Genomic DNA, 44552 nt, shown 5'->3' with positions numbered 1-44552 from the left:
GGTGTGTGTCAAGGGTCGAAGATCCGCGCAGCGGACGCCGAAGGCGCCCTTGACGCACACCACCACGACTAGCACCATCAAGCAGCCCGGAGCCGCGCCCCACAGTCCGCCTCGCGCCATCCACAGCACCCGTGAGACCGCTAAGCGGCCGCGCCGGAGGCGCCAGAAGGACTGTCGCCGCGCAGCGGTGTCCGATTGGCAGCTCTCGCAGTTGTTCCGCGCGATCACAGCACGCGTGGCACCGATGGACGGCCGCGCCGAAGGCGCCAGAGGAACAGCCGCCGCGAAGCGGTGTCCTATCCGCCAGGACTTCATCTCCATCGCGCTCCGCAGGACGCGTGACACCGGTTGGCGCCCGCGCCGAAGCCGCCCACAAGACAGCCGCCGTCGAAGGCGCGTCCTTCCTACCTACCCACCCCATCTCCATCGCGCCGTCCACAGCACGCGGGACGCCGGTCCGCGCCGCGCCGGAGGCGCCAGAAGACTGCCGCCGCGGAGCGGCGTCCTTGGGCGGTGTTAGGCGGGGGCACCCAAGGTGGTTAGGGCGGTGGCCACTCGGCCGTGGGCGGCTTCCAGGGCGGCTCTCGCGGCGGGGATGGGGGTGCCGGTGAGGAGGTGTACGAGGGCGGGTTTGAGTTCGCCGTCGGCTTCGGCGAGGGCGGACTCGCAGGCTTCGGGGTCGGCGCCGGTGGCTTCGGCGAGGATGCGGAGCATGCGGCCGCGGAGTTTCTGGTTGGTGGCGACGAGGTCGACCATCAGGTTGGACCAGGTGCGGCCGAGTTTGATCATGAGCGTGGTGGAGAAGGCGTTCAGGATCATTTTCTGGGCGGTGCCGGCCTTGAGCCGGGTGGAGCCGGCGATCACCTCGGGGCCGGTGTCGGCGGCGATCACGATGTCGGCCAGCGGCGCCAGTGGTGCGGTGGGGTTGGAGGTGACCAGGACGGTGGTCGCCCCGACCGCTCGCGCGGCCTTCAGCGCTCCGGCGACGTACGGCGTGCTCCCGGAAGCTGCGAGGCCGATGACGAGGTCCGCGGCGGTGACGGTGCTCGCGTCGAGCGCGCCGCCTTCCTCGGAGTCCTCGACGTTCTCGACCGCGCGGAGCAGCGCGTCCATGCCGCCGGCGTGGTGGGCGACCACCAGGCCCTCGGGCGCGTGGAACGTCGGGAGCAGCTCTGCCGCGTCCAGGACGGCCAGACGGCCCGAGGTGCCGGCGCCGAAGTAGTGGACCCGGCCGCCGCTGCGGACCGCCTCGACTCCGGCGTCCACTGCACGGGCCAGTTCCGGGATGACGACACCGACGGCGCCGGCCACCCGGGCGTCCTCGGAGTTCACCATCCGGAGGATCTCGGTCGTGCCCACCGCATCGATGGCGAGCGTCCTGGGGTTGCGCTGCTCCGTCGGCGTGGTCACAGCTCCGATGTTAGTTTCCTACTGAAGGATTTTCAATTCTGTTGATCGTTGACGGAAATGATTGACGTGCTCACTCCGAGCCCTTGAGCCGGTGGCCGCGCACCGAGCTCGCGGTCTCCTCGAGCGCCTTCCGGGCGTCCGGCAGCACCTGCTGGGCGACCCCGATGAACAGGCAGTCGATCACCGTCAGCTGCGCGATCCGGCTCGACATGGCTCCGGAGCGGTACGTCGTCTCACGGGCGGCCGTGGTCAGCACCAGGTCCGCCGTCCGGGCCAGCGGGGAGCGGGGGAAGTTGGTCACCGCGACCGTGGTGGCGCCGTGCTTGGCCGCCTCCTCGAGCGCCTCGACGACCTCGACCGTCGTACCGGTGTGCGAGATGCCGATCGCCACGTCGCCGTCGCCGAGCAGCGCCGCGCTGGGCAGCGCCACGTGGACGTCGGACCAGGCGAACGCGACCCGGCGGATCCGGTGCAGCTTCTGCTGCAGGTCGAGCGCCACGAAGGCGCTCGCCCCGAAGCCGTACAGGTCCACCCGTGGCGCGTTGACGACGGCCTCGACGACCTTGGCCAGGGCGTCGACGTCGACCTGCTGCGCGGTCTCGCGGACCGCCCGCTCGTCGGCGAACGCGACCTTGTTGATCACGTCCGCCAGCGAGTCACCGGGCTCGATGTCGCCGCCGACCTCGGGCCGGACGCTCTCCTGCGCCGACTGGGCCGCCAGCTGCAGGCGGAGCTGCGGGTAGCCGGGGACGCCGATCTGCTTGCAGAACCGGATGACCGTGGTCTCCGAGGTGGACGCCACCTCGGCCAGTTCGGAGATCGTCATCGCCGCCACTCCGCCCGGGTCCGCGAGGACCGCGTTCGCCACCCGCTGCTCGGCCGGCGCCAGCGCGGGCATCACCGCGCGGACCCGGACCAGCAGCGGCCCCGTGGGTTCTGGAGAGGAAACTGAGTTCATGACAGCACGGTACGGCGACTTACCACCCAGTGGTGTCACCGACGCGAAAGTCTCCAACCGTTGGCGGTAAATGACTCAGGCGTTCGCTCTCCGTCGAGAAGAACACCACTCTGGCTCGTGATCTTCACACCGTCGACGTACACGCCCCGGCCCTGGTACAACGCGTCGGAGGTGTAACGCCACCGGACCGTCTGCTCACCGGCCGCAAGCTCGGCGAACACCTGGTGCCAGTGCCGGTCGCCGGAGCCGCTGATCGCGCCGTCGTGGTCGATCACCGATCCCCGGTCCAGCACGGTGAACGGCACCTTCGTCCAGGTGGTCCCGTCCGCCGAGGTCTCCAGGTACAGCAGGTCGGTCTCCTCGGTGTCCACGAACATGTCGAACGCCAGCTTCGCCCCACCCTCCGGTACGGCGACCTGCGCAGAAAGGGTCGTGGTCGCGCCGTCCGTCGTACCCGAGAACCAGGCGTCCTTGCCGTGCCGCGGCCCGACGCCGAGCGCGAGCGCCAGCCCCTGCGCGACGGCCCGCCGGGCCGGGTTGTTGCTGCCCCAGCTGCGGCTCGGGTGCACCCGGTTGGTCAGCAGGATCGCGAACGAGCGCGAGTCGAAGTCGATCACCAGCGAGGTCCCGGTGTACCCGGTGTGGCCGGCCGTGCGCGGGCCGGACAGGCCGTTCATGTACCAGCGCTGGTTGAGCTCGAACCCGAGTCCGTGGTCGTTGCCCGGGAAGGCGCCGTTGAAGTTGGTGATCATCGCGGTCACCGAGGACTCCTTGAGGATCCGGGCGCCGCGGTAGCTCCCGCCGTTCAAGAAGGTCTGGGCCAGAATCGCCAGGTCGTCCGCGGTGCTGAACACCCCGGCGTGACCGGCGACGCCGTCCAGCGACCAGGCGTTCTCGTCGTGCACCGAACCCCAGACCATCCCGCGCGGCGGCGCGGACTGGAACTCGGTGGCCGCGATCCGCGGCTTCTTCTTGGCGTCCGGGTTGTAGCCGGTGTCGCGCATCTGCAGCGGCTTGGTGATGCCGTCGGCAACGAGCTTGTCCAGCGTCTTGCCGGTCACCCGGTGCGCCAGCTCGCCCAGCGCAATCAGGTTGAGGTCGCTGTAGAGGTACTTCGTCCCCGCCGGGCTGGTCGGGGTCGCGGTCAGCGCCATGTGCATCCGCGAGGCCGGGTCCGGCTGGGCGCTCCACAACGGCAGCCATGCCGGCAGCCCGGTGGTGTGGGTCAGCGCCTGCCGGACCGTGATCGCCTGCTTCCCGTTCTCCGCGAACTCCGGGACGTACGACGCGATCGGCGTGTCCAGCCCGACCTTGCCCTTCTCCACCTGCTGCATCACCACGATCGAGGTGAACAGCTTGGAGACCGACGCCATGTCGAAGATCGTGTCGGTGCGCATCGGGATCTGCTGGTCCGCGGGCAGCTCGGTTCCGGCGCCGTCGGCGTACTTGAGCGCCATCCCGGTGGCCGTCTTGGTGACGATCCTGCCGTCGTGGCCGAGCAGCGTGACCGCGCCGGCGTACAGGGGTTTGACCGTGCCGTTCGGCCTGGTCCAGGCGTCCACCTGGGCCAGCGCCGCGTCGATCGGCGCGGGGTCGAGACCGGCCTTCGCCGGGGTGGTTTCGCGCAAGAGAGTCGTCTTCGGTGCGTAGCCGTCATACGGCCGGTCGAACCGGCCAGATCTGTTGCCGTTGGCAACCGCCGGGGTGGTCAGGGCGAGCATCACGGTGGAGACTACCGCGATTCCGAGGACACGTCTCACCGGTGTGCTCCCTTGTAGAGCAGGTACTGCTCCCGCCGCGCGGTCCACGCATCGGTCTCGGGCTGCCAGGCCGCCACGATCTCCTCGGCCGAGGCGCCCGCGGTCAGCATGGTCCGGAACCGGTCCGACCCGGTCAGCAGGTCGATCCAGCGGCCGGGCGGGTTCTCGGTCCGCCAGGCGAAGCCGGGGTAGAGCTTGCGCGCCTCCACGATCATGTGGGTCGCGGCGGTGATCGCCTCCACCTTGTGCGGGTCGGTGATCAGCACCTGGACGCCGCCGCACAGCACGTTGGCGTTCTTCGAGATGAACGGCGTGAAATACGCCTCCCGGAAGGCGACCCCGGGGATGTCCTTCTTCTGCAGCTCCTGGGCCCACTTGTAGTCGATGTACGGCGCCCCGATCAGCTCGAACGGCCGCGTCGTACCGCGCCCCTCGGACATGTTGGTCGCCTCGAACAGGCACATGCCCGGGTAGAGCAGCGCGGTGTCCGGGGTCGGCATGTTCGGGCTCGGCATCACCCAGGTCAGACCGGTGTCGTCGTACAGCTGGTCCCGCTTCCAGTTCTTCACCTGGATGACCTGGAGCTCCGTCAGCCGCTTGCCGTCGGCGTCCAGCGGCAGGTACTCGGCGTTGAACAGCTGGGCCAGCTCGCCCACGGTCATCCCGTGCTGCTGGATGATCTCCTCCTTGCCCACGCCGGAGGTGAACCCGGGCTTGAGCATCGGGCCGCGCGCGTACCCGCCGACCGGGTTCGGCCGGTCCAGCACGACGAACTTCGCGCCGGTCCGGGTGGCCGCGATCATCGCCTCGTACATGGTCCAGATGTAGGTGTAGAACCGGGCGCCGACGTCCTGAATGTCGAAGACGACCGTCTCCACGCCGGACTTGGTGTAGAGGTCGGCGAGCTTGGTCGCGGTCGCGCCGTACGCGTCGTAGACCATGATCCCGGTGCGCGGGTCGACGTGGTCGCCCTCGGACCCGCCGGCCTGCGCGGACCCGCGGAAGCCGTGCTCGGGGCCGAAGACCGCGACCACGTTAACCTGCCCCGAGGCGTGCATCGTGTCGACGATGTGACTGAGGTCGGGCAGGATGCCGGTCGGGTTGCTGATCACGCCGACCTTCTGGCCGGCCAGCGCGCGCCAGCCGTCGGCGGCGAGCACCTCCGCACCCGTCATCGTCTTGCGCCTGGTGGGCGTCGGGCCGGCCTGGGCCGCCGGTACGTCGATCATGGGGGCGGCGGCCAGGGCACCGGCGCCCGCGAGCAAACTGCGGCGCTTCATCGGTCTTCTCCTTCAGGCAAAGGCATTACGGGCGGAACAACAGGTCGGCCACCACGGGGCGGTGGTCACTGGCCGCTTGTTCGGGGGGTACGACGGCGTGCCGGACGCGGAGCCCCGCGCCGACGGTGACGAAGTCGATCCGCTTCACCGGATCGACCGCCGGGTAGGTGCTGGGGCCGCCGGCCGTCGAGGCGGCCGCCGTCCAGCAGTCGGTCAGGCGTGTCCACAGCCCGGCGAGCTCGGGAGCGTCTGCCTCGGCGTTGAGGTCACCGGTCAGGATCTGCAGGTCCTTCCGCCGGTCGCGCGCCAGGATCTTCATCGTGTCGGCGACCTGGGCCTGCCGGACCGACGGGTCGGCGCGGTAGTCCAGGTGCGTGGAGTACACGTGCACCCGGCGGCCGCGGACGTCGAGCTCGGCCTCCAGGAAGCCGGGCGCCAGGGCCGGCACCGGGTTCGGGTCCTGCGTCGAGAGCCGGGTGATCGGGTGGTTCTCGATCCGGACCAGCGGGAAGCGGGACAGGACGCCGACGCCGTACTGCCGGCGTGGCTGGCCGGCCGCGGGCGGGTCGAGGTCGTAGATCGGCGCGAATCCGGAGAACATCCCGAGCTTGGTCGCGAGCTCGGCCAGGGTGTCCAGCCACTCGCTGCGCGCACCCCAGTGCACGTCGACCTCCTGCAGGCCGATCACGTCGGCGTCGAGCGCCTTCAGCGCCTGCGCGGTCCGGTCCAGGTCGAACACGTTGTCCGACCCGGCGCCGGCATGAATGTTGTACGAGGCAACGGTCAGCCGGGTGTCGCGCGGGTCGAAGGTGAGCCCGTGCCCGAACGGGTGCAGGGTCTGCTCCGGGTCAGGCTGCGCCGGGATCGCGACCGGAAGCTTCCCGGTCGGCGCGAGCTCGCCGTACAGGACCTTGGCCAGCGCCTCCATCGACGCCGCCGCGTACCCGTAGGTGGCCAGCGTGGTTTTGGCCGTGGGGAAGTACGCGACGTCGTACGGATCCCGTACGGCGACCACGATCACCGGCCGCCCGGTCGCGAGCAGCGTGTTGACGAGCTTCTGCTGCTTGGCCTGCTTGTCGGTGACGGTGGTGTCCCAGGCCTTCATCGTCAGTACGACGGTGAGGTCGGCAGCCGCGGACGCCGCCACCGCCTCGTCGATCCGGGCATCGGTCGGCGTCGAGCCGGTGTCCTTGACGGTCACCGTCGCGCCGCGGCCCTGGAGCGCAGTCCCGAGGGCCGTCGGGCTGTATCCGGCGACCAGGATCTTCCGCGGCGCCGGTGACAGCGGCACCATGCCCGCGTCGTTCTTCAGCAGCGTCGTGCTGCGGTCGGCGATCCGCTGCGCGGCGGCGTAGTTCGACGGCGTGCCGACCACCTTCGCGACCTGCGCCAGATCGACATACGGGCGATCCACGACTCCGGTCTTCAGCTTGAGCTTCAGGATTCGCTCGACACTCTGGTCGATCCGCTCCTCGCTGATCCGGCCGGCGTGGACGGCGCCGATCACCGAGTTGAACGCCAGCTCGGGGTTGACCGGCATCAGCAGCTGGTCGACACCGGCCTCGAGCGCCCGCAGTGGAATCTCCGCGTCGCCGTACTTGTCCCGGACGCCCTTCATGCCGAGCGAGTCGGTGATCACGACGCCGTCGAAGCGCAGTTGCTCGCGCAGGATCCCGGTCAGGATCGGCCGGCTCAGCGTGGCCGGGTCGCCGGACGCGTCCAGCGACGGAACCACGATGTGCGCGGTCATGATCGAGTCGATCCCGGCCCGGATCGCGGCCCGGAACGGCGGCGCGTCGATCGTGTTCCACTCCTCGACGGTGTGGTTGATCGTCGGCAGCGAGGTGTGGCTGTCGTCCCGGGTGTCACCGTGACCGGGGAAGTGCTTCGCGGTCGACACGATCCGGCCGTCGCGCTGGTAGCCCTTCACCTGTTCGGCGGTGAGCTCGGCGACCAGCCCGGGGTCGGACGAGAACGAGCGGACCCCGATCACCGGGTTCAGCGGGTTCACGTTGACGTCGGCGACCGGCGCGAAGTCGGTGGTGACACCGACCGCACGCAACTCCCGGCCGCCGATCCCGGCCGCCAGCCGGGCGAACTGCCCGGACCGCGTCGCGCCCAGCGCCATCGCGCCCGGGAACTGTGTCGCGGGCGGTCCGACGCGGAACACCACACCGTACTCCTGGTCGGTGCTGATCTGCAGCGGGATCCCGGTGCTGCCGATCGACGCGCTCTGCAGGCCGTTGGAGAGCCGGGCGATCTGCTGCGGGTCCTTGGTCGAGTCCGTCCAGGCGAAGTAGATCACCCCGCCGAGGTGGTACTTGCGGACCACCTCGGCCGGCGTGGCGACGCCGTACAGGCTGGTGTTGCGCGGGTCGACCGTGTCCGCTGTCGGCCCGTAGGCGTAGCAGACGAACAGCTGGCCGACCTTCTGCTCCAGTGTCATCCGGCGCAACGTCTCGCGGACCCAGCGGTCGCTGCCCGCGTGCGCGGTCGCGGTGCCGGCAACAGTCGTGCCGGCGACCGCGGCTGCGGCGAGGCCGAGGGTTTGGCGGCGGGTGAACTCCATCGTCACCAGGTCAGTCCGTGGCCGAAGGGGTAGAGCGGCGTCGCCGGGTCACCGGCGACCGGGATGTCGACGGGCAGCTTGCCGGTCGGCTTGATCTCGCCGTACAGCGCCTTGGCGAGCGACTCCATCGACACCGCTGCGTACCCGTAGGTGGCCAGGTACGTCGGCGCCGCGTCGAAGTACGCGATGTCGTAGGGATCGCGTACGGCGACCACGATCACCGTCTTGCCAGTGGCGAGCAGGTCCTTCACCAGCTTCTGCTGCTTGGCCAGCTTGTCCGTGACCGTGGTGTCCCAGGCCTTCATCGTCAGTACGACGGTGACGTCGTTCTGCTGAGCCTTGGCCACGGCATCCGCGATCGCCGCGTCCGACGGCGCCGCGCCGGTCTGCGCGACCGTTGTCGTGGCTCCACGTGTGGCAAGGCTGTTGGCCAGCGACTGTGTCGTGCTCACGCCCCACCCGGTGACCAGGATCTTCCGCGGGTCGGAGCTGAGCGGTACGGCGTTCGCGTCGTTCTTGACCAGCGTGACGCTCTTGTCGACGATCGTCTGCGCCGTCGCCAGGCTGGCCGGAGTGCCGACCTTGGCCGGGATCTGGGCTGGGTCGACATACGGGTCGAACAGGACGCCGTTCTTCAGCTTCATCAGCAGGATCCGCAGCATGCTCTCGTCGATCCGCTTCTCGCTGATCCGGCCCGAACGGACCGCGTCGAGGACCGCGTTGAACTGCAGGTCCGGCGCCGGCGGCAGCAGCAGCTGGTCCGCGCCGGCCTCGATCGCGCGGACCGCGACCTCGGCGTCGCCGTACTGCTGGCGGACGGCGGCCATCTCGAGCGCGTCGGTGATGATCAGGCCCTTGAACCCGAGCTGCTCGCGCAGGACGCCGGTCAGGATCGGCTTGCTGAGCGTCGCCGGGTCGCCGGACGGGTCGAGCGCCGGGACCACGATGTGCGCGGTCATGATCGAGTCGATGCCGGCCTTGATCGCGGCCTTGAACGGCGGCGCGTCGATCGTGTTCCATTCCTCCAGGGTGTGGTTGATCGTCGGCAGCGAGTTGTGGCTGTCGTCGCGGGTGTCCCCGTGGCCCGGGAAGTGCTTCGCGGTCGCCATGATGCCGGCGTCGCGCTGATAGCCCTGCACCTGCGCGACGGTCATGTCCGAGACCAGTGTCGGGTCGCTGGAGAACGAGCGGACGCCGATCACCGGGTTGAGCGCGTTCACGTTCACGTCGGCGACCGGGGCGTAGTCCTGCCGGATGCCCATCGCCTTCAGCTCGCGGCCGGTGATGCCGGCGGCGGTCCGCGCGTCGGCGGTGTTCCGGGTCGCGCCGTGCGCCATGTTGCCGCCGAACTGGGTGGCCGGCGGGCCGATCCGGACCACGACGCCCTGCTCCTGGTCGGTCGCGATCGTCAGCGGGACCCGCAGTCCCACGCTGGTGGCGGTCTGCTGGAGCTGGTTCGAGTAGGTCGCCAGTTGCGTCGGGTTCACCACGTTGCCGCGGGCGTTGAAGTAGATCCAGCCGCCCGGCTTGTACTTGGCGACCACCTCGGCCGGCGTGGCGACGCCGTACAGGCTGGTGTTGCGGGCGTCGGGCTGGTTGGCGTTCGGCCCGTAGGCGAACAGCACGAACATCTGCCCGACCTTCTCCTCCAGCGACATCCGCTGGATGGTGCGGCCGAGCTGGGCGGCCTGGTCGTTCCCGATCGGGTCGGGTGGTGGAGCGCTGGCGGCGGTGGAGACTCCGACCCCGGCCATCGCGGTTGCGAAGGCCAGGCCGGCGAGGCTCGATCGGCGCAAGGCGGACATGACAGACCCCCTACAGGTTATTGAATTACAGGCGCTCCCCCGCGACGCGAAAGTTACCCACACCACCACAGCGGGTCAAGGGCAAACTACTAACTGACGTTACGTAGTCGCCTCGGGCGCGAGGCAGGACCTGAAAAGACATAGGAGGAGAGAGGTGTGGAGACGCTGTGTAGCGAGCGCCGAGCGGCGGCCTAGCTGGGCGGTGGGGCCGTCGTGGCGCCGGGGTGGAGCTTGGCGGGGACCAGCTGAGGCGGCAGGGGGTCGGCGCCTTCCAGCTGGCGGATGAGGGCTTCGGTGCCGAGGTGGCCGAGCTCGGGGCCGGGGGTGCGCATGATGGTGAGCTCGGGGTTGGTGAGGGCAGCCATCTCGGGCGCCATCAGCAACGGCAGCACCGAGATGTCCTCCGGGACCCGGCGCCCGAGGCGGTGCAGGCCGGCGACCGCGCCGAGCGCGGCGAACTCGTTGACGATCAGTACGGCGGTCGTGTCCGGATGGTCGCGCATCAGGCGAGCCATCGCCTCCTGGCCGGCCATCGTGGAACCGGAGCTTTCCAGTACGACGGTCTCCAGGCCGTACTCCGCGGCGACCCGGCGATACGCCGCTTCGGATCGGACGTACGGGCCGTAGGTGCTGAACAGCGGGTCGTTGAGGTTGCCCGAGATCAGCGTCAGCCGCCGGTGCCCGAGGCCGTAGAGGTACTCGACCGCATCCTCGACGGTCCGGTCGAAGTCGATGTCGACGTGGGACAGCCCTTCGAGCGTGCTGGTCCGCCCGATCAGCGCGAACGGCATCCCCGCCTCCTGCAGGACCGTGACGCGGGGATCGTCCAGCTGGACCTCCATCAGCACGACGCCGTCGACCAGGCCCTGGCCGAGCAGCTCGGTCAGCTCGGTGCCGTCGTTGCCGACCGGCCAGAGGACCAGGTGGTAGTCCTGCTCGCGCGCCGCGTCGGCGGCACTGGTGAAGAACTCCGCGGCCGAGAAGCCGAACTTGTGGTCCAGCGCCGGGTACGCCATCGCGATGATGTGCGTCCGCCGGCTGGCCAGCGCCCGGGCGACCACGTTGCGGCGGTAGCCGAGGTCGGCCATCGCCTTCTCGATCCGCTCCCGGGTGGCCGCCGTCACCGGCTTGGTGTCGTTCAGCAGGAAGGACACGGTCGCGATCGACACACCGGCGCGCTGGGCGACGTCCTTCATGGTCACCATTCGACTCGGTCCCCTCTGAGCTATTGACACCGGTGTGACCCAAGGAACATAGTCCTTGGACACCTCAGTTAAGCGGTTTACCGAAAATCCCACAAGTGAACGGCCCACAATCGGCGGCCTGCGGTTAAGCGTTTTGATCAACGCATCCGGAGTGGCCTCCGACCATCCCCTCCGAAGGAGCGCAAGTCATGATCAGTCAGCGGATCACCGCTGCGCTGGCGGGTGCGACGGCCCTGTCGCTCGTGCTGGCCGCCTGTGGTGACAACGGCGGCGACCAGTCCTCGGCCTCGTCCGGCGACACCGTCAAGAGCCTCACGATTCTGGACTACTACAACAACGACCCGGACAAGTCGCTGGTCCAGAAGGGCCTCGATGCGTGCGCGAGCAAGCTCGGCATCACCATTCAGCGGGAGACGGTGCCTGGTGACACCTTGATCCAGAAGGTGCTGCAGCAGGCGTCGTCGAAGACGCTGCCGGACGTCCTGATGCTGGACAACCCGGACGTGCAGCAGATCGCCGCGACCGGTGCACTGGCGCCGCTGAACGACATGGGCCTGACTGGGGACGGAGTCATTCAGGGCATGGTCGACGCGACGTCGTACGACGGCAAGCTCTACGGACTGGCGCCGGTGACGAACACGATCGCGCTGTTCTACAACACGCAGATGCTGCAGGAGGCCGGCGTCCAGCCCCCGAAGACCTGGGACGAGCTGAAGGCCGCGGCCAAGAAGCTGACCAAGCCCGGCCGTTACGGCATGGCCTTCAACGCCAACGCGACGTACGAGGGTTCGTGGCAGTTCCTGCCGGCGATGTGGACCAACGGCGGCGACGAGACCGACCTGACCAGCCCGCAGGTCTCCGAAGCCCTGCAGTTGTGGGTGGATCTCGTCCAGTCGGGGTCGGCGTCGAAGAGCGTGATCAACTGGACCCAGGGCGACGTGAAGGACCAGTTCGTGGCGGGCAAGGCCGCGATGATGGTGAACGGGCCGTGGCAGATCCCGTCGCTGGAGAAGACCCCGAACGTGAAGTGGGAGGTGGTCACGTTCCCGCTGAACAAGCCGGATCAGACCCCGGTCGCCCCGCTCGGTGGCGAGGCCTGGACCGTCCCGCTGAACAAGGACCAGGCCAAGCAGCAGAAGGCCGCCGACTTCGTGAAGTGCCTGAACTCGGACGAGAACGAGCTGGCCTGGGCGAAGGCCCGGTTCACCATCCCGACCAAGACCGCGCTGCTCGACCAGTACGTCAAGGAAGTGCCGTCGATGAAGGCCTTCACCGAGCAGGTCAAGACCGCCCGGTCCCGGACCGGCAAGCTGGGCGACAAGTGGCCGGAGGCCGCCAAGGTGATCTACCAGGCCATCCAGCTGGCGCTGACCGGTAAGGCCTCGGCGCAGGACGCCTTCAAGCAGGCCTCCGGCGGCTGATCGCGATGGCGCACGCGACCTTGACGCGTACGACGCAGACGTCCGGCCCGGAGCCTGTTCGCAGGCTCCGGGGCCGGCGCCACCGGGGTGAGGACCTGACCAAGGTCCTGTTCGTGCTGCCGGCCGCGCTGGCGATGGTGGCGCTGTTCGGCTACCCGGTGGTGAAGAACCTCATGATGAGCCTGCAGGACTACGGCCTGCGGACCTTCTTCACCGGGGACGCGCCGTGGGTGGGGCTGAAGAACTACACCACGGTGGTGACCGACAACCTGTTCTCGCAGGCGATGGTCAACACGGCACTGTTCACCATCGGGTCGATCGCGTTCCAGTTCGTCATCGGGCTCGGGCTGGCGCTGTTCTTCCACCGGCGCTTCCCGCTCAGCGGCGTACTGCGCTCATTGCTCCTGCTGCCGTGGTTGCTGCCGCTGATCGTGTCCAGCGCGACCTGGCGGTCGATCCTCGAGCAGGACAGCGGCATCCTGAACCGCACGCTGACCGGGCTCGGCATCATCGACAGCCCGGTGCCGTGGCTGAACTCGCCGTCGGTCGCGCTGATCGCGGTGATCGGGGTGAACATCTGGATCGGCATCCCGTTCAACGTGACGCTGCTGTACTCCGGCCTGAGCGAGATCCCGGACGAGCTGTACGAGGCGGGACAGCTGGACGGCGCCACCGGCTGGCGGGCGTTCTGGTACATCACCTGGCCGAACCTGCGGGCGGTGGCGAGCGTGCTGCTGATGCTCGGCGTGGTCTACACGATCAAGGTGCTGGACATCATCCTCGGCCTCACCGGCGGCGGTCCGGCCAACGCCACCCAGACGCTGGCGACCCAGTCGTACGAGCGGTCGTTCATCGACTTCAAGTTCGGCGAGGGCGCGGCCCTGAGCAACATCCTGATCGCGATCTCGTTCCTGTTCGCGATCTTCTACCTGCGCAGCACCCGGCGCGCCGTCGACGAGTAGGAAGGGGTACGACGATGACCGACTCGACCGTCCGTCGCGGTGTCCACACCGTGATCGGCGTACTGATCCTGTGCGTCATGCTGTTCCCCGTCTACTGGATGGTGAACGCGTCCCTGCAGCAGTCCGGCAACACCCTGACCGCCGGCTTCCTGCCGCTGGACCCGACGTTCGCCGGCTACCGGCGGGCGCTCAGCGAGCAGGGCGGCAACCTGGTCACCAGCATGATCATCGCGGCCGGCACCGTGGTGCTCAGCCTGGCGATCGCGACCCCGTGCGCGTATGCGCTCTCGCAGTTCCGGTCCCGCTGGGTGTCGGTCGGGCTGCTGGCGATCCTGATCTCGCAGATGATCCCGGGCATCGTGATCGCCAACGCGCTCTACACGGCGTACGAGCGGCTCGGGCTGCTGAACTCGATCCCGGGCCTGATCGTGGCCAACTGCAGCAGCGGGATCCCGTTCGCGATCCTGATCCTGCGCTCGTTCATGCTCTCGCTGCCGCCGTCGCTGGTGGAGGCCGCGCGGGTGGACGGCGCCGGGCTGTTCCGCGCGTTCGTGGCGATCGTGCTGCCGATCAGCAAGAACTCGCTGATCACCGCGGGACTGTTCAGTTTCCTCTTCTCCTGGAGCGACTTCCTGTTCGCGCTGACGCTGACCACCAAGGGCGGCGTGCGGCCGGTGACGCTCGGGATCTACCAGTACCTCGGCACCCAGGTGCAGAACTGGAACGCGGTGATGGCGACCGCGGTGCTCTCGGCGATCCCGGCCATCGTGCTGCTGGTCGCCGCGCAGAAGTACATCGCCGCCGGCGCCATCGGCGGAGCCGTCAAATAACTCTCTAAGGACAGGTAACTATGACGATTCGCGTACTCGTCTGGGGCGAGAACCGGCACGAGCAGGTCGAGCCGCACGTCGCCGAGATCTACCCCGACGGCATGCACTCGACCATCGCCGCCGGGATCAGCGACAACCTCGGCGCCGAGGCGTCGGTCTCCACGACGACCCTCGACGAGCCCGAGCACGGCCTGACCGAGGAGGTGCTGGCGCGGACCGACGTCCTGGTGTGGTGGGGGCACGCGGCCCACGGTGAGGTCGACGACGCGGTGGTCGAGCGGGTCTACCAGCACGTGCTGTCGGGGATGGGCCTCGTCGTACTGCACTCCGGGCACTGGTCGAAGATCTTCGGCAAGCTGATGGGGACGTCGTGCACGCTGCGCTGGCGCAGTGAGCGGGACCGCGAGCTGGTCTGGACGGTGAACCCGACGCACCCGATCGCGCAGGGCGTGCCGCACCCGATCATCATCGAGCAGCAGGAGATGTACGGCGAGTTCTTCGACATCCCGGTGCCGGACGAACTGGTCTTCGTCTCGTCGTTCAGCGGCGGCGAGGTGTTCAGGTCCGGCTGCACGTTCCGCCGCGGCCACGGCAAGATCTTCTACTTCTCGCCGGGCGACCAGGACTACCCGGTCTACCACCACAAGGACGTCCGCAAGGTGATCGCGAACGGCGTCGCCTGGGTGAACACCGACCTGCCGGAGCGGAAGGTGCCGACGCTCCTTCGCTACGAGACCGAGGACTTCTTCAACGGTCACGGCTACACCGGCCCGATCGAGGAACCTGCCGATGCCTGAACCCCTGCGCCTCCTTCAGGTCGGCGCCGGCGGCATGGGCCGGGCCTGGCTCCGGACGATTGCCGACAATCCTGATGTCGACCTCGTCGGTCTGGTCGACCTCGACGTCGACGTGGCCCGGAAGGCGGCCGACGAGCACGGGTACGGCGCCGTACCGGTGGCCGCGTCGCTGGGCGAACTGGCCGACCGGGCGGATGCGGTCATCGACGTCACGGTGCCGGTCGCGCATCCCAAGGTGAGCGTGGAGGCCTTGCTGCGTGGGCTTCCGGTGCTGTGCGAGAAGCCGCTGGCCGAGACCGTCCGCGAGTGCCTGGGGATGGTCGCCGCGTCCGAGGTGAGCGGCAAGCTGTTGATGGTGTCGCAGTCCCGGCGCTACTTCCGGGCCGGCAACGCCTTCGGCCGGCAGATCGCCGAGCTCGGCCGGATCGGGTCGCTGTCGTGCGAGTTCTTCAAGGCCCCGCACTTCAGCGGCTTCCGGGAGCGGATGGCAGAGCCGCTGCTTGTCGACATGGCGATTCACCAGTTCGACCTCTCCCGCAAGCTGATCGGCTCCGAACCGGTCTCGGTGTACTGCGAGTCCTACAACCCGGACTGGAGCTGGTTCGACGGGAGCGCCGCGGCATCGGCGATCTTCAAGTTTGCCGACGGCACCCGTTTCGCCTTCACCGGAAGCTGGTGCGCGCCCGGCCTGGAGACGTCGTGGAACGGCGGCTGGCGAGCCAGCGCAGCCGGCGGTACGGCGACCTGGGACGGCGACAACCCACCGGTCGCCGAACTGGAGTCCGGTGAGGCGTTGCCGGCCGCATTGCTGGACGAACCCGAGCAGATCGCGGGCTCACTGGCCGAGTTCGTCGACGCGGTCCGGGAGTCGACTGTCCCGCAGTCCGAGGTGCACTCGAACGTCGTCAGCGTCGCGATGGTGGAGGCCGCCGTACGGTCTGCGTCTCTTGGGACGCCGGTGCAGATCGCCGACGTCATCACCGACGCGTACGCCGAAGCCCTGGCAACCGTCCAGGACCCGACGTTGCGTGCCGCCCTCCAAGCCTGGCCGAATCCGTTGAAGGCCGTCGGTCTGGAGCCCTGAAGCAGTGCGCGCGGAGGAGATCCGGCTTCTCCGCGCGCACTTCAGGTCAGCCCCCAAAGGGCCGCGATCAGCGGTTTGCGGAGGTCGGCCCGGCGGGCGCAGAGGCCGATCGTGAGCGGCTCGAGGTCGGCGGGGAACTCGATCAGGCGGCCGGCCGAGGGCGAGGACTCGAGGACCAGGCGGGGCACAATGCCGGTGCCACAACCCAGTGCTACCAACGCAAGTAGGGCTTCATGCCCGTCCGGCTCGGCCGCGATCGCCGGCTTGATGCCTCGACGCCGGAACCAGCGGAAGGCGGCCTCGCGCACCAGGCCACGGGCCGGTACGACGAACGGGCCGTCTGCCGTGGGATCCGTGGTGACCAGGACGAGGTCGGTGACCGCGACCGTACGCGTCACCATCGTTTGCGGCAGCCGCTCCGGGATGCCCGCGACCGCCGCGTCCACCTCGCCCTCGTCGAGCCGGGCCAGCGCGGCCGCCGCATCGCCGGTGCGGATGTCGAGCCGGATCTGCGGATGCGCTTCCCGCAAAGGCGCCAGCAGGTCGGGCAGGAGCGCCTGGCAGGCAGTCACGGTCGCAAAGATCCGAAGCTCACCGGCCAGCTCAGCCGCCTCGTCAGCCCCAGTCCTGTAGTCCTCCCAGAGCTCCAAAGCGCGCTCGGCGTACGACGTGAAGCGCTGGCCTTCCCGGGTCAGTACGACGCCGCGGGGCCCGCGGTCGAGCAGTCGCGCACCCGCCCGCGCCTCCAGCCGCTGGATGGTCCGGGTCAGCGTAGCCGCGCTGACGTGACACTCCAGGCTGGTGCGCCCGTAGTTCAGTGTGCGCGCCAGATGCAGGAACAGCTCCAGCTCGCGATGCTCCATATTTCACTCCCTGCAACGACCCGGTGCAGATGTTGCGCTTGCCGCAATGCTCTCAGACCGCCTTGACTGACAGGCATGAGCACCTCCACCTCGTCGGTCTTTCGCACCGAGACCATGACCGTTCCGGGCGGAACGGAGACCATCCTGCGCGGCGGCCGGGACCTGTTCCCGCTGCTGCCCGAGGCACTGCACGGCGTCCGGCGGATCGGCGTCCTCGGCTGGGGTCCGCAGGGCCGCGCGCAGGCGCTCAACCTGCGCGACTCGCTGGCCGGGACCGACGTGACCGTGTCCGTCGGGCTGCGACCGGGCTCGTCGTCGGCCGAGGATGCCCGCAAGCACGGCTTCACCGAGGAGAACGGCACCCTCGGCGACTGGCTGGCCGTTGCCGCCGACTCCGATCTGCTGATCCTGCTGATCGCCGACGCGGCGCTGGCCGCGCACCACGAGCAGATCTTCGCCGTCCTCAAGCCCGGCGCCACGATCGGCCTGTCGCACGGCTTCCTGCTCGGTCACCTGAAGGCGATCGGCGGCGACTTCCCCGCCGGGCACCCGGTGATCGCGGTGTGCCCCAAGGGCATGGGCGACTCGGTACGGCGGCTCTACGAGCAGGGCGCGACCGTCAACGGCGCCGGGATCAACGCGAGCATCGCCGTCCACGCCGACCCGGACGGGCGCGCGACGGACCGTGCGCTCGCGTGGTCGGTCAGCCTCGGTTCGCCGTACACCTTCCTGACCACGCTGGAGAACGAGTACAAGTCCGACATCGTCGGCGAGCGCGCGATCCTGCTGGGCGCCGTGCATGGTCTCGTCGAGGCGCTGTACCGCCACTTCCGGATCGAGGGGGCGGATCCGGTGACGGCGTACGAGCGTTCCACCGAGGCGATCACCGGGCCGATCGCGCGCACGATCTCCGAGGCCGGTCTGCCCGCGGTCCGATCCGCGCTGACCGAGGCGGACCGGGACGTGTTCGACCGGGCCTACACCGCGGCCTACGGACCGGCTCGCGAGCTCGTCGCCGAGATCTACGACGAGGTCGCCGACGGGACCGAGTTGCGCAGCGTCATCCTGGCCGAGGGCCGGCTCGCGACCCGGCCGATGACCCGGATCGGCGGCAGCCCGATGTGGTCCCACGCCGCGGAGGTGCACGCCCGCCGCGGTACGGCGACCGTCGCCATCGACCCGCTGACCGCCGGGCTGTTCGTGGCCACGATGGTCGCCCAGGTCGACGAGTTCGCCGATCGCGGCCACCCGTGGTCGGAGATCGTCAACGAATCGATCATCGAGGCGGTCGACTCACTGCTGCCCTACATGCACGCCCGCGACGTCGCCTACATGGTCGACAACTGCTCCCGCACCGCCCGCCTCGGCACCCGCCGCTGGGGCCCGCGCTTCCAGGCCGCCTACGAGCAGATCGCGCTTCCCGGCCTGAGCGCCCCGGCCGACGCCACCTTGCTCAAAAGCTTCCTCGACAACCCCACCCACGCAGCCCGCGCGGAGGCCGCCAAACTCCGCCCATCCGTGGACATTTCCGTCAGCTGAGTCGTGCACGGGCAGTGCGGCCCGTGGTGTGATCGCCCTTGAACGTGTCGGCCTGCTGGGAGGACGAGGACGTGCTGGGGCTTTCGGAGACGGCAATCGGTTGGCTGGAAGGTAGGCAGTCCGCGGCGGACGTGAGGCTGCCCGATGACGACCGGGCTGTGGAGCTGCTCGAGTTCTGCGGGGTGTGCGAGCAGGACCGCGACGACATGCTCGCAGCCCGGCCGGATCGGTCGCGCGACGCCGGCTGGTGGGCGGTGCTGGGTGCGATGGTGGCCGACCTCGAGCAGCGGACCGACGAGGCGATCCCGGGGAGCGGGTTCCGCGCCTGGCCTGCAATGTCGGAGTCGCCGGTCGGATCGTTCGTGGCCGCCTGGGCGTTGCTGGCCGGGCTGCCACGACTGCTCGAACTCCATGCCCGGCGTGGGGTGCCGGAGTCGATCAGCAGGGCGTCTGCTTCGGCGCTGGGCGGCGTGCTGGGGACCCACCGGGACGTGACCGGTCAGGCCGGCGTCGGGCTGTTCCCGCTGTGGGGACCGCCGCTGCGGTTCACCGGAACCGATGTGCAGATCGGCCGCCACTCGTTCACCCGGGCGCGGCTCGAGCTCGGCGACGGACCGTCCGGGTACGGCCTGATGATCCACGTGCCCCCGATCGGCCCGCTCGACGCCGCCGCGTCGGAGGAGTCGATCACGGCCGCCGAACGGTACTTCGCCGACTGGTATCCCGAAGAGCCCGTCTCGCACTTCTCGTGCACGTCCTGGCTACTCGACCCACAGCTCGGCGAGTACCTCGAACCGGAGTCGAACATCCTGCGGTTCCAGCGCCGGTTCAGGCTGCTCCCCCAACTGCCCGCAGCCGACCCGTTCGAGGACGACCGAGAGATGATGCGGCTGGGCCTGCATGTGCAACCGCCGGAGGGCGCGCTCGGGCCGGAGGATCTCGCCCGGATCCCGCAGCACACCATGTTGCAACGCGCCTTCGTGACCCATCTCCGCTCCGGCCGCCACTGGTCCAAACGAACCGGGCTCAGACTGCCTGCAGCTGCCTGAGCGCTCGACAGCAAACGGGGACCTCGGACATCTGGTCAGATGTCCGAGGTCCCCGGATGGTGTCCCAGGTTCAGAGCTTCAACGACGTCGCCACGACTTCTGCGAGCGAGTGGGCGATCTCGTGGGCGGCGTCGGACGACTCCGCCTCGACCATCACCCGGACCAAGGGCTCCGTGCCCGAGGGACGCAGGAGAACTCGGCCGCTGTCGCCCAGGCGGGTGGTCGCCTCGGCCACCGCGGCCTGGACCGCCGGGTCGCTGCCGGCGCGGGACTTGTCGACGTCCTTGACGTTGACAAGCACCTGCGGGAGCCGCGTCATCACGCCGGCCAGGTCGCTCAGCGTCTTGCCGGTCTGGGCGAGCCGGGCGAGCAGCATGACCGCGGTCAGTGTGCCGTCGCCGGTGGTGGCGTGGTCGGAGAGGATCACGTGCCCGGACTGTTCACCGCCGAGCTTGTGCCCGCCGGCCTTCATTGCCTCCAGCACGTACCGGTCGCCGACCTTGGTCTGCTCGACCGCGATCCGCTCCCGGACCATCGCCTGGACGAAGCCGAGGTTGCTCATCACGGTGGCGACCACGGTGTCGTTGGACAGCCGGCCGCTGTCACGCATCGCCAGCGCCAGAACGGCGAGGATCTGGTCGCCGTCGACCAGTTCGCCGTTCGCGTCGACGGCCAGGCAGCGGTCCGCGTCACCGTCCAGGGCGATGCCGAGGTCGGCGCGGTGGCCGAGCACCTCGCGCTGCAGGCCCTCCAGGTGGGTGGAACCGCAGTCCAGGTTGATGTTCAGTCCGTCGGGGGCGGCGGCGTACGTGATCACCTCGGCGCCGAGCCGGCGTAGGGCCTCCGGCGCGGTCTGCGAGGCGGCGCCGTTGGCGCAGTCGATCACGACCTTGAGACCGTCGAACCGGTTCGGGGCCGAGCGGACCAGGTGCGAGACGTAGGTCTCGAAACCCTGCCCGTCGTCGGAGACGCGGCCGACGTCCGCACCGGTCGGGCGCTGCCACTCCTCGCCCATCCGGGCCTCGATCGCGTCCTCGATCGCGTCGTCCAGCTTGATCCCGCCGCGAGCCAGGAACTTGATGCCGTTGTCCGGCATCGGGTTGTGGCTTGCGGACAGCATCACGCCGAGGTCGGCGCCGGTCGAGCCGGTCAGGTATGCCACGGCCGGGGTCGGCAGTACGCCGAGCCGGACCACGTCGACGCCGGCGCTGGCCAGACCGGCCACCACGGCGGCTTCCAGGAACTCACCACTGGCCCGTGGATCCCGCCCCACAACGGCGCGCGGCCGGTGCCCTTCGAAGGCACCGGCCTCGCCGAGTACGTGAGCTGCCGCGACCGAGAGGTCGAGCGCCAGCTCCGCGGTCAGGTCCACGTTCGCCAGGCCACGGACTCCGTCCGTGCCGAACAAACGACCCATCAGATGATCAGCGCTTGCTGTACTGCGGCGCCTTGCGGGCCTTCTTGAGACCGGCCTTCTTCCGCTCCTTGATCCGCGCGTCGCGGGTGAGCAGACCGGCCTTCTTCAGACCGGGGCGGTTCGCCTCCTGGTCGGCCTCGTTCAGGCACCGGGCCACGCCCAGCTGCAGCGCACCGGCCTGGCCGGTGATGCCGCCGCCGTTGATCCGGGCGATCACGTCGTACGAGCCCTCCAGGCCCGCGACGACGAACGGCTCGTTCACGTGCTGCTGGTGCACCTTGTTCGGGAAGTACACGTCGAGCGGCTTGCCGTTGATCTTCCAGTTGCCGCTGCCCGGCACGATCCGCACGCGGGCGACAGCCTCCTTGCGGCGGCCGGTGGCGCCGGCCGGGTTGATCACCGCGACCCGAGCCGACTCGGCGCGCTGCTCCGGAGTCGGGCTCGTCTCGGAGGTGTAGGCGACCGGGCCCTCGCTGTCGATGGGGACCTCGGGGTCGAACTCTTCGGTCTCGGTGGTGATGTCGCTCACGCTGAAAATCCTCGTTTACCTGGCTCGTCGATCGCTTACTGGGCGATCTGGGTGATCTCGAACGGCTTCGGCTGCTGGGCGGAGTGCGGGTGCTCCGGACCGGCGTACACCTTCAGCTTGGTGAGCAGCTTCCGGCTCAGGCGGTTCTTCGGCAGCATGCCCCAGACAGCCTTCTCGACGGCCTTGCGAGGGTCCTTGTCGAGGATCTCGCCGATCGGCGTGGCCGTCAGACCACCCGGGTGACCCGAGTGGCGGTAGGCCAGCTTGTCCGTCCGCTTGGTGCCGGACAGGGCGACCTTGGAGGCGTTGACGACGACGACGAAGTCGCCACCGTCCACGTGCGGCGCGAACGTCGGCTTGTGCTTGCCGCGCAGCAGGGTGGCGATCTGGACGGCGAGCCGACCGAGCGTGACGTCGGTGGCGTCGATCACGTGCCACTCGCGGGTGACGTCAGCAGGCTTCGGGCTGTACGTGCGCACGGTCGTTGACCTTCGTTTCTCAGAGGTTGACAAAACTGGTACGTCGGCGAGCGGTCCGCCGACGGGCTGGGACCTGGAACGCACAACAGCAGCCCAGAATACCGGCGGTGTCGGCTCCGGGTCAAAGCGAGCGCAAGCCCACCGGGGACCCCGGCTTGGAAGGAATCCCCGACCGCACTAGTTTAGCGGTGAAGATTGCAGTCCGACCCGCGTCCCGCCGGAAGACTTACCCTCATTCATCCAGGCGATGACGCCAGCTTCCGAAGAGGGCATTGTGACCGAACAGTCGCTCACCGTCCGGGACAACCGGACCGGCAAGGACTTCGACCTTGCCATCACCGATGGCACCATCCGTGCCGCGGATCTCAAGCAGATCAGCGCAACCGACGGCGACGGGGGCCTGGCCACCTACGACCCCGGCTTCGTCAACACCGCCTCCTGCCGCTCCTCCGTCACCTTCATCGACGGCGACAAGGGCATCCTGGAGTACCGCGGCTACCCGATCGAGCAGCTCGCCGAGCAGTCGAACTACCTCGAGGTGGCCTATCTCCTGGTGAACGGCAAGCTGCCGAACAAGGCGGAGTACGAGGCCTGGGCGCACGACGTGACGTATCACACGTTCGTGCACGAGAACCTGAAGACCTTCATGCAGGGCTTCCGGTACGACGCCCACCCGATGGGCATGCTGCTGGCCTCGGTCGGCGGGCTGTCCACCTTCTACCCCGAGTCCCGCAACATCTTCGACGAGGAGTCCCGGGCGCTGCAGATCCGGCGGCTGATCGCGAAGATGCCGACGCTGGGCGCGTTTGCCTTCCGGCACGCGCAGGGCAAGCCGTACGTGTACCCGGACAACGAGCTCAGCTACACGGCGAACTTCCTGTCCATGCTGTTCAAGATGAGCGAGCCCAAGTACGCCGCCGACGACCGGCTGGTGCGCGCGCTGGAGATCCTGTTCATCCTGCACGCCGACCACGAGCAGAACGCCTCCACCAACGCGGTCCGGGCGATCGGCTCCACCCAGGTCGACCCGTACACCGCCGTCGCCGGCGGCATCGGCGCGCTCTACGGCCCGCTGCACGGCGGCGCCAACGAGGCGGTGCTGAAGATGCTGCGCCGGATCGGCGGGGTCGAGAACGTCCCGTCGTTCATCGAGGGCGTCAAGAACGGCGAAGAGCGGCTGATGGGCTTCGGCCACCGGGTCTACAAGAACTACGACCCGCGCGCCAAGATCATCAAGAAGGCGGCCGACGACGTCTTCGAGGTCACCGGGATCAACCCGCTGCTGAAGATCGCCGTCGAGCTGGAGAAGATCGCGCTGGAGGACGAGTACTTCGTCTCCCGCAAGCTCTACCCGAACGTCGACTTCTACTCCGGCCTGATCTACGAGGCCCTGCAGTTCCCGCCGGAGATGTTCACCGTCCTGTTCGCCATCCCCCGCACCTCGGGCTGGCTGGCCCAGTGGCTGGAGATGCTGAACGACGGCGACCAGAAGATCGCCCGCCCCAAGCAGATCTACACCGGCGAACGCGGCACCCAGTACGTCCCCATGGGCGACCGCTGACCCAACCCCCAACGGCCCCTCCCTTCCCGGGAGGGCCCGTTCGTGTTCGATGCACCCGCAGGGACGGATATCCCTTCGTGTTGTGCCTTCTCCCCTTTCACACCAACGGAGAAGGCACAACAGCGCCGGATATCCCTTCGGGTGCGTTAACTCTGGCGGCGGGTTAGCTTCGGGGGATGGGGATGCTCGCGGGGAAGGTTGCGCTGGTTACCGGGGCTAGTCGGGGGGTTGGGAAGGGGATCGCGCTCGGGCTCGGGGAGGCGGGGGCGACGGTCTACGTGACTGGGCGGACCGAGGTCGGTCAGGCGGCGGGGACGGGGCTCGACGGGAACCTTCGGGACGCCGCGGACGAAGTGACGGCGCTGGGTGGGCGCGGGGTGGCGATCGTCTGCGATCACCGCGACGACGAGCAGACGCGGCGGGCCGTGGCGCAGGTGGTGGCCGACGCCGGGCGGCTCGACGTACTGGTGAACAACGTGTGGGGCGGCTACGAGTACTTCTGGGACGGCACGGAGTTCTGGCTCGAGGCCGGCTTCTGGACCGCGCCGATCGAACGCTGGGACGCGATGTTCCAGGCCGGCGTACGCGCGCACTACGTCACCACCGTGGCCGCCGTACCGACGATGGTCGCCCAGCACTCGGGCCTGATCCTCAACGTCTCGTCCGACGCCGCCGAGAAGACCGACGGCGGCGTCGCGTACGGCGCTGCGAAGGCTGCAACCGACCACATGGTCGCCTGCATGGCCCACGACCTCCGCGACCACGGCGTGACGGCGGTGTCCCTCCACCCAGGCCTGGTCCGCACCGAGTCGGTCCTCCGAGCCGCCGAACACTTCGACCTCTCCGACTCGGAGTCCCCTCAATTCGTAGGCCGAGGCGTGGCAGCCCTCGCCGCCGACCCCGACGTCAGCCGCCTGACCGGGCAAGCAGTCCGCTCAGCCGAACTCGCCCAGCACTACAACTTCGCCGACACCGACGGCCGCCACCCAGGGCTCCCGCCTACTTCTTGACCTCGTAGCGCAGAAGTGCCACGCCGTTGTCGAACGCGGTGGCCTCGACGACCTTCAGGTCTTGCCGGTCCTCGAAGAGTCGCGTTCCCTTGCCGCGGGACGCCGGGCAGACCAGCATCCGGACCTCGTCGACCAGGCCCGCGGCCAGCAAGGAATGCATCAGCTGCAAGCTGCCCCACAGCCAGATGTCCTTGCCGCTCTGCTCCTTGAGCTCGCGGACGGTCGCAGCGGGGTCTCGCGTCACCGTCGCGGCCGGAAAGTCGCCCCACGGGGCGTCGTCCAGCGTCGACGAGGCGACGACCTTGGCGAGGCTGTTGAGCTTCCGGCCGTACTCGCCTTGGTCGTCGGCGTTCGGCCAGTAGTCCTTGGTCTGGTTGTACGTGTTGGCACCCAGAATCATCGTGTCGACCGAGTCGATGAAGCCCATCAGGTTGTTCTGGAACGGGTCATCGGTCACCGAGTCATCAAACGGCTCCCCCGCCACGAAGCTGAGCCCCCCATCCTCCTCCGCCACAACGTTGTCGACCGTAACCCACTGCTGCACAACGAGCCTTCGCATAACCGTTCCCTTCCGGTACGTCCCTCGGCGCGGCCAACCCGCCGCATTTACCCCAGAGACGAAGCCACCCGACGGTTCTCTACATCCCCTGCAGTGGCGGCGAACGGGAGGGCGTGCATTTCAACAGGTAGTGCCGGGCCGCCGGTAGTGCGGTTGAGCGCGGCCGGGGTCGGTGTGTACGGCGTCTCGCCGGTGCACTACCTGTCCATATGTTCCCGGCGCTCCACGCGACTCTACGACAGCCAGGACGTCCCGCTACCCACAGTTTGGTTAATGTCTATAGAATTAACCAACTTAGGGGTATTGACCCTCTCTCTGGTCAGGTTAATGCTTTCACCATGAGCAGGGAAGGGCGGACGACGCTTCGGGATGTGGCTGAGGCCGCTGGAGTCTCGGTGGCTACCTGCTCGTACGTGTTGAGCGGGCGGGCGGATCGGACCACGCCGTTGCCGGAGGCGACTCGGACGCGGGTCGAGGAGGCGGCTCGGCGGTTGGGTTACAAGGGGAACACCGCGGCCCGGAGCCTTCGGCGGCAGCGGTCGGAGTTGATCGCACTGGTGTACGCGCCGCCGGTCGGGCCCTGGCTGGATCGGTTGACGATGCAGTGTGAGGACATCGCGGCCGGGCGCGGCTACTCCGTCATCGGCGTCCCGGTACGGCGCCTCGACCGCGCTGCCCAGTCGCTCCGAGTCATCACCCGCGGCCACATCGACGGCGCGATCTTCACCCCCGGCCTGAGCGACGACCTGGACCTCACCGCGGCCCGCCGATCGACCCGGGCGTTGATGGCGTTCAGCGACAACCTCCGGATGCCCGGGGTCGATGTCATCCGCAACAACGTCCGCAAGGCGCTGGCCGAGGCGACCACCTACCTCCTCGACGCCGGGCGGGAGCGGATCGCCTTCCTCTCCCACACCGGCGCAGAGGACGACCGCTACCTCGGGTACGTCGACGCCCTGCACGCCCACGGTCTCGAGGTCGACCCGGCCCTGGTCCGGATCGGCGCGGCGTCACGAGAGGACGCGGTCGTCGTCGTACGCGAGTTGCTCGATGCACCGAAGCCACCGGACGCCATCGTCTCCGAGTCCGACCGTGGTGGGTTCGCCGCCTTGCAGGCTGCCGTCGACCGCGGTGTGAAGGTGCCGGACGACCTGGCCGTCATCGGGACCGGCAACACCCGCGAGGCGACGTACTCGCTGCCGCCGCTGACCAGTGTCGGCATGTACCAGCTCGACTTCACCGAGATGGTCGAGGCGCTGTTCGCGCGCATCGACGATCCCACGCTGCCGGCCCGGGAGCTGTCCATGCCCTGGGTCCTGAACCACCGCGAATCCGCGTAGCACCACGCCTTCCACGCACCCGCCGTACCAGCACCTTCGAAAGGTTCGTCATGCCCTCAATCGACCGCCGCTCGTTCCTCCAGCTCGGGCTCGGCGCCACCGTCCTCGGCGCGGTCGGCACGGCCTGCGCCCCGGCCACGCCGGGGGCGAAGACGCAGGACGCCCGGACGTTCACCATCTACTGGAACGCCGGGCACGGCTACCAGGCCTACAAGGAGGTGATCGACCAGTTCGGCAAGGACCACGACCTGCAGATGAACTGGCAGAAGTTCCAATGGCCGGACCTGACCACGAAGCTGACCGCCGACTTCCGGTCCGGGAACGTGCCGGACCTGGTCGAGGAGGTGTCCGCCGGGACCGGGACGCAGTACGGGCTGGCCGGCAACGTGCTGGCGCTGGACGAGTTCGCCAAGGCGGACCAGGCGTTCGGCTTCCCCGGCGACTTCATCGACCAGGCCGTCGTCGCCCGGCAGTACGAGGGCCAGACGTACTCGATCCCGCTGCACCTGACCGCCAACGGCCTGGTCTTCTACAACAAGGCGATGGTCGACAAGGCGCCGACGACGTGGGACGAGTTCCTCGACCTCGCCAAGTCCACCACCAAGGACAAGACCAGCGGTACGGCGCTCAACGCCGACGCCAGCTACGCGGGTCCGTTCTACAGCCAGCAGGAAGTGGACTTCAGCCAGGTCGCCGGCAAGCAGTTCATGATGCCTGCCGACGGCGCCCGGACCGCGATGCAGTTCATGCAGGACCTGATCTACACCCACAACGTCTCCCCAGCGCCGGTGGCGACGACGGACTACTCCGGTCCGCAGAAGCTGTTCTCCGCCAAGCGGGCCGCGATGTTCGTGTCCGGGCCGTGGGACATCGGCCCGATCCGGCAGGGCAGCCCGGACATCGACCTCGGCCTCGCCGTACCGCTGACCGGTGCGGTCCAGGCCTCGTCGATGGCCGGCGCCGGCCTGATGATCCCGACCAAGGCACGGGACCCGAAGCTGTCGTGGGAGTTGCTGACCAAGCTGACCGCGGTGAAGACCGAACTGGCCGCCACCAAGGAGTCCGGGATGTCGATGCCGCGGAAGAGCTGGGCCGCCGACCCGGCCGTCGCCGCGGATCCGAACCTGGCGACGATCGCCAAGGCGCTCGCCGTGGTGGCGAAGCAGGACGTCCAGCTGTCCGCCAGCGGGAAGGCCGCGCAGATCGCCGAGCTGTGGAAGAAGGCCTACCAGCAGATGATCATCCAGCAGGCGCCGGTCGAGCAGACGCTGGCCGAATTCCGCAAGCAGGCCGGGGCCGCCCTGTGACCCGTCGGCGGCAGGCGGCGACCGCGTGGCTGTTCCTGACTCCGGCGGTGCTGTTCTTCACCCTGCTGTTCTTCCTCCCGATCGGCAACCAGCTGCTCACCGGCCTGTCTGTACGACGCCGACGGCGTGACGTTCGTTGGCCTGGGCAACTTCAGCCGAGCGCTGAGCGACCCCGAGGTGGTGCACTCGTTCCTGATCACGTTGCTGTACGCCGCCGGCACCCTGATCGTCGGCACGGCGGTGGGCCTCGGACTGGCCGTGATCCTGAACCAGGCGATGCCCGGCCGCACGCTGTTCCGCTCGGTGATCCTGATCCCCTACCTGACGTCGGTGTCGATCGTCGGCCTGCTGTGGCGCAACGTCCTCGATCCGCAGGTCGGGATCCTCAACCGGGTGCTCGAGTCCGCCGGCCTGCCCGGGCAGACCTGGCTGAGCACCCACCCGCTGGCGACGATCGTCGGCATCACGGTCTGGTCAGGTGCGGGGTACACGATGGTGCTGTTCCTGGCCGGCCTGCAAGGGATCCCGACCTTGTACTACGAGGCCGCGCGGATCGACGGGGCCGGGCCGTGGCGCCGGTTCTTCGCGATCACGCTGCCGCTGCTCGCCCCGACAACGTTATTCGTTTCGATCATCGGATTGATCAGTACATTGCAGCAGTTTGCTCTGCCGTACATAGTCACCGGCGGCGGTCCCGGGAACGCGACCTCGCTCTACGCCCACCGGCTGTTCATCGTCGCGTTCAACGACAACGACTTCGGCTACGCGTCCGCACTGTCCGTCCTGCTGCTGCTCGTCGTCCTGGTGTTGTCGCTGCTGCAGTTGCGGATCGGGGACCGGTCCCATGCGTGAACGACTCTTCCCCGGCGACCGGCTGGCGGCGTACGTCGTACTGGTCGTGCTCGGCCTGGTCACGGTGCTGCCGCTGCTCTACATGATCGTGCTGGCGCTGCAGAGCGACGCCGAGGTGCAGTCCGGGGACCCGGTGCTGTGGCCGGCCGACCTGCAGTGGCAGAACTTCACCCGGTTGTTCGAGGCCGCGCCGTTCGGGCGGTTCTTCGTGAACAGCTTCGTGATGGCCGGGGCGATCACGGTCGCGCACCTGGTCTTCGACCCGCTGGTCGGGTACGTGTTCGCGAAGATGGACTTCCCGGGCAAGCGGATCGCGTTCGTCGCGGTGCTGTCCACGCTGATGGTGCCGTTCTTCGTCCGGATGCTGCCGATCTACGCGATCTTCGCGAACCTCGGCTGGATCGACAGCTACCAGGGCCTGATCGTGCCGTTCCTGATGGATGCCTACGGCATCTTCTTGATGCGGCAGTTCATCCGGCCGCTGCCGGACGAGCTGATCGAGGCGGCCCGGGTGGACGGCGCCGGCGAGTTCCGGATCTACCTGCGGGTGATCCTGCCGCAGTGCAAGCCCGCGCTCGCGGTGCTCGGCCTGTTCACCTTCGTCTTCCAGTGGAACGAGTTCCTCTGGCCGTTGATCGCCACCAGCCGGACCGAGATGCGCACGCTGCCGATCGGGCTGACGCTGTTCAACCAGGAGTACTTCACCCAGTGGAACCTGACCGCGGCCGGCGCGCTGCTGCTGTTCGTCCCGACCGCGATCTTCTTCGTGATCACCCAGAAATTCCTGGTCGAGGGCATCGCGCTCTCCGGCCTCAAGTGAGGACTCTGATGCGCCCTAATGTGATCGTCTACTTCACCGACCAGCAGCGCTGGGACACCGTCGGGAGCCCGCTGGGCATCACCCCGAACCTCGACCTGATGGCCCGGCACGGCACGTCGTTCGACACAGCCTGCACGACCAACCCCGTCTGCGCACCGGCCCGCGCGGCCCTGCAGACGGGCATGTACCCGACCAACGCCGGCGTCTACCGCAACAACGTGCCGCTGCCGACCGACGCACCCACGCTGGGCCGGCTGTTCGGCGCGGCCGGCTACCAAACCGGCTACATCGGCAAGTGGCACCTCGGAACACAGGAGCCCGTGCCGGTCGAGGAGCAGGGCGGCTACGACTTCTGGCTCGCTTCGAATCTGCTCGAGTTCACCTCAGACGCGTACCGGACCGTCGTGTACGACCGGGATGGCGAGCCCGTCCGCCTGCCCGGCTACCGCCCCGACGCCCTCACGGACGCAGCAATCCGGTACGTCACCAGAGCCTCGGCCGACGACCGCCCCTTTATGCTCTTCCTCTCGCTCATCGAGCCGCACCACCAGAACGAGCACGACGACTACCCGGCCCCCGAGGTCTACCGGGACACATACAACGGTGCCTGGCTACCACCGGACCTCGCCTCTCTTCCCGGTACGGCGCACCAGCACGCAGCTGGGTACTACGGCCAGATCAAGCGGGTCGACGAGTGCCTCGGCAGACTCCGCGACGCACTGGTCAGCCTGGACCTGCTGGACGACACCCTGGTGGTCTACACCTCGGACCACGGATCGCATTTCAAGACCCGCAACAGCGAGTACAAGCGGTCGCCGCATGACGGATCGGTCCGGGTCCCGCTGGTCGTCGAGGGTCCCGGCTACCGCGGAGGTACTCGCGTCGGAGTACCCGTCAGCACGGTCGACGTAGTACCGACCGTGCTCGACGCGGCCGGAATCGAGTTGCCCGATCATCTGGACGGCGTTCCCCTGCGGCAGCGGACGGGGAACGAGCCGGTGCTGATCCAGGTGAGCGAGTCCGAGGTCGGCCGCGCCGCACGCACGGATCGGTGGAAGTACTACGTCCACGCGCCGGAGATCGGGGACGAGCCGGCGGCGGATCGCTATGCGGAGAAGGCGTTGTACGACCTGACCGCTGACCCGTACGAGCTCAACAACCTGATCGACAGCGCCGGGCACCAGGAGGTCGCAGCGGAGTTGCGGGAAGTGCTGGTCCGCGAGGTGCTTCGGATCGAGAAGCAGGCGGTGACGGTCACGGCGTACCCGGACGTGCAGGACCGGGGGCGCTTTCCCGAGACGACCGTCCGACGACTCAAACTGGACGGCCGCAGGCTCGAGTGACGTACTCCCGGCGGCCTCAGGGTCTCCCTGAGTCGTACCGCGACTGGCGTACGCGAACTGCCGTCAACTGCCCGACGCGGTAGGCACGCCCCGACGGCGACGCTGTGGTGGACATCGACTGTGACAGGGAGAGACCACCATGAACGCCTTGCTCTACAAGGGAAACAAGATCGCCGACTGGCTCGGGCAGCGCAGCGTCGACATCCTGCGGGTCAGCCTTGGGCTCATCTTCCTCGGGTTCGGGCTGCTGAAGTTCTTCCCGGGCGCCAGCCCTGCGGAGGCATTGGTGATGCGGACCATCGACACGCTGACCCTCGGCATCATCGAGGGACGGAACGCCGTGCTGCTGACTGCGCTGCTGGAGTGCTTCATCGGGCTGACCCTGGTCACCGGGAAGTTCCTGCGCACCGGGCTGCTGGTGCTCGGGTTCTCGCTGGTCGGGATCATGTCGCCGCTGGTGCTGTTCTTCGGCGACCTGTTCCCGGGCACCCCGACACTGGAGGCGCAGTACGTGCTGAAGGACATCGTGCTGGCCGCCGCCGGCCTGGTCGTCGCCGCGAGGGCGCTGACCGCGATGCCGGTCCGGATTGGAGATGGCCCCAGGCGGGCTTGATGCCTCGGTCCGGGGCCACCCGGCGCCTCTGCCGACTACGACGCGGCAGGGGCGCCGGCCGGTTCCTGCAGTTTCGCGACAAGTTGATCGACCTGGCCGCGAGCCCGGGCCATCGCCACGTGGTCGATGTAGTCGCGGGACTCCACGATCAGCCCGTCGCGGACCCGCAGTACGAAGATCGCGGGCGCCCGGAACGGCTCACCGGTCGCCAGCACGGTCCCGGCGTACTCGAACTCGGCGACGATCACCTCCGGGTCGGCGGTCCGGTGCACCCGGATGTTGTCCGGCCGGAACCGGATCGACTCGGCCACCCGCGGCGCGTTCACCCCGAAGTGCTCGCTCAACGCGTCCCGGCTGAGCAGCGGCCGGTCGCCGTACGGGTTCATCGGGTGCCGGACGTCGGTCTGCTCGGCGTACAGCGCCGGGAGGGCGTCGAAGTCGCGGTCGGCGACACCGTGGACGAGTTTCAGGAAGACCTCTTCGGGAGTCATGCGCAGCGTGCCTCTCATCGAGTAAACGGAGTAGCGACTCCGAATATACGGAGTACCAACTTCGGTTACAACCCATCGGCGGGCGGCGGCGTCTCCTAGGCTGAAGGGCGAGAGGGGAGCAGAGTGCGAGCAGACGCGCGAGACAACCGGGCCAGGATCATGACCGCGGCGGACGAGGTGTTCGGCCGGTCGCCGAACGCGTCCACCGACGACGTGGCGAAACTGGCCGGGGTCGGGATCGCGACCGTGTTCCGGCACTTCCCGACCAAGACCGAGCTGCTCGAGGCAGTGCTCACCCTGCGGCTGGCGCGGCTGCGCGACACCGCGCTCGAACTTGCCGCCAGCAACCATCCGGGCGAGGCGTTCTTCGGGTTCTTCACCCAGGTGGTGTCGGAGTCCGCGTCCAAGCTGGCGATCGCCGAGGCACTCACCGCGGCCGGCTCGCTGGGCGGCGCGGATGCCCGGAAGGCGGGCGCGGGGTTGCGCGAGGCCTTCGGCACGCTGCTCACCCGGGCCCAGGAGACCGGCGCCGTGCGGCGTGACGCCGGGCTGGCCGAGGTCTACGCGCTGCTGATCGGCGCATCCCGCGGTGCGACCGCGGTCGGGCTCGAGCCTGAGGTCCGTGACCGGATGCTCGCGCTGGTGTTCGACGGCCTGCGTCCGTGAGGCGGCGCTGGAAGACCTGGTCGCGCCGGCGCCGGGTCGTGCTAGTCGTCGTCCTGATCCTCGTGCTGCTCGTACCGGTGCCGCTCGGCGCGTTCGCGGTGTCACTGCGGATCCAGTACGCCGGCGAGCCGGCAGCCGAGGCCCGGACGCGCAACAACGACGCACTGTGGCTGGGGCACGCCTGGATGGACGGGCGGAAGACCGACGCCGACGTGATCGCTCTGGCCCGTCAGCTCGAGGGCACCGGGATCCGGGACCTGTACGTGCACGCCGGTCCGCTGGAGCATGACGGCACATTGCCGCTGGCCAAGGTGTCGCCGCGGGCGCGGTGGTTCACGACGGCGATGAAGGCCGCGGCTCCCGCCGTACGCGTGCAGGCATGGCTGGGGGACATCGTGCAGCCGGGGAAGAACCCGGGCATGGACCTGGACGACCCGGCGGTGCGGGCGCGCGTGGTGGCGTCGTCGGCCGCCGTACTCGACCAGGGGTTTCAGGGCATCCACTTCGACTTCGAGCCGGTGCACTCCGGGTCGGCCGGCTTCCTCGCCGTACTGGACGAGACGCATGTGCTGACGGCGAAGCGCGGCGTACCGCTGTCCGTCGCTGCTGCTCAGCTGGAGCCGCTGTGGCGCGTCAACGCACTCCCACTGGCGATCACGGGCGAGGGCAAGTGGTGGTCGCAGGACTACTTCGCCGAGGTCGCCCGCCGCGTCGAGCAGATCGCGGTCATGTCCTACGACACCGCGATGCCCTTGGAGTCCTTGTACGGCGGCTATGTCGCCCAGCAGACCAAGCTGGCGCTGGAGGCGACGCCCGCGTCGACGGACCTCCTCATGGGCCTCCCGGCGTACTGGGAGAGCAACCCGTCGCACTGGGGGCACGCGGAGACGGTCGCCGCAGCCGTCCGGGGCGCGCGGCTCGGTCTGGGCACGTCGAACCGCCAGAACTTCGGCCTCGCCATGTACGTCGACTTCACTGCCACTGCAGACAACTGGGCGGCCTACCGCGACGGCTGGTGCGTCAGCCCTTAGAGCGGACCCCACCGGGTAAGCACCACGGCCGCAAGGCATGTGACCGTGTAGAGCGTCTCCACCAGAAACAGAGGCGTCCACCGACGGCCGGCGGAGCGCAGCGGACCGCCCGGCGCGTCCCGCCGCAACGCCTCGAACACGGCCCCGACGTACGGCGCCTGACCGGGCGCGAGACCGTCGACCGCGATCCAGTTGAGTCCCGTCTGCAAACTCACGCGATCCGGCCCCACCTCAACCGCATCGATCGCGCGCCAACTGTGGATCTGCTCGGACGCGCCCGCTCGGACCACCAGCGCCTCTGGGGTGGCGACCACCCGGTAGAAGACCCGCCCGGCCAGGTGACTGACCAGGGACACGCCCGAGCACCCGAGCACGACCGCGAAGGTCCACTCCCCGAACGGCCCCGCCACTAACCACATGACGAAGGGCGCCGCCAGCAGCAGGCCGGCGAGCGCCGGGCGATACCACCTAGGGACCGGCTGGACCGGCGCCGCCCATGGCAACGCCGGAACTTCCCGCGCTGGGAGGGTCCGCAGTGGCAGTTCGATCCGATCACCTGCCTCCAGGTTCAGATACGTCGTGATCGTGTCGACGGATTCGGCGCTCCACGGAGTCCGGCGGGGTGATCGCAGCGGGCTCACTGGGCGGAGCGTGGTGTCGCCCATCACGATCGTCGGCCAACTGCCCTCAGTCAGATCGCCGACCAGCAAGGCCTCACCGTGATAGCGCCGGAGAGTCTTGGCCCACTCGGCTCGTACCGCGGCCGGCGCGTCGGCCCCTTCGTCGTCCACCTGATCGATCGCGGCGATCAGCCGCTCGTCCTCCTTCTCGTCGTCGAGTTCGAGGGAGAGAAAACCGATCAGCACGCCGTCGGCAGAGCGGACCGCGAAGAGTCCGGCGGCGTCGAGATCGATCCTGACCGGCAGGCCAGGCGCCGTCCGGGTCTGGCGTGGACGGGCTCGACGGGTCGCGAGGTCTCGGCGTACGAAGAGGAGGGCGAGCAGCCAAGCGCCGCCTGCCACCACGTACCAGTAGGTGTGGTCGGCAGGCTCCGCCCGCAGCCGGAGCCAGTCGCTGTCGGCCGGATCGACCAGCACCGGAATCGGTGTACCCGGCGCGTAGTCGTCGTACACGCCGGCGGTCCGGACGCTCCCGTCCGGCAGCTTCAGCTCGAGCTCTTCGTCTTCATCCACCTCACCGGCGGTCGCGGTCTGCGCCACGGCACGACGTACGTGAACGTCCTCCTGCTGGTCCTGCCAGCTCATCACCCCCAGGGCCGCCGCGCCGACGATCACCAGCACGGCTGCGGCGATCAGCCGGCCGGAGACACCCAGCGGCTTGGCCGACGGGACCATTACCTGCCGCCTTGGCAGGTGAGCCGTGAGCGCCCGCTGCTGATGGCGAGTGAACGCCATCCCGATCAACAGCAGCGCGCAGGCCGCCGCGTAGATCGCCCACTCGGCGATCACCTCGCCGCCGTCGTACCAGGTCTGAAGGCAGACGAACAGAAGTCCGGCGACCGCTGCCGCGTCGGGCTGCCACCACCACAGGACGAAGGTGGCCAGCAATGGGACGATCGTCAACGCGAACGCCGCGTCCGGACCGCAGATCGTCGGATCGTCCACCGAGCACGGCTCGTCCCCCGCGGTGGCGATCGACACGGCTACCGCGGCCAGCCATCCGACCGGCATGAGCCAGCGGTAGAGCCAGCTGGGGATGACCGTATCCGCCCAGCGGGTGGCCAGGTCTGCTGGCATCACGAGTTCCCCCCTCGTTGGTGTGGGAGAACTGTAAGGGTCAGCGGGCCCTTTCGACGCGGCCTTCGTCCCAGACGGGTTCGTTGGACTCGTAGACCGAGCCGTCGGCGCCGAAGACCAGGTAGCGGTCGAAGCCGCGGGCGAACCAGCGGTCGTGGGTCACTGCGAGGACCGTGCCGTCGAACGAGTCGAGGCCTTCCTCCAGCGCCTCGGCGGACTCGACGTCGAGGTTGTCGGTGGGCTCGTCGAGCAGCAGCAGCGTTGCACCGGACAGCTCGAGCAGGAGGATCTGGAAGCGGGCCTGCTGACCGCCTGAGAGGCTGTCGAAGGTCTGCTCCGCGGCATGCGCCAGCTCGTACCGGTCCAGCTTCCGCGAGGCGAGCTCGCGCCCCATGCCCTCCCGGTGCTCGTCACCCCGGTGCAGAATCTCCAGCAGCGTCCGGCCGACCAGCTCCGGGTGCTCGTGCGTCTGCGCGAACCACCCCGGTCGCACCCGCGCGCCCAGCTTGGCGTTGCCGGTGTGGGTCACTGGCGAGATCTGTACGTCGCCGACCGGCCGGTGCTCCACGTCCGGGTCCGAGCCGCCGTTCGCGAGCAGCCGGAGGAAGTGCGACTTGCCGGACCCGTTCGACCCCAGTACGGCGACGCGTTCGCCGTACCAGACCTCCAGGTCGAAGGGCTTCATCAGACCGGTCAGCTCGACAGCCGTGCACACGACCGCACGCTTGCCGGTGCGGCCGCCGGTGAGGCGCATGCTGACCTTCTGCTCGCGCGGGATCGCCTGCGGCGGCCCGGCCTCCTCGAACTTGCGCAGCCGGGTCTGCGCAGCCCGGTAGCGCGAAGCCATGTCGGAGTTGTACGCCGCCTTCTGCTTGTACATCAGCATCTGGGCGCGCAGCTTCGCGTGCTCCTCATCCCAGCGTTTGCGCAGCTCCTCGAACCGCTCGAACCGGTGCTGTCTGGCCTCGTGGTACGTCTTGAAGCCACCGCCGTGCGTCCACACCGTGTTGCCGGCCGCACCGAGCTCCACGGTGACGATCCGGGTCGCCGTATTCGCCAGCAGCTCGCGGTCGTGGCTGATGTAGAGCACGGTCTTGTCGGTGGCCCGCAACTGCTCCTCCAGCCACCGCTTGCCCGGTACGTCGAGGTAGTTGTCCGGCTCGTCCAGCATCAGGACCTCGTCCGGTCCGCGCAGCAGGGCCTCCAGGACCAGGCGCTTCTGCTCACCGCCGGACAGCGTCTTCACCTCACGCCAGCGGCAGCGGTCGAACGGGATGCCGAGGGCGGCCGTCGTACAGACGTCCCAGAGGACCTCTGCGTCGTACCCGCCGACCTCGCCCCAGTCCGCCACGGCCTGCGCGTACTTGAGCTGGGTCTTCTCGTCGTCGGCCTCCATCATCGCCAGCTCGGCCTTGTCCAGCTTGGCGGCGGCGGTCTGGATCGCCTCCGGGGCGACCGACAGCAGCAGGTCGCGCACGGTCGAGGCGTCCCGCACCGAGCCGACGAACTGCCGCATCACCCCGAGCCCACCGGACCGCGCGATGCTCCCGCTGTGCGGCTTCAGGTCACCCGCGATGATCCGGGTCAGCGTGGTCTTGCCGGACCCGTTCGCCCCGACCAGCGCCACCTTGGCCCCGTCCCCGACCCGGAACGTGATGTCGTCCAGCAACACCCGCCCGTCCGGCAACTCGAAACCGACCCCACCGACATCCACGTGACCCATCCCCCCAGTTTGAGGGCAGAGCCCACGGCAGGCGAACGGATATCGTCAACGACCCTTGTCGCCGGCGCCTTGGTCGTACCGCGTCGTCCGGGCAGCCTGGCCGCGGTGGGAGCGATGCGTGGGCGCGGCTGCATCGCCCGGCGATTGCGACTGCGCAGCGGGGTTGGGCGGCGGGATGGCACTCGCCGGGCTCTGCTCGGCCTGCAACCGAACACCGAACTGCTGCCAGTCATGCCCCTGCCCCCGGCCCGCTGCTGCGGGGCCTGCTGCGGCGCTTGCTGGGGTGCAGGCTGGCTCGTCTGCTGCTGGGGGTGTTGGTTCGCCTGGCGTGCGGCGGCGGAGCGCTGTTCTGCGAGCCGTTGGTGCTCGGCCATCTTCGGCGCGGCCATCTCCTGCAGCCGGCCGAGCAAGCGCCGGCCCTCGCCCGACGCCATCAGCGGCATCGCCTTGAAATGGTCCTTGACCGGCCGCGCCGCCAGCGCTGCGAGCCGGTTCCACCCGCGGACGAAGTGGTTCGCCTCCCGGTCGGTCCAGGGCCGGTTCCGCTCTGTCTCGATCGCCCAGCGGCTCGATCCCAGCTGGTGGCGCCAGACGCCGTTCTGCCGCTCGTTCGTGAAGACCGGCTCGGCCTCACCCCGCCGGTAGACGTGCACGGCATCTGCGAGGCCCTGTGCCTCGATCGCGTCGGCAGTGCCCAGCATGTCCCGGTAGATCTGGTCGTGCTGCTCGGCGCCGATCCACCGGCCGTACCCGGCTTCCTGCCGTCCGTCGGTGAAGCGCTCCATGATCCCGAGCTGGCTCTGCGCCTCGTGGACCGCAGCGAACGCGACCTCGACTCGATACCCCTGCTCCTGGAACTGCCGCATCAGGTCGAGGTCGTACTGGCCCGAGACCGGGTACGGCACAACGACGTCCATCCGCCGTGCCTGGACGTCCTGGAGCGCCCAGCCACGCCAGATCGCAGCGTCCTGGCCGTAGATTCCGGAGGCGGTGTAGTCGTTCTCGAGAGCTCCACTCGCGTAGTTCGGGTGCTTCTCGAGCAACTCGTCATGATCGAGGACGTACGCGTTCTTCATGCCGAGGCGTTCGATCGCCGCCGCCTGCATGGTGGTCTTCCCCGCGCCGGGCTGCCCCGCGATGAACAGCACGGTCGGCTGCCGCCACGGCATCGACCGGCCGTGCTTGAGGATCCCACCCCGGATCCTCCGCAGGTAGAACTCCCCCAGCTTCTCCGGCGAGAGCCGGCTCACAGCAGGCCGGCGCGGACCCGGGCCAGCAGGTCCGGGAACTCTGCGTTGACCTTCGCGATCTCCGCCTTGTCGTCGGGCGACAGCGTGCGCCGGAGCTCCTCGTACGCCTCGGACGCGGTCGCCAGGCGGTCCGCCTCGGCGTCGTCACCGGCATTCTCGGCGGCCCCGATGCGAGCGCTGTACGCCGAGATCACGGCGCCGATCCGATGACGCGCCGACTCGAACGCGCGCTCGTCGTCGAACGACCAGCGCGGGTCCGGCTGCGCGCTCCCGTTCCCCGTTTCCGACATCTCCGGCCCTCACCGCTCACGAGCATCAAGTCCTCCGGATTCTATCGACGGCCAAGACCAGAAGCTCGGCAGGCTCCGTCGAGTGACCTGGTGGGGCGGCAGGATCGGCGGGTGAGCGCCGGGGAACCTTACAGTGGGCGGCTCGGTGCGGTGATTCCGCCGGGGACGCCGGAGTACGCGCTGGTGGCGAGGGTCGTCGAGGCCGTCGCACGCCGTACCGGGATGCCGTCGCAGTGGAATCGCCGGTTGTACGAGCAGGTCGGCGGCGAACACCCGGGCTTCGCGCAGATCGGTGGGCCGATCGCCGTGGATCGGCCGACGGTGCTGGAGCCGCTGGTGCGCGCCGGCGCGGATCCCGTGCTCGCGCGGTACGCGATGATCGTGCTGGTCCACGAGGCGGAGCACCAGACGAGCGTCCTCGGCAACGACAGGTCCCCGGACGCGGTCGAGCTGGCCTCACCCGAGGACACCGCGCTCGAGGAGGCACGCGCGGTGGTCATGTCGGCGCGCCACACCGACGAGATCATCCGGGAGACCGGGCTCGACCGGGAGGTGCCCGGCATCCTCGACGCGCAGGTCGACTGGGGATACCCAGGGGTCAGCCGCTGCCTGTGGGAGAGCGTCGGGGCGCTGTCCGTGCTCACCGACGTTCCGGCCGACGAGTTCTGGACGACGATCGACAAGACGCCGCGACCGCAGCGGTTCAACGCGCTGGCCGACCTGGTGATCGACAAGCGGCTCGGCGTCGTGATGCCGGAGTCTCACCGGGCCCTGATGCGCCACCGGCTCACCCGGTCGCTGCGGTCTGAGCTCGGCGCGCTGCTGCAGTACGAAGGGCCCGAGAGGCCTGGTAGGCCCACCCCCGAAGAGACATCTCGCTTCGGCGCGGAGCACGCGCAACGTGCGATCGCCGACCTGTCCGAGCACCTGGCGGACGCCGAGGCCCACTACGCAGCCCACCCGGGTTCTGAGCCGCCTCTGCCGTCGCTGTCGCCGCATGAGCAGGGGTTTCTCGCGAGCCTCAAGGCCTACCAGGCCATGCAGCAGGTCCAGGCGACGATCGCGGAGTTGAAGCGGTTCCTGGGGTCGGAGACCGGACAGGGGACGACCGGAATGCCGCAAACGCTGCCTGCTGCGACGGTGGAGCCGGCCGGCAAGTCAGCCGAGGCCGGCGCCGGACTAGGACGTGGCGCTGGACCAGCCGGCGGCGCGGGCGCGGGTGCTGGACCGGGCGGGGGTGCGGCAACGGGTGGGGCCGCGGCAACGGGTGCGGCTGCGGCGCCGGGGGCAGCAGCGGCCGGCCGGTTGGTGCAGTTCCGGCCCAGGCAGGAGCGCGGGCCGGCCGTCGACTGACTCACCAGTCCTTAAGTGCCTCCAGATAGGTCCCACTGGTCGGGCGGACCGTGCCCGTCATGAACAGCTTGAGCGGTGCGGAGTAGAGGCCGAACGTGCGGGATCCGGTGAAGAAGCCGGCCGAGTCGCAGCCGTCGTACTGCACCCAGATCTCCCGTACGCCGACGGACGTGTCGAACCGCAGCACGATGGCCTCCGACGGCTGCGCGGCCTGCGGCGTGCACTTGAACACCGGCAGGTCCGGGTTCCGCTCGGGCAGCACCTTGATCGCGTCGACCACCTGCTGCGCGATCGTGGCGTTGAAGGCCCGCTGGCCGAGCAGCATCGTCCCGCCCGGGGTGAGCCGGTAGCGGCACGCCTGCATCCCGTAGACCGGGGTTTCCACGTCGAGACCGGTCCCCCGCGGTACGGCGATGGCGCCGTTCGGCTGCTGGATCGGGTGGTCGGCCGGACAGCCGGCGTCCCCCTGCGGTGGCACGAAATTCGGCGTACCCGACTCGGTGCCGACGGTCCCACGCTCCGCACTGCCACTGCTGTTGCTGTCCTGGGCGCTCGACGCGATCGGCGACGGCTCACCGATGGCGTTCCAGACGCCTCCGATCGACACAGCGACCACGACGGCCGCTGCGGCCATCGCCATCCCCTGCCGCCGCTTGCGGACCCGCCGACGAGCCTCTGCCGCCAGTCCGCTGCCCCGCAGCCCGCCGGCCTGGTCGGCCTGGTGCTGGAACGCGTCGGCGATCTTGGGGCCGAGCTCCTGCTCAGACTCGTGCTCGTGCTCAGGCATCCTCGGCTCCTTCCTTGCTCAGCGTGGTCTTCAGTGCTGCCAGTGCCCGGTGTACGTGTGACCGGGCGGTCGCCTCCGCGCAGTGCAGCAGCGCACCGATCTCGGCGTACGAGAGCTCCTCGTAGAAGCGCAGTACGACGGCTGCCCGCTGCTTGTCCGGCAGCGTCGCGCACAGCGCCCAGACGGCGTCGGACTCCGCTCTGTCCGCGACCCGGTCCGGTGCCGGCGGCCCGGTGCGGACCGGATCGGCGGACGGCGCCTCGCGGCGGCGGAAGCGGCGCCACCAGGAGATGTGCGCGTTGACCACCATCCGCTTGACGTAGGCCTCGGGGTCGTCGGCACGGCTGACCCGGCTCCAGCGGGCACAGGCGGTCGTCAGGGCGTCCTGCACCGCGTCCTCGGCCAGGCTCTTGTCGCCGGTCAGGACGTAGGCGAAGCGCAGCAACGCGTCCGCCTTCTCGGTCACCCAGAGCTCGAAGTCGATCGAGCCCGTCCGTGCCTCTGCTGCCGCCAAGGCTGCCTCCATACCCTCAGGACGGCGATGAACCCGGGTTCGTTGCACGCAGGACGCGGAAGCCTTTCGCGCTGCCGGTTCGCTCGCAGGGGTAGCCCTGGTCGGTCAGCCAGCGCTGGAGGGAGTCACCGCCAAGGTTCTTGCCGACGACGAACCATGCCACGCCGCCGGGGGCAAGGCGGCCCAGCCAGAACAGCAGCATCTTGTGCAGCTCGGGCTTGCCGATGTGGATCGCCGGGTTGGACCAGATCTGGCTGAACCACACCTCCTCAGGTACGGCGTCCGGCAGCACAGCATGCACGCGGTCGCCCACCCCGGCCCGCTGCGCGTTCTCCGCCGTCAGCTCCAGCGCTCGCGTGTTCACGTCGACCGCCCAGACCTCCGCCTTCGGCGCCTCGACGGCCAGCGCACAGGCGATCGGCCCGTAGCCGGTCCCCAGGTCGAGGTATGTGCCCGTGCCGGTCGGCGGGTCCACCTCGCGCAACAGAACCGCCGTACCGATGTCCAAGCGGTCCCGCGAGAACACTCCGGTCGCTGTGGTGAAGGTGTACTCCCGTCCCCAGATCCGTGCTTCGACGGTACGGCGTACGTCCGCCGAGCCCGGCTCTGCCGAGAAGTAGTGGTCAGCCACGCTGGTGCACCTCTCCCCTGACCTGACGGGCTTGCAACGCCCGCGCGGCCAGCTCGTCGTCTGCTGGGTAGCGCACTTCCTCCAGTGTGAGCCCGTGCGCAGGCAGGACGGAGACAGCCGAGTCCCGCACCTTCCCAGCCAGTACGGCGGCCGGCCAGCCGACGTCACGCCGTCCGTCACCTACAGGGATCAGCGCACCGACCAGAGCCCGCACCATGGAGTGGCAGAACGCGTCTGCGATCACAGTGCCCTCCAGTTGGCCGGGAGCTGTCCGCTGCCACGAGTAGTCCAGCAGCGCACGGACTGTGCTCGCGCCCTCCCGCTTCTTGCAGAAGGCTGCGAAGTCGTGCTCCCCCAGCAGTCCGGCGCTCGCGGCGTTCATCCGGTCCACGTCCAGTGGGCGGCCCACTCGCAGTACGTGACCGCGCTGTAGCGGATCCCAGCCTGCGGGGTCGTCACACAGCCGGTACACGTAGCGACGGGCGAGCGCGGAGAATCGGGCGTCAAAGCCCTCTGGAGCCGCTGTCACGGCCGTAACAGCCACATCCTTGGGCAGTACGCCGTTCAGGCTTCTGAGGAGCCTCACGGGCTCTACAGCGCCTTCGACGTCCACATGGGTGACCTGGCCACGAGCGTGTACGCCGGTGTCCGTCCGGCCGGCGCAGGTGACGATCGGCGGCTCGGGCAGCCGCAGGACGATCCGGAGCGTCTCCTCCAGCACGCCCTGCACGGTCCGGAGACCCTCCTGGCGGGCCCAGCCGTGGAAGGCCGTTCCGTCGTACCTCAGGTCTATCCGCCAACGCACACGGCAATCTAACGCAACAGTGCCCCCGCACCGTGAGGTGAGGGGGCACTGTGAGTGGCTAGAGCCGATGACTCACTTGTCGTCGGTCTTCGCGTCCTGCACGTCGGCGGTCTTCACGTCGTCGGCCTGTGCGTCCTCGGCGACGACGTCCTGGACGTCCTCGACCTTGGCCTCGTCCTCGACCTTCTCGTCGGCCTTGTCCTCGACCTTGGCCTCGTCCGCCGCAGCCGCCTTCTTGGCCGGAGCCTTCTTGGCGGTCTTCTTCGCCTTCGGCGAGTCGGCCAGCGCCTCGACCAGCTCGATCTTCACCATCGGCGCGTTGTCACCCTTGCGCGGGCCGAGCTTGGTGATCCGGGTGTAGCCGCCCGGACGGTCGGCGTACCGCTCGCCGATCTCGGTGAAGAGCACGTGCACGACGCTCTTGTCCTTGATCCGCTTCATCACCTGGCGGCGCGAGTTCAGGTCACCACGCTTGGCCTTGGTGATCATCTGCTCCGCCAGCGGCTGCAGGCGCTTGGCCTTGGCCGCGGTGGTGGTGACGGCGCCGTGCTCGAACAGCGACGTCGCGAGGTTGCTGAGGATCAGCTTCTCGTGCGCCGGGCTGCCGCCCAGCCGGGCACCCTTGGTGGGGGTAGGCATCTCTTGACTCCAGGAATCTCAGGCCGCTCGGCCCGGGGGTGGTTGACTCAGTGACCGGGGTGGTGGGGCCGGGGCAGGTATCAGTACTGCTCGGTCTCGGCGAAGCTCTCGTCCTCGTCGTCGGCCTCGGTGCCGTAGGCCTCGGTGGCCGCACGCAGGTCGAAGCCAGGAGGCGAGTCCTTCAGCGACAGGCCCATCTCGGCCAGCTTCAGCTTGACCTCGTCGATCGACTTGGAGCCGAAGTTGCGGATGTCCAGCAGGTCCTGCTCGCTGCGCGAGATCAGCTCACCCACGGTGTGGATGCCCTCACGCTTGAGGCAGTTGTACGACCGGACGGTGAGCTGCAGGTCCTCGACCGGCAGCGCCAGGTCGGCCGCCATCTGCTCGTCCACCGGCGACGGGCCGATGTCGATGCCCTCGGCCTCGACGTTCAGCTCGCGGGCCAGGCCGAACAGCTCGACCAGCGTCTTACCGGCCGACGCGACGGCGTCGCGGGGCAGCATCGACGGCTTGGTCTCGACGTCGACCACGAGGCGGTCGAAGTCGGTGCGCTGCTCGACACGGGTCGCCTCGACCTTGTAGGTCACCTTGAGCACCGGCGAGTAGATCGAGTCGACCGGCATCCGGCCGATCTCGGCGTCGGCGGACTTGTTCTGGATCGCCGAGACGTAGCCCCGGCCCCGCTCGACGACCAGCTCCATCTCGAGCCGGCCCTTCTCGTTCAGGGTGGCGATCTTCAGGTCCGGGTTGTGCACCTCGACACCGGCCGGCGGCGCGATGTCCGCGGCGGTGACGTCACCGGGGCCCTGCTTGCGCAGGTACATGGTGACCGGCTCGTCGTGCTCGGAGGAGACGCACAGGTCCTTGAGGTTCAGGATCAGCTGCGTGGCGTCCTCCTTGACCCCGGCCACGGTGGAGAACTCGTGCAGGACGCCGTCGACCTTGATGCTGGTCACGGCGGCCCCCGGGATGGAGGACAGCAGGGTACGGCGGATGGAGTTGCCGAGGGTGTAGCCGAACCCCGGCTCGAGCGGCTCGATCACGAACCGCGAGCGGTGCTCGTCGACGACCTCTTCGGTCAGGGTGGGGCGCTGGGCAATAAGCACTTCGTGTTCCTTGTCTGCTCGCGACGACCACTATTTGAGGTCGCGAAGGTGAAGAAACGGATCCGGCCGGGGGGGGGGCGCCGGGGGCCCCGCCCCGCGCCCGGACCAGGATGTTTTTTTGGTGTGCGGGAAGGGTGTTGGGGGAGC

General features: G+C 69.0%; 41 protein-coding genes. 18 read left to right on the top strand and 23 right to left on the bottom strand.

All coding sequences use genetic code 11. The annotated features are described in order from the left end of the window. Positions 1-516: 516 nt before the first annotated feature. The 7 genes from murQ to AB0H36_RS39755 all read right to left on the bottom strand — a co-directional run bounded on the left by murQ (position 517) and on the right by AB0H36_RS39755 (position 10978). Positions 517-1410, bottom strand: coding sequence for an N-acetylmuramic acid 6-phosphate etherase (gene murQ / locus AB0H36_RS39785; RefSeq protein WP_360535764.1), 894 nt, complete (start codon positions 1408-1410; stop codon positions 517-519). Positions 1411-1480: 70 nt separating this feature from the next. Beyond that, on the bottom strand, positions 1481-2368 hold the full coding sequence (locus tag AB0H36_RS39780; RefSeq protein WP_360535762.1) for a MurR/RpiR family transcriptional regulator: 888 nt from the start codon (positions 2366-2368) through the stop codon (positions 1481-1483). A 35-nt stretch (positions 2369-2403) separates the two neighbouring features. Then, a complete protein-coding gene (locus AB0H36_RS39775; protein WP_360535760.1) occupies positions 2404-4128 on the bottom strand; it encodes a serine hydrolase in 1725 nt (574 codons plus the stop codon). Next, positions 4125-5408, bottom strand: a complete 1284-nt coding sequence (locus tag AB0H36_RS39770; protein WP_360535758.1) for a DUF1343 domain-containing protein — start codon at positions 5406-5408, stop codon at positions 4125-4127. Before AB0H36_RS39770 ends, AB0H36_RS39775 begins: the two co-directional genes overlap by 4 nt. Before the next feature lie 25 nt (positions 5409-5433). Beyond that, the gene (locus tag AB0H36_RS39765; protein WP_360535770.1) at positions 5434-7977 is read right to left on the bottom strand and encodes a glycoside hydrolase family 3 N-terminal domain-containing protein; all 2544 of its coding nucleotides are present in this window, start codon (positions 7975-7977) and stop codon (positions 5434-5436) included. A gap of 2 nt (positions 7978-7979) precedes the next feature. Continuing rightward, positions 7980-9782 carry a glycoside hydrolase family 3 protein gene (locus AB0H36_RS39760; RefSeq protein WP_360535756.1) on the bottom strand — a complete coding sequence of 601 codons (1803 nt, stop codon included), beginning with the start codon at positions 9780-9782 and terminating at the stop codon, positions 7980-7982. A gap of 191 nt (positions 9783-9973) precedes the next feature. Then, positions 9974-10978: a LacI family DNA-binding transcriptional regulator gene (locus AB0H36_RS39755; protein WP_360535754.1), complete on the bottom strand. Its 1005-nt coding sequence runs from the start codon at positions 10976-10978 to the stop codon at positions 9974-9976. A gap of 197 nt (positions 10979-11175) precedes the next feature. Here AB0H36_RS39755 and AB0H36_RS39750 point away from each other — a divergent pair, with 197 nt between their 5' ends. From AB0H36_RS39750 to AB0H36_RS39730, 5 genes are read left to right on the top strand one after another with little or no spacing between them, the layout of a single operon-like run. Then, positions 11176-12408: an ABC transporter substrate-binding protein gene (locus AB0H36_RS39750; protein WP_360535752.1), complete on the top strand. Its 1233-nt coding sequence runs from the start codon at positions 11176-11178 to the stop codon at positions 12406-12408. A 5-nt stretch (positions 12409-12413) separates the two neighbouring features. Next, positions 12414-13370, top strand: coding sequence for a sugar ABC transporter permease (locus AB0H36_RS39745; protein WP_360535750.1), 957 nt, complete (start codon positions 12414-12416; stop codon positions 13368-13370). 14 nt (positions 13371-13384) lie between these two features. After that, positions 13385-14200, top strand: a complete 816-nt coding sequence (locus tag AB0H36_RS39740; RefSeq protein WP_360535748.1) for a carbohydrate ABC transporter permease — start codon at positions 13385-13387, stop codon at positions 14198-14200. A gap of 20 nt (positions 14201-14220) precedes the next feature. Then, positions 14221-14997, top strand: coding sequence for a ThuA domain-containing protein (locus AB0H36_RS39735; RefSeq protein ID WP_360535746.1), 777 nt, complete (start codon positions 14221-14223; stop codon positions 14995-14997). Continuing rightward, the gene (locus tag AB0H36_RS39730) at positions 14990-16081 is read left to right on the top strand and encodes a Gfo/Idh/MocA family oxidoreductase (RefSeq protein ID WP_360535744.1); all 1092 of its coding nucleotides are present in this window, start codon (positions 14990-14992) and stop codon (positions 16079-16081) included. The genes AB0H36_RS39735 and AB0H36_RS39730 overlap by 8 nt, the downstream gene beginning before the upstream one ends. Before the next feature lie 41 nt (positions 16082-16122). On the opposite strand, the gene ilvY is transcribed toward AB0H36_RS39730, so the two are convergent. Continuing rightward, complete coding sequence (ilvY, locus tag AB0H36_RS39725; RefSeq protein ID WP_360535742.1) at positions 16123-16944, bottom strand: HTH-type transcriptional activator IlvY; 822 nt, start codon at positions 16942-16944, stop codon at positions 16123-16125. A 75-nt stretch (positions 16945-17019) separates the two neighbouring features. Between ilvY and AB0H36_RS39720 the strand changes: the two genes are divergently transcribed. Beyond that, the gene (locus tag AB0H36_RS39720; protein WP_360535740.1) at positions 17020-18483 is read left to right on the top strand and encodes a ketol-acid reductoisomerase; all 1464 of its coding nucleotides are present in this window, start codon (positions 17020-17022) and stop codon (positions 18481-18483) included. A 71-nt stretch (positions 18484-18554) separates the two neighbouring features. Further along, positions 18555-19532, top strand: a complete 978-nt coding sequence (locus AB0H36_RS39715) for an acyltransferase domain-containing protein (protein ID WP_360535738.1) — start codon at positions 18555-18557, stop codon at positions 19530-19532. Positions 19533-19602: 70 nt separating this feature from the next. Here AB0H36_RS39715 and glmM read toward each other — a convergent pair whose 3' ends face one another. From glmM to rplM, 3 genes are read right to left on the bottom strand one after another with little or no spacing between them, the layout of a single operon-like run. After that, positions 19603-20949, bottom strand: coding sequence for a phosphoglucosamine mutase (gene glmM / locus AB0H36_RS39710; protein ID WP_360535736.1), 1347 nt, complete (start codon positions 20947-20949; stop codon positions 19603-19605). 7 nt (positions 20950-20956) lie between these two features. After that, the gene (gene rpsI / locus AB0H36_RS39705) at positions 20957-21469 is read right to left on the bottom strand and encodes a 30S ribosomal protein S9 (RefSeq protein WP_360535768.1); all 513 of its coding nucleotides are present in this window, start codon (positions 21467-21469) and stop codon (positions 20957-20959) included. 44 nt (positions 21470-21513) lie between these two features. Then, a complete protein-coding gene (rplM, locus tag AB0H36_RS39700; RefSeq protein WP_360535734.1) occupies positions 21514-21957 on the bottom strand; it encodes a 50S ribosomal protein L13 in 444 nt (147 codons plus the stop codon). 274 nt (positions 21958-22231) lie between these two features. Here rplM and AB0H36_RS39695 point away from each other — a divergent pair, with 274 nt between their 5' ends. Both AB0H36_RS39695 and AB0H36_RS39690 read left to right on the top strand, forming a co-directional pair. Continuing rightward, positions 22232-23518 (top strand): citrate synthase, encoded by a 1287-nt coding sequence (locus AB0H36_RS39695; protein ID WP_360535732.1) that lies wholly within the window; start codon positions 22232-22234, stop codon positions 23516-23518. Between the two features lie 176 nt (positions 23519-23694). After that, complete coding sequence (locus AB0H36_RS39690) at positions 23695-24528, top strand: SDR family NAD(P)-dependent oxidoreductase (RefSeq protein ID WP_360535730.1); 834 nt, start codon at positions 23695-23697, stop codon at positions 24526-24528. Here the strand turns inward: AB0H36_RS39690 and AB0H36_RS39685 are convergent. After that, positions 24518-25087 carry a dihydrofolate reductase family protein gene (locus tag AB0H36_RS39685; RefSeq protein ID WP_360535728.1) on the bottom strand — a complete coding sequence of 190 codons (570 nt, stop codon included), beginning with the start codon at positions 25085-25087 and terminating at the stop codon, positions 24518-24520. The genes AB0H36_RS39690 and AB0H36_RS39685 overlap by 11 nt on opposite strands. A gap of 338 nt (positions 25088-25425) precedes the next feature. Between AB0H36_RS39685 and AB0H36_RS39680 the strand changes: the two genes are divergently transcribed. From AB0H36_RS39680 to AB0H36_RS39655, 6 genes are all read left to right on the top strand, one after another. Then, positions 25426-26427: a LacI family DNA-binding transcriptional regulator gene (locus AB0H36_RS39680; RefSeq protein ID WP_360535726.1), complete on the top strand. Its 1002-nt coding sequence runs from the start codon at positions 25426-25428 to the stop codon at positions 26425-26427. 50 nt (positions 26428-26477) lie between these two features. Continuing rightward, the gene (locus AB0H36_RS39675; protein WP_360535724.1) at positions 26478-27734 is read left to right on the top strand and encodes an extracellular solute-binding protein; all 1257 of its coding nucleotides are present in this window, start codon (positions 26478-26480) and stop codon (positions 27732-27734) included. Positions 27735-27860: 126 nt separating this feature from the next. Next, entirely contained in the window at positions 27861-28586 is a 726-nt protein-coding gene (locus tag AB0H36_RS39670) for a sugar ABC transporter permease (RefSeq protein WP_360535722.1), read from the top strand. Beyond that, complete coding sequence (locus tag AB0H36_RS39665) at positions 28579-29406, top strand: carbohydrate ABC transporter permease (RefSeq protein WP_360535720.1); 828 nt, start codon at positions 28579-28581, stop codon at positions 29404-29406. The genes AB0H36_RS39670 and AB0H36_RS39665 overlap by 8 nt, the downstream gene beginning before the upstream one ends. Before the next feature lie 8 nt (positions 29407-29414). Then, positions 29415-30749 carry a sulfatase-like hydrolase/transferase gene (locus AB0H36_RS39660; RefSeq protein ID WP_360535718.1) on the top strand — a complete coding sequence of 445 codons (1335 nt, stop codon included), beginning with the start codon at positions 29415-29417 and terminating at the stop codon, positions 30747-30749. Positions 30750-30888: 139 nt separating this feature from the next. Then, complete coding sequence (locus AB0H36_RS39655; RefSeq protein WP_360535716.1) at positions 30889-31362, top strand: DoxX family protein; 474 nt, start codon at positions 30889-30891, stop codon at positions 31360-31362. Between the two features lie 35 nt (positions 31363-31397). Here the strand turns inward: AB0H36_RS39655 and AB0H36_RS39650 are convergent, their stop codons facing one another. Next, a complete protein-coding gene (locus AB0H36_RS39650; protein ID WP_360535714.1) occupies positions 31398-31871 on the bottom strand; it encodes a nuclear transport factor 2 family protein in 474 nt (157 codons plus the stop codon). A gap of 105 nt (positions 31872-31976) precedes the next feature. Here AB0H36_RS39650 and AB0H36_RS39645 point away from each other — a divergent pair, with 105 nt between their 5' ends. After that, complete coding sequence (locus tag AB0H36_RS39645; RefSeq protein ID WP_360535712.1) at positions 31977-32519, top strand: TetR/AcrR family transcriptional regulator; 543 nt, start codon at positions 31977-31979, stop codon at positions 32517-32519. Next, on the top strand, positions 32516-33550 hold the full coding sequence (locus AB0H36_RS39640) for a hypothetical protein (protein ID WP_360535710.1): 1035 nt from the start codon (positions 32516-32518) through the stop codon (positions 33548-33550). The genes AB0H36_RS39645 and AB0H36_RS39640 overlap by 4 nt, the downstream gene beginning before the upstream one ends. Here AB0H36_RS39640 and AB0H36_RS39635 read toward each other — a convergent pair. From AB0H36_RS39635 to AB0H36_RS39620, 4 genes are read right to left on the bottom strand one after another with little or no spacing between them, the layout of a single operon-like run. Then, on the bottom strand, positions 33547-35307 hold the full coding sequence (locus AB0H36_RS39635; protein WP_360535708.1) for a hypothetical protein: 1761 nt from the start codon (positions 35305-35307) through the stop codon (positions 33547-33549). The two genes, AB0H36_RS39640 and AB0H36_RS39635, sit on opposite strands and share 4 nt — an antisense overlap. A gap of 40 nt (positions 35308-35347) precedes the next feature. Continuing rightward, a complete protein-coding gene (locus tag AB0H36_RS39630; protein WP_360535766.1) occupies positions 35348-36979 on the bottom strand; it encodes an ATP-binding cassette domain-containing protein in 1632 nt (543 codons plus the stop codon). Further along, positions 36892-38280, bottom strand: a complete 1389-nt coding sequence (locus tag AB0H36_RS39625) for a zeta toxin family protein (RefSeq protein WP_360535706.1) — start codon at positions 38278-38280, stop codon at positions 36892-36894. Before AB0H36_RS39625 ends, AB0H36_RS39630 begins: the two co-directional genes overlap by 88 nt. Next, positions 38277-38570 carry a hypothetical protein gene (locus tag AB0H36_RS39620; protein ID WP_360535704.1) on the bottom strand — a complete coding sequence of 98 codons (294 nt, stop codon included), beginning with the start codon at positions 38568-38570 and terminating at the stop codon, positions 38277-38279. Before AB0H36_RS39620 ends, AB0H36_RS39625 begins: the two co-directional genes overlap by 4 nt. A gap of 111 nt (positions 38571-38681) precedes the next feature. Here AB0H36_RS39620 and AB0H36_RS39615 point away from each other — a divergent pair, with 111 nt between their 5' ends. Beyond that, positions 38682-39923, top strand: coding sequence for a hypothetical protein (locus tag AB0H36_RS39615; RefSeq protein WP_360535702.1), 1242 nt, complete (start codon positions 38682-38684; stop codon positions 39921-39923). Position 39924: 1 nt separating this feature from the next. Here the strand turns inward: AB0H36_RS39615 and AB0H36_RS39610 are convergent, their stop codons facing one another. The 6 genes from AB0H36_RS39610 to AB0H36_RS39585 all read right to left on the bottom strand — a co-directional run bounded on the left by AB0H36_RS39610 (position 39925) and on the right by AB0H36_RS39585 (position 44405). Then, positions 39925-40710, bottom strand: a complete 786-nt coding sequence (locus AB0H36_RS39610; protein ID WP_360535700.1) for a hypothetical protein — start codon at positions 40708-40710, stop codon at positions 39925-39927. After that, the gene (locus AB0H36_RS39605; protein WP_360535698.1) at positions 40703-41224 is read right to left on the bottom strand and encodes a SigE family RNA polymerase sigma factor; all 522 of its coding nucleotides are present in this window, start codon (positions 41222-41224) and stop codon (positions 40703-40705) included. Before AB0H36_RS39605 ends, AB0H36_RS39610 begins: the two co-directional genes overlap by 8 nt. Before the next feature lie 16 nt (positions 41225-41240). Further along, on the bottom strand, positions 41241-41855 hold the full coding sequence (locus AB0H36_RS39600) for a methyltransferase (protein WP_360535696.1): 615 nt from the start codon (positions 41853-41855) through the stop codon (positions 41241-41243). After that, entirely contained in the window at positions 41848-42660 is an 813-nt protein-coding gene (gene truA, locus AB0H36_RS39595) for a tRNA pseudouridine(38-40) synthase TruA (RefSeq protein WP_360535694.1), read from the bottom strand. Before truA ends, AB0H36_RS39600 begins: the two co-directional genes overlap by 8 nt. Before the next feature lie 72 nt (positions 42661-42732). Then, positions 42733-43299 carry a 50S ribosomal protein L17 gene (gene rplQ, locus AB0H36_RS39590; protein WP_360535692.1) on the bottom strand — a complete coding sequence of 189 codons (567 nt, stop codon included), beginning with the start codon at positions 43297-43299 and terminating at the stop codon, positions 42733-42735. 80 nt (positions 43300-43379) lie between these two features. Next, on the bottom strand, positions 43380-44405 hold the full coding sequence (locus AB0H36_RS39585) for a DNA-directed RNA polymerase subunit alpha (protein WP_360535690.1): 1026 nt from the start codon (positions 44403-44405) through the stop codon (positions 43380-43382). Between the last annotated feature and the right edge of the window lie 147 nt (positions 44406-44552).

Source organism: Kribbella sp. NPDC050820 (assembly GCF_040653975.1).
GTDB lineage: Bacteria > Actinomycetota > Actinomycetes > Propionibacteriales > Kribbellaceae > Kribbella.
This window is presented reverse-complemented; position numbering and strand designations above follow the sequence as displayed.

Excerpts from the sequence above, each read along its gene's own strand:
- AB0H36_RS39665 (WP_360535720.1), top strand. The coding sequence starts at position 28,579 with ATGCGTGAACGACTCTTCCCCGGCGACCGGCTGGCGGCGTACGTCGTA.
- AB0H36_RS39660 (WP_360535718.1), top strand. The coding sequence starts at position 29,415 with ATGCGCCCTAATGTGATCGTCTACTTCACCGACCAGCAGCGCTGGGAC.
- AB0H36_RS39620 (WP_360535704.1), bottom strand. The coding sequence starts at position 38,570 with ATGTCGGAAACGGGGAACGGGAGCGCGCAGCCGGACCCGCGCTGGTCG.
- AB0H36_RS39770 (WP_360535758.1), bottom strand. The coding sequence starts at position 5,408 with ATGAAGCGCCGCAGTTTGCTCGCGGGCGCCGGTGCCCTGGCCGCCGCC.
- AB0H36_RS39635 (WP_360535708.1), bottom strand. The coding sequence starts at position 35,307 with ATGCCAGCAGACCTGGCCACCCGCTGGGCGGATACGGTCATCCCCAGC.
- AB0H36_RS39720 (WP_360535740.1), top strand. The coding sequence starts at position 17,020 with ATGAGCACCTCCACCTCGTCGGTCTTTCGCACCGAGACCATGACCGTT.
- glmM (WP_360535736.1), bottom strand. The coding sequence starts at position 20,949 with ATGGGTCGTTTGTTCGGCACGGACGGAGTCCGTGGCCTGGCGAACGTG.
- AB0H36_RS39685 (WP_360535728.1), bottom strand. The coding sequence starts at position 25,087 with ATGCGAAGGCTCGTTGTGCAGCAGTGGGTTACGGTCGACAACGTTGTG.
- AB0H36_RS39655 (WP_360535716.1), top strand. The coding sequence starts at position 30,889 with ATGAACGCCTTGCTCTACAAGGGAAACAAGATCGCCGACTGGCTCGGG.
- AB0H36_RS39750 (WP_360535752.1), top strand. The coding sequence starts at position 11,176 with ATGATCAGTCAGCGGATCACCGCTGCGCTGGCGGGTGCGACGGCCCTG.
- AB0H36_RS39745 (WP_360535750.1), top strand. The coding sequence starts at position 12,414 with ATGGCGCACGCGACCTTGACGCGTACGACGCAGACGTCCGGCCCGGAG.
- AB0H36_RS39680 (WP_360535726.1), top strand. The coding sequence starts at position 25,426 with ATGAGCAGGGAAGGGCGGACGACGCTTCGGGATGTGGCTGAGGCCGCT.
- rplQ (WP_360535692.1), bottom strand. The coding sequence starts at position 43,299 with ATGCCTACCCCCACCAAGGGTGCCCGGCTGGGCGGCAGCCCGGCGCAC.
- AB0H36_RS39690 (WP_360535730.1), top strand. The coding sequence starts at position 23,695 with ATGGGGATGCTCGCGGGGAAGGTTGCGCTGGTTACCGGGGCTAGTCGG.
- AB0H36_RS39610 (WP_360535700.1), bottom strand. The coding sequence starts at position 40,710 with ATGCCTGAGCACGAGCACGAGTCTGAGCAGGAGCTCGGCCCCAAGATC.
- ilvY (WP_360535742.1), bottom strand. The coding sequence starts at position 16,944 with ATGGAGCATCGCGAGCTGGAGCTGTTCCTGCATCTGGCGCGCACACTG.
- AB0H36_RS39730 (WP_360535744.1), top strand. The coding sequence starts at position 14,990 with ATGCCTGAACCCCTGCGCCTCCTTCAGGTCGGCGCCGGCGGCATGGGC.
- AB0H36_RS39765 (WP_360535770.1), bottom strand. The coding sequence starts at position 7,977 with ATGGAGTTCACCCGCCGCCAAACCCTCGGCCTCGCCGCAGCCGCGGTC.
- AB0H36_RS39740 (WP_360535748.1), top strand. The coding sequence starts at position 13,385 with ATGACCGACTCGACCGTCCGTCGCGGTGTCCACACCGTGATCGGCGTA.
- AB0H36_RS39780 (WP_360535762.1), bottom strand. The coding sequence starts at position 2,368 with ATGAACTCAGTTTCCTCTCCAGAACCCACGGGGCCGCTGCTGGTCCGG.
- AB0H36_RS39755 (WP_360535754.1), bottom strand. The coding sequence starts at position 10,978 with ATGAAGGACGTCGCCCAGCGCGCCGGTGTGTCGATCGCGACCGTGTCC.
- AB0H36_RS39675 (WP_360535724.1), top strand. The coding sequence starts at position 26,478 with ATGCCCTCAATCGACCGCCGCTCGTTCCTCCAGCTCGGGCTCGGCGCC.
- AB0H36_RS39650 (WP_360535714.1), bottom strand. The coding sequence starts at position 31,871 with ATGAGAGGCACGCTGCGCATGACTCCCGAAGAGGTCTTCCTGAAACTC.
- AB0H36_RS39760 (WP_360535756.1), bottom strand. The coding sequence starts at position 9,782 with ATGTCCGCCTTGCGCCGATCGAGCCTCGCCGGCCTGGCCTTCGCAACC.
- AB0H36_RS39735 (WP_360535746.1), top strand. The coding sequence starts at position 14,221 with ATGACGATTCGCGTACTCGTCTGGGGCGAGAACCGGCACGAGCAGGTC.